At 69.0% G+C, this 57,671-nt stretch carries 43 protein-coding genes and 2 pseudogenes; 15 read left to right on the top strand and 30 right to left on the bottom strand.

Annotation, left to right across the window (positions count from 1 at the left end; genetic code table 11):
* The first annotated feature begins 15 nt into the window (after positions 1 to 15).
* Positions 16 to 5,652, top strand: a complete 5,637-nt coding sequence (gene uvrA / locus ABDW59_RS17730; protein ID WP_343631461.1) for an excinuclease ABC subunit UvrA — start codon at positions 16 to 18, stop codon at positions 5,650 to 5,652.
* 104 nt (positions 5,653 to 5,756) lie between these two features.
* Here the strand turns inward: uvrA and ABDW59_RS17725 are convergent, their stop codons facing one another.
* Both ABDW59_RS17725 and ABDW59_RS17720 read right to left on the bottom strand, forming a co-directional pair.
* Positions 5,757 to 6,050: a hypothetical protein gene (locus ABDW59_RS17725; RefSeq protein ID WP_343631459.1), complete on the bottom strand. Its 294-nt coding sequence runs from the start codon at positions 6,048 to 6,050 to the stop codon at positions 5,757 to 5,759.
* Between the two features lie 76 nt (positions 6,051 to 6,126).
* Positions 6,127 to 6,678: a hypothetical protein gene (locus ABDW59_RS17720; protein WP_343631457.1), complete on the bottom strand. Its 552-nt coding sequence runs from the start codon at positions 6,676 to 6,678 to the stop codon at positions 6,127 to 6,129.
* Between the two features lie 229 nt (positions 6,679 to 6,907).
* Here ABDW59_RS17720 and ABDW59_RS17715 point away from each other — a divergent pair, with 229 nt between their 5' ends.
* Entirely contained in the window at positions 6,908 to 9,604 is a 2,697-nt protein-coding gene (locus ABDW59_RS17715) for a prolyl oligopeptidase family serine peptidase (protein WP_343631455.1), read from the top strand.
* 73 nt (positions 9,605 to 9,677) lie between these two features.
* On the opposite strand, the gene ABDW59_RS17710 is transcribed toward ABDW59_RS17715, so the two are convergent.
* The 5 genes from ABDW59_RS17710 to ABDW59_RS17690 form a co-directional block, all read right to left on the bottom strand.
* The gene (locus tag ABDW59_RS17710) at positions 9,678 to 10,067 is read right to left on the bottom strand and encodes a hypothetical protein (protein WP_343631453.1); all 390 of its coding nucleotides are present in this window, start codon (positions 10,065 to 10,067) and stop codon (positions 9,678 to 9,680) included.
* An 80-nt stretch (positions 10,068 to 10,147) separates the two neighbouring features.
* Complete coding sequence (locus tag ABDW59_RS17705) at positions 10,148 to 11,668, bottom strand: M48 family metalloprotease (protein WP_343631451.1); 1,521 nt, start codon at positions 11,666 to 11,668, stop codon at positions 10,148 to 10,150.
* Between the two features lie 82 nt (positions 11,669 to 11,750).
* On the bottom strand, positions 11,751 to 12,362 hold the full coding sequence (locus tag ABDW59_RS17700; protein ID WP_343631449.1) for a UPF0149 family protein: 612 nt from the start codon (positions 12,360 to 12,362) through the stop codon (positions 11,751 to 11,753).
* 91 nt (positions 12,363 to 12,453) lie between these two features.
* Positions 12,454 to 12,696 carry a hypothetical protein gene (locus tag ABDW59_RS17695; RefSeq protein ID WP_343631447.1) on the bottom strand — a complete coding sequence of 81 codons (243 nt, stop codon included), beginning with the start codon at positions 12,694 to 12,696 and terminating at the stop codon, positions 12,454 to 12,456.
* A 6-nt stretch (positions 12,697 to 12,702) separates the two neighbouring features.
* Complete coding sequence (locus ABDW59_RS17690; protein ID WP_343631445.1) at positions 12,703 to 13,632, bottom strand: DUF808 domain-containing protein; 930 nt, start codon at positions 13,630 to 13,632, stop codon at positions 12,703 to 12,705.
* 121 nt (positions 13,633 to 13,753) lie between these two features.
* On the opposite strand from ABDW59_RS17690, the gene ABDW59_RS17685 reads away from it, so the two are divergent.
* Together ABDW59_RS17685 and ABDW59_RS17680 are read left to right on the top strand one after the other, a co-directional pair.
* Complete coding sequence (locus tag ABDW59_RS17685) at positions 13,754 to 14,227, top strand: thioredoxin family protein (RefSeq protein WP_343631443.1); 474 nt, start codon at positions 13,754 to 13,756, stop codon at positions 14,225 to 14,227.
* Positions 14,228 to 14,442: 215 nt separating this feature from the next.
* Positions 14,443 to 15,276 (top strand): transposase, encoded by an 834-nt coding sequence (locus ABDW59_RS17680; protein WP_343631441.1) that lies wholly within the window; start codon positions 14,443 to 14,445, stop codon positions 15,274 to 15,276.
* Between the two features lie 100 nt (positions 15,277 to 15,376).
* Here the strand turns inward: ABDW59_RS17680 and ABDW59_RS17675 are convergent, their stop codons facing one another.
* The 6 genes and pseudogenes from ABDW59_RS17675 to ABDW59_RS17650 all read right to left on the bottom strand — a co-directional run.
* On the bottom strand, positions 15,377 to 15,853 hold the full coding sequence (locus ABDW59_RS17675; protein WP_343631439.1) for a hypothetical protein: 477 nt from the start codon (positions 15,851 to 15,853) through the stop codon (positions 15,377 to 15,379).
* A 189-nt stretch (positions 15,854 to 16,042) separates the two neighbouring features.
* A complete protein-coding gene (glmU, locus tag ABDW59_RS17670) occupies positions 16,043 to 17,416 on the bottom strand; it encodes a bifunctional UDP-N-acetylglucosamine diphosphorylase/glucosamine-1-phosphate N-acetyltransferase GlmU (protein ID WP_343631437.1) in 1,374 nt (457 codons plus the stop codon).
* 99 nt (positions 17,417 to 17,515) lie between these two features.
* Complete coding sequence (locus tag ABDW59_RS17665; protein ID WP_343631435.1) at positions 17,516 to 18,172, bottom strand: DUF4136 domain-containing protein; 657 nt, start codon at positions 18,170 to 18,172, stop codon at positions 17,516 to 17,518.
* A gap of 169 nt (positions 18,173 to 18,341) precedes the next feature.
* Complete coding sequence (gene ttcA / locus ABDW59_RS17660) at positions 18,342 to 19,406, bottom strand: tRNA 2-thiocytidine(32) synthetase TtcA (RefSeq protein WP_343631433.1); 1,065 nt, start codon at positions 19,404 to 19,406, stop codon at positions 18,342 to 18,344.
* Between the two features lie 4 nt (positions 19,407 to 19,410).
* Positions 19,411 to 19,779, bottom strand: coding sequence for a dihydroneopterin aldolase (locus tag ABDW59_RS17655; protein ID WP_343631479.1), 369 nt, complete (start codon positions 19,777 to 19,779; stop codon positions 19,411 to 19,413).
* An 87-nt stretch (positions 19,780 to 19,866) separates the two neighbouring features.
* Positions 19,867 to 20,829 (bottom strand): annotated as a pseudogene (locus ABDW59_RS17650) (FAD-dependent oxidoreductase); the annotation flags it as partial.
* 244 nt (positions 20,830 to 21,073) lie between these two features.
* On the opposite strand from ABDW59_RS17650, the gene ABDW59_RS17645 reads away from it, so the two are divergent.
* Together ABDW59_RS17645 and ABDW59_RS17640 are read left to right on the top strand one after the other, a co-directional pair.
* Complete coding sequence (locus ABDW59_RS17645; RefSeq protein ID WP_343631431.1) at positions 21,074 to 22,864, top strand: alpha/beta fold hydrolase; 1,791 nt, start codon at positions 21,074 to 21,076, stop codon at positions 22,862 to 22,864.
* A 160-nt stretch (positions 22,865 to 23,024) separates the two neighbouring features.
* The gene (locus ABDW59_RS17640; protein ID WP_343631429.1) at positions 23,025 to 25,145 is read left to right on the top strand and encodes an alpha/beta fold hydrolase; all 2,121 of its coding nucleotides are present in this window, start codon (positions 23,025 to 23,027) and stop codon (positions 25,143 to 25,145) included.
* Positions 25,146 to 25,271: 126 nt separating this feature from the next.
* Here ABDW59_RS17640 and ABDW59_RS17635 read toward each other — a convergent pair whose 3' ends face one another.
* Positions 25,272 to 26,183, bottom strand: coding sequence for an APH(3') family aminoglycoside O-phosphotransferase (locus tag ABDW59_RS17635; protein ID WP_343631427.1), 912 nt, complete (start codon positions 26,181 to 26,183; stop codon positions 25,272 to 25,274).
* Position 26,184: 1 nt separating this feature from the next.
* Complete coding sequence (locus ABDW59_RS17630) at positions 26,185 to 26,706, bottom strand: GNAT family N-acetyltransferase (protein ID WP_343631425.1); 522 nt, start codon at positions 26,704 to 26,706, stop codon at positions 26,185 to 26,187.
* A 66-nt stretch (positions 26,707 to 26,772) separates the two neighbouring features.
* Between ABDW59_RS17630 and ABDW59_RS17625 the strand changes: the two genes are divergently transcribed.
* Positions 26,773 to 27,243, top strand: a complete 471-nt coding sequence (locus ABDW59_RS17625; protein WP_343631423.1) for an NUDIX domain-containing protein — start codon at positions 26,773 to 26,775, stop codon at positions 27,241 to 27,243.
* On the opposite strand, the gene ABDW59_RS17620 is transcribed toward ABDW59_RS17625, so the two are convergent.
* The 5 genes from ABDW59_RS17620 to ABDW59_RS17600 form a co-directional block, all read right to left on the bottom strand.
* Positions 27,240 to 27,845, bottom strand: a complete 606-nt coding sequence (locus ABDW59_RS17620; protein WP_343631421.1) for a protein-methionine-sulfoxide reductase heme-binding subunit MsrQ — start codon at positions 27,843 to 27,845, stop codon at positions 27,240 to 27,242. The genes ABDW59_RS17625 and ABDW59_RS17620 overlap by 4 nt on opposite strands.
* Positions 27,845 to 28,837 (bottom strand): protein-methionine-sulfoxide reductase catalytic subunit MsrP, encoded by a 993-nt coding sequence (msrP, locus tag ABDW59_RS17615; RefSeq protein ID WP_343631419.1) that lies wholly within the window; start codon positions 28,835 to 28,837, stop codon positions 27,845 to 27,847. The genes ABDW59_RS17620 and msrP overlap by 1 nt, the downstream gene beginning before the upstream one ends.
* A 104-nt stretch (positions 28,838 to 28,941) precedes the next feature.
* Positions 28,942 to 30,357 (bottom strand): c-type cytochrome biogenesis protein CcsB, encoded by a 1,416-nt coding sequence (gene ccsB, locus ABDW59_RS17610; RefSeq protein WP_343631417.1) that lies wholly within the window; start codon positions 30,355 to 30,357, stop codon positions 28,942 to 28,944.
* A 1-nt stretch (position 30,358) separates the two neighbouring features.
* Positions 30,359 to 32,467, bottom strand: a complete 2,109-nt coding sequence (locus tag ABDW59_RS17605) for a cytochrome c biogenesis protein ResB (RefSeq protein WP_343631415.1) — start codon at positions 32,465 to 32,467, stop codon at positions 30,359 to 30,361.
* 136 nt (positions 32,468 to 32,603) lie between these two features.
* Positions 32,604 to 33,227: a c-type cytochrome gene (locus tag ABDW59_RS17600; protein ID WP_343631413.1), complete on the bottom strand. Its 624-nt coding sequence runs from the start codon at positions 33,225 to 33,227 to the stop codon at positions 32,604 to 32,606.
* 472 nt (positions 33,228 to 33,699) lie between these two features.
* Here ABDW59_RS17600 and yihA point away from each other — a divergent pair, with 472 nt between their 5' ends.
* Complete coding sequence (gene yihA, locus ABDW59_RS17595; RefSeq protein ID WP_343631477.1) at positions 33,700 to 34,419, top strand: ribosome biogenesis GTP-binding protein YihA/YsxC; 720 nt, start codon at positions 33,700 to 33,702, stop codon at positions 34,417 to 34,419.
* Positions 34,420 to 34,469: 50 nt separating this feature from the next.
* On the opposite strand, the gene ABDW59_RS17590 is transcribed toward yihA, so the two are convergent.
* The 6 genes from ABDW59_RS17590 to ABDW59_RS17565 all read right to left on the bottom strand — a co-directional run bounded on the left by ABDW59_RS17590 (position 34,470) and on the right by ABDW59_RS17565 (position 42,801).
* Entirely contained in the window at positions 34,470 to 36,803 is a 2,334-nt protein-coding gene (locus tag ABDW59_RS17590; RefSeq protein WP_343631411.1) for a patatin-like phospholipase family protein, read from the bottom strand.
* 86 nt (positions 36,804 to 36,889) lie between these two features.
* Complete coding sequence (locus tag ABDW59_RS17585; RefSeq protein ID WP_343631409.1) at positions 36,890 to 38,947, bottom strand: DUF1631 family protein; 2,058 nt, start codon at positions 38,945 to 38,947, stop codon at positions 36,890 to 36,892.
* Positions 38,948 to 39,209: 262 nt separating this feature from the next.
* Positions 39,210 to 40,847 carry a chaperonin GroEL gene (gene groL, locus ABDW59_RS17580; RefSeq protein ID WP_343631407.1) on the bottom strand — a complete coding sequence of 546 codons (1,638 nt, stop codon included), beginning with the start codon at positions 40,845 to 40,847 and terminating at the stop codon, positions 39,210 to 39,212.
* A gap of 179 nt (positions 40,848 to 41,026) precedes the next feature.
* Positions 41,027 to 41,317, bottom strand: a complete 291-nt coding sequence (gene groES, locus ABDW59_RS17575) for a co-chaperone GroES (protein WP_343631405.1) — start codon at positions 41,315 to 41,317, stop codon at positions 41,027 to 41,029.
* Between the two features lie 263 nt (positions 41,318 to 41,580).
* The gene (locus tag ABDW59_RS17570) at positions 41,581 to 42,111 is read right to left on the bottom strand and encodes a spore coat U domain-containing protein (RefSeq protein ID WP_343631403.1); all 531 of its coding nucleotides are present in this window, start codon (positions 42,109 to 42,111) and stop codon (positions 41,581 to 41,583) included.
* A 213-nt stretch (positions 42,112 to 42,324) separates the two neighbouring features.
* On the bottom strand, positions 42,325 to 42,801 hold the full coding sequence (locus ABDW59_RS17565; protein ID WP_343631401.1) for an Lrp/AsnC family transcriptional regulator: 477 nt from the start codon (positions 42,799 to 42,801) through the stop codon (positions 42,325 to 42,327).
* A 177-nt stretch (positions 42,802 to 42,978) separates the two neighbouring features.
* Here ABDW59_RS17565 and ABDW59_RS17560 point away from each other — a divergent pair, with 177 nt between their 5' ends.
* The 5 genes from ABDW59_RS17560 to ABDW59_RS17540 all read left to right on the top strand — a co-directional run bounded on the left by ABDW59_RS17560 (position 42,979) and on the right by ABDW59_RS17540 (position 52,132).
* Complete coding sequence (locus ABDW59_RS17560) at positions 42,979 to 45,954, top strand: insulinase family protein (RefSeq protein ID WP_343631399.1); 2,976 nt, start codon at positions 42,979 to 42,981, stop codon at positions 45,952 to 45,954.
* Positions 45,955 to 46,134: 180 nt separating this feature from the next.
* Positions 46,135 to 48,426, top strand: coding sequence for an aminotransferase class V-fold PLP-dependent enzyme (locus ABDW59_RS17555; RefSeq protein WP_343631397.1), 2,292 nt, complete (start codon positions 46,135 to 46,137; stop codon positions 48,424 to 48,426).
* Positions 48,427 to 48,506: 80 nt separating this feature from the next.
* Entirely contained in the window at positions 48,507 to 49,910 is a 1,404-nt protein-coding gene (locus ABDW59_RS17550; RefSeq protein ID WP_343631395.1) for a glycoside hydrolase family 30 protein, read from the top strand.
* A 16-nt stretch (positions 49,911 to 49,926) separates the two neighbouring features.
* Positions 49,927 to 51,210, top strand: coding sequence for an extracellular solute-binding protein (locus ABDW59_RS17545; protein WP_343631393.1), 1,284 nt, complete (start codon positions 49,927 to 49,929; stop codon positions 51,208 to 51,210).
* Positions 51,211 to 51,232: 22 nt separating this feature from the next.
* On the top strand, positions 51,233 to 52,132 hold the full coding sequence (locus tag ABDW59_RS17540) for a glycoside hydrolase family 16 protein (protein ID WP_343631391.1): 900 nt from the start codon (positions 51,233 to 51,235) through the stop codon (positions 52,130 to 52,132).
* 30 nt (positions 52,133 to 52,162) lie between these two features.
* Here the strand turns inward: ABDW59_RS17540 and ABDW59_RS17535 are convergent, their stop codons facing one another.
* The 3 genes from ABDW59_RS17535 to ABDW59_RS17525 are packed head-to-tail and all read right to left on the bottom strand — an operon-like array spanning position 52,163 to position 55,300.
* Positions 52,163 to 54,400: a TonB-dependent receptor gene (locus ABDW59_RS17535; protein ID WP_343631390.1), complete on the bottom strand. Its 2,238-nt coding sequence runs from the start codon at positions 54,398 to 54,400 to the stop codon at positions 52,163 to 52,165.
* 34 nt (positions 54,401 to 54,434) lie between these two features.
* A complete protein-coding gene (locus tag ABDW59_RS17530; RefSeq protein WP_343631389.1) occupies positions 54,435 to 54,770 on the bottom strand; it encodes a hypothetical protein in 336 nt (111 codons plus the stop codon).
* Positions 54,771 to 54,814: 44 nt separating this feature from the next.
* Positions 54,815 to 55,300, bottom strand: a complete 486-nt coding sequence (locus ABDW59_RS17525) for a VOC family protein (protein ID WP_343631388.1) — start codon at positions 55,298 to 55,300, stop codon at positions 54,815 to 54,817.
* A gap of 231 nt (positions 55,301 to 55,531) precedes the next feature.
* Here ABDW59_RS17525 and ABDW59_RS17520 point away from each other — a divergent pair, with 231 nt between their 5' ends.
* The gene (locus tag ABDW59_RS17520) at positions 55,532 to 55,930 is read left to right on the top strand and encodes a hypothetical protein (protein WP_343631386.1); all 399 of its coding nucleotides are present in this window, start codon (positions 55,532 to 55,534) and stop codon (positions 55,928 to 55,930) included.
* Positions 55,931 to 56,096: 166 nt separating this feature from the next.
* Here the strand turns inward: ABDW59_RS17520 and ABDW59_RS17515 are convergent, their stop codons facing one another.
* Positions 56,097 to 57,518, bottom strand: a complete 1,422-nt coding sequence (locus ABDW59_RS17515) for an alpha/beta fold hydrolase (protein WP_343631384.1) — start codon at positions 57,516 to 57,518, stop codon at positions 56,097 to 56,099.
* 47 nt (positions 57,519 to 57,565) lie between these two features.
* On the opposite strand from ABDW59_RS17515, the pseudogene ABDW59_RS17510 reads away from it, so the two are divergent.
* Positions 57,566 to 57,671 (top strand): annotated as a pseudogene (locus tag ABDW59_RS17510) (MarR family transcriptional regulator); the annotation flags it as partial.

Here is a 57,671-nt window from a genome sequence, read left to right as displayed (position 1 = left end):
GAGCCTGACACCCACATGTCCGACGCCGATATCCGCATCCGGGGCGCCCGCCAGCACAACCTCAAGAACCTCGACCTGGACTTGCGCACCGGCGAGCTGACGGTGGTGACCGGGCCCAGCGGCTCGGGCAAGTCCAGCCTGGTCTTCGACACGCTCTATGCCGAGGGCCAGCGCCGCTACGTGGAGACCTTCTCCGCCTACGCGCGCCAGTTCCTGGACCGCATGGACCGGCCGGCGGTCGACAAGGTCGAGGGCGTGCCGCCCGCGATCGCCATCGACCAGACCAACCCGGTCCGCACCAGCCGCTCCACCGTCGGCACGATGACGGAGCTCAACGACCACCTGAAGCTGCTCTTCGCGCGCGGCGCGGCACTGTTCGATCGCGACACCGCGCTCTCCGTCCGGCACGACACGCCGCAGACCATCCATGCCGAGCTATTGGAGCGGACCCAGGACGGCGACCCGCGCCTGGTGCTGACCTTCCCGGTCGAGATGCCCGAATCGGTGAGCGCCGGCGAGGTCGAGCAATGGCTGTCCGCCTCCGGCTTCACTCGCGTGCAGTCGGAGCGCGTCGTCGGCGGCCGCAAGGTGCTGGACGTGGTCGCCGACCGCTTCCGCATGCAAGGCGTCGAGCAGGCCCGTGCGATGGAGGCGATCGAGCTGGCGCTCAAGCGCGGCAGCGGCCGCATGACGGTCTACGTCCTCAGCGCGGAGGAGGGCGTCGAGCCGGCGCTCTGGCGCTACTCCACCGGTCTGCATTGCCCGGAGAGCGACATCCGCTACGCCGATCCGCAACCGGCGCTGTTCTCGTTCAACTCGGCCATGGGGGCCTGCGAGACCTGTCGCGGCTTCGGCCGCGTGATCGGCGTGGACCTGGGTCTGGTGATCCCCGACGAGCGCAAGACCCTGCGCACCGGCGCCATCAAGCCCATGCAGACGCCGGCCTGGAAGGAGTGTCAGGACGACCTGCTGAAGTACGCCGGCGACGCGGGCATTCCGCGCGACACCGCCTGGAATCAGATGACGCAGGCGCAGCGCGACTGGGTCATCGAGGGCAGCCCCAACTGGAACGGCAACTGGAACAAGCAGTGGTACGGGGTGCGGCGCTTCTTCGATTACCTGGAGAGCAAGGCCTACAAGATGCACATCCGGGTGCTGCTGTCCAAGTACCGCAGCTACACCGAGTGCCCGTCCTGCCGTGGCGCGCGGCTCAAGACCGAGGCGCTGCTGTGGCGCATCGGCTCCAAGCCGCTGGCCGACGCCGCGCTGCCCGCAGCGCAGCGCTTCCTGCCTGAAGGCGTGAAGTGGAGCCGCGCGCAGCTCGAGGCGCTGCCCGGCCTGTCCGTGCACGACCTGATGCAGCTGCCCATCCATCGGCTGCGCCGCTTCATGGATGAACTGCAGCTGCCGGGCTCCATGCTGGACGAGGCGCTGAAGCTGCTGCTGGACGAGATCCGCAACCGGCTGAAGTACCTCTGCGACGTGGGCATCGGCTACCTGACGCTGGACCGCCAGAGCCGCACGCTCTCCGGCGGCGAGGTGCAGCGCATCAACCTGACGACGGCGCTGGGGACCTCGCTGGTCAACACGCTGTTCGTGCTGGACGAGCCCAGCATCGGCCTGCATCCGCGCGACATGAATCGCATCGTCCAGGCCATGCAGCGCCTGCGCGACGCGGGCAACACGCTGGTGGTCGTCGAGCACGACCCCGCCGTGATGCTGGCCGCGGACCGCCTCATCGACATGGGCCCCGGCCCGGGCCAGCAGGGCGGCCAGATCGTCTTCGACGGCACGCCCGAGCAGATCCGCGCGGCGGACACGTTGACCGGTGCGTACCTGGGCGCGCGCAAGCATGTGGGCATGGGCCTGAAGCGCGTCGTCGAGGAGAGCACGCCGCGCCTGATCCTGGAGGGCGCGCGCGAGCACAACCTCAAGAACGTCAGCGTCGAGTTCCCGCTGCAGCGCATGGTCGCGGTGACCGGGGTGTCGGGCTCGGGCAAGAGCACGCTGATGCAAGACGTGCTCTATCCGGCGCTGGCGCGCTGGTTCGGCCAGGCCACCGAGGCGCCCGGCGCGCATGACCGGCTGCTGGGGGCGGACTGGCTGGCCGACGCGGTCTTCGTCGACCAGTCGCCGATCGGCAAGACGGCGCGTTCCAACCCGGCCAGCTACGTCGGCGTCTTCGACGAGATCCGCAAGCGCTTCGCCGAGGCGCCGCTGGCCAAGGAGCGCAGCTACGGCGCCGGCATGTTCAGCTTCAACGCGGGCGACGGCCGCTGCCCGACCTGCGGCGGCTCGGGCTTCGAGCACGTCGAGATGCAGTTCCTGTCCGACGTCTACCTGCGCTGCCCGGATTGCGACGGCAAGCGCTTCCGGGCCGAGATCCTCGAGGTCAAGCTCGAGCGCGCCGGCCGTCAGCTGAGCGTCTCCGACGTGCTGGAGCTGACGGTGGCCGAGGCCATCGGCGTTTTCGGCGCCGATCGCGAGGTCCTCAACAAGCTGCAGCCGCTGTCCGATGTCGGCCTGGACTACCTGACCCTGGGCCAGCCGGTGCCGACGCTGTCGGGCGGCGAGGCGCAACGGCTCAAACTGGCCGGCTATCTGGCCGAGGCGGCCTCCAAGCCGCGCCAGGCGACGGCGACCAAAGGCACGCTGTTCCTCTTCGACGAGCCGACGACGGGCCTGCACTTCGACGACATCGCCAAGCTGATGCGCGCGATGCGCAAGCTGCTGTCGGCGGGCCATTCGCTGATCCTGATCGAGCACAACCTGGACGTGATCCGCGCGGCCGACTGGGTCATCGACCTGGGCCCCGAGGGCGGCGAGGACGGCGGTCTGGTCGTGGCGACCGGCACGCCGGAGCAGCTCAAGGAGCATCCGACCTCGCACACCGCGCAGGCGCTGCGCGACTACGCCGACGAGATGGACCGCGCACCGGTCAAGGTCGCCGAGGGCAAGCCGCTGCAATCGCTGCTGCGTCGTCCGCGCGCCACCGATGAGGCCATCCGCATCGTCAACGCGCGCGAGCACAACCTCAAGTCGGTCGACGTCAGCATCCCGCGCGGCAAGTTCAACGTGGTGACCGGGGTGTCGGGCTCGGGCAAGAGCACGCTGGCCTTCGACATCCTGTTCAACGAAGGACAGCGCCGCTATCTGGAATCGCTGAACGCCTATGCGCGTTCGATCGTCCAGCCGGCGGGCCGGCCCGAGGTCGACGCGGTGTGGGGCATCCCGCCCACGGTGGCCATCGAGCAGCGCCTGTCGCGCGGCGGCCGCAAGAGCACGGTCGCGACGACCACCGAGGTCTGGCACTTCCTGCGCCTGCTCTACGTCAAGCTGGGCGTGCAGCACTGCGCCCATGACGGCACGCCGGTAAAGCCGCAGAGCATCGAGGCCATCGCCGCGCAGCTGCTGCGCGACTACAAGGGCCGGCACATCGGGCTGCTGGCGCCGCTGGTGGTCAACCGCAAGGGCGTCTACACCGATCTGGCGAAGTGGGCCAAGCAGCGCGGCCACACGCATCTGCGCGTGGACGGCGAGTTCCTGCCCACCAGCCCCTGGCCGCGCCTGGACCGCTTCAAGGAGCACAGCATCGAGCTGCCGGTGGGCGACATGGTCGTCATGCCGGAGGCCGAGGCCGAGCTGCGCGAGCTGCTGGCCAAGGCGCTGGATCACGGCAAGGGCGTGGTGCATGTGCTGGCGCCGCTGGAAGGGCTGCACGAGGCGCTGCGTCACGGCCAGCCCACGCGCGGCATCGGCTCGCTGCGGGTGTTCTCGACCAAGCGCGCCTGCCCGCAGTGCGGGACCAGCTATCCCGAACTCGATCCGCGGCTGTTCAGCTACAACTCCAAGCACGGCTGGTGCGGCACCTGCGTGGGCACCGGCCTGGCGCTGACGCGCGAGCAGCGCAAGGCGCTGGACGACAGCCAGCAGGACAAGGACAACCGAGGCCGTGAGCAGAGCTTCCCCGCCGAGGAAGCCGAGATCGAAGACCTGAGCGACGCGCCCTGCCCGGATTGCCATGGCTCGCGCCTGAATCCGGTGGCGCGCGCGGTGACCTTCGAGCAGGAGACCATCGCCGCTGTCGCGTCGTGGAGCGTGACCGAGGCCCGCGAGTGGATCGCCGGTCTGGCGCTGACCGGCCGTGACGCCGAGATCGCGCGCGACGTGGTCAGCGAGATCCGCGGCCGGCTGGAGTTCCTCGAGGAAGTGGGGCTGGGCTATCTGACGCTGGACCGCGCGGCGCCGACGCTCTCGGGCGGCGAGGCGCAGCGCATCCGTCTGGCGGCGCAGTTGGGCAGCAATCTGCAGGGCGTCTGCTACGTGCTGGACGAACCCACCATCGGCCTGCATCCGCGCGACAACCAGATCCTGCTCAAGGCGCTCTCGACGCTGGGCGACAAGGGCAACACCCTGGTCGTCGTCGAGCACGACGAGGACACGATCCGCCGCGCCGATCACATCATCGACATCGGCCCGAGCGCGGGCAAGCGCGGCGGCCGCGTGATCGCGGAAGGCACGGCCAAGGAGATCGCGAAGCATCCGGACTCGCTGACGGGGCGCTTCCTCTCCCGGCCGCTGGTGCATCCGCTGCAGCCGCGCCGAGAGATGCTGGCCGACGCGCCCAAGCTGACGGTGCGCGACGCGACGTTGCACAACCTGCGCGGCGTCACGGTAGACGTGCCCTTGCATCGTCTCGTGGCGATCACGGGGGTGTCGGGCTCGGGCAAGTCGACGCTGGCGCGCGACGTGCTGCTGGCCAACATGGCCGCCGCGGTGCCGCTGCGCCGCGCGCCCTCGAAATGGCTCGGCTGCGACGCCATCGAGGGCCATCAGCAGGTGGACCGGGTGCTGGAGGTCGACCAGACGCCGATCGGCAAGACGCCGCGCAGCTGCCCGGCGACCTACATCGGTTTCTGGGACGCGATCCGCAAGCTCTTCGCCGAGACGCTGGAAGCCAAGGCGCGCGGTTACGCGCCGGGCCGCTTCAGTTTCAACACCGGCGAAGGCCGCTGCCCCGGCTGCGAGGGTCAGGGCATGCGCACCATCGCCATGAGCTTCCTGCCCGATGTGAAAGTGCTCTGCGACCAGTGCCACGGGCAGCGCTTCAATCCGGAGACGCTGGCGGTGAGCTGGCGCGGCAAGAGCATCGGCGAGGTGCTGCAGATGGAGGTCGACGAGGCGGTGGAGTTCTTCGCCGCAATGACCTCGATCGCCCATCCGCTCAAGCTGCTGCAGGACGTGGGTCTGGGCTATCTGACGCTGGGGCAGCCGAGTCCGACGCTGTCCGGCGGCGAGGCGCAACGGATCAAGCTGGTGTCGGAGCTGGTCAAGGTGCGCGACGACGTTACGCGCCGCGGCCAGAAGCCGCCGCACACGCTGTACGTGCTGGACGAGCCGACCGTGGGCCTGCACATGGCCGATGTCGAGAAGCTGATCCGCGTGCTGCACCGGCTGGTCGACGGCGGCCACAGCGTGGTCGTCATCGAACACGACCTCGATGTCATCGCCGAGGCGGACTGGGTGCTGGATCTGGGACCGGAAGGCGGCTCGGCTGGTGGGCGCGTGGTCGCGCAAGGACGGCCGGAATCGCTGGTGGAGCTGGGCACGCACACCGGGCGGGCGCTGGCGCCGGTGCTGGCGCGGCGCTGAGTTCGAGACGTCGCGCCTGACGCGCGGCGTCCTCGGAGCCTCGAAAGCTCAAAAGCAATCGGCCTCGAAAGAGGCCGATTTCATTGGGGCTTGCGGCGCCGCGCTCAATGCGGCTTGCGCCGCTGCCGCCGCTCGAATTCCTCGCCGTGATAGACGTTGCCGTCCCAGGTGCCGGAGCGGTTCTTGGCGCGCGCGATCGCGTCGAGCGCCGCATCGTGGGCGGCGCGGCGTCGGTCGCGGGAGTTGAAGCGGCCGCGCAGGCCGAATGAAAAGCCGCTGCCGCGTCGACGCTGCACCCAGGCGCGCCAGGCCGCCTGATGGCGGTAGGGCAGGGCCATGTCGATGGCCAGCAGGATGCAGACCAGCAGACCCAGGGCGGCGATGGCTTTGACGAACATACGTCGGCGTCGTGAATCACGCCTAGCTGGCGTGCAAGCCGCCGACTATACGCGAGCCCGCACAGCGCCGCCGGGCTCAGTCGCGATGATGGTGATGGCCACGATCACCCCGGTCGCCACCCCGGTGGTCGCCACGGTCGCCCCGGCGGTCATCCCAGTCGCGGCGATGGTTGTCCCAGCCGCGGCGGTCGTCGCGGTGGTCATGCCAGTCCCGACGGCCTTCCCAATAGTCGCGGCGCGGTTCCCAGCGCGGCGGCGGGGGCGGCGCGTAGACCGGGTGCACCGACGGGCGGCCGTAGTAGACCGGCGCGTAGGTGCGGGCGTACCAGTCCTCGCGGACGAAATAGACCTGCCGGCCGCAGGCGCCGTAATAGCCGCAGTGGCGCGCCCAGTTGCGGTAATGGCCGGGCGGCACGCGCAGGTACATGGGCGGCGCCGGCGCATAGACCCGCTCGATCATCATCGGCTCGGCATAGATGACGGGCGGCCGGACGTTGCCCACGTCGATGCGTCCGTAAAAGCCCGGCTGGCCGACGCTGATGGACACGCCCACGTCGCCGGCGAAGGCGGACGGCGCCGCCAGCGCGGCCAGACTCAGCGCCGCGGCGCCCAGGAGTCGTTGGATCATTTGCTTCATACGGAGCCCTTCGTCGTTGGGTGCCGGGAGTCATGGCCCCGCGCCGTCCTCCGTGCCGGAGGTCATGGCGGCGGGTCGGTTCCCGGCCCGGCCTAGGGAAAGTATGGAGGTTTAACGCGCGCTTGACGGATCCGGTGGACGTGTCAGCCGTAAGCGTTTGTTGGGCGGATCTCTAAAATCCCGCGTCCCCGCCGCACCCCGCGGGGCGTGGAGCAACGATTTGAAGCAATGGATCCTGACTTCCCTGGCGCTGGCGACCCTGGCGACCGGGCTTGGCACGAGCGAAGGCTCGCTCGCGCAGACCGCGGCCGCGCCGGCCAAGAGCGTGCCGGTCGCCGTCGCGAACCGTCCGCTGACGCTGGAACAGCTGTTCCGCGCCGAGCCCTATCGGGGCGAGTCCGCCAAGGACATCAAGTTCAGCGCCAATGGCCGCTACCTGGCCTACCTGTGGAATCCCTTCGGCGAGCCCGGCAGCGACCTGTACGTGCATGACACGCAGACCGGCCGCACCGTCCGTCTGAGCTCCCCGACGCTGATGGCCATCGTCGAGACGCCGGAGAACCTGGACCGCTACGCCAAGAAGCTGCAGCAAAAGCGCAGCGAGCAGGCCGAGCGCCAGGCCAAGGAGGAGGCTCAGGCCGCCTACCTGCGCGGCGAGACCGTGGATCTGGAGCAGTGGGAACGCAAGGCGCTGGCCGAGCTCAAGGTCGAGCTGGCCGAGCGCAAGGCCCGCGAGGATGCCCGCAAGGCCGCCGAGAAGGCCGCCTGGGGCGCGGACGCCGCGTCCGCCGCCGCACCGGCCGCGCCCGCCTCCGGGGCCTCCGCGCCCGAAGCGAAGAAGCCGGCCAAGGATCCCAAGGACATGGCGCTGTGGGAGCTGCGCGACGAACTGAAGAAGAAGCTCGCCAAGGACAAGCTCAAGCCGCAGGACCTGTACCCGGGCGTGTCGCAGTTCGTGTGGGCCTCCAAGGGCGACGAGCTGGTGTTCAGCTACCGCGGCCAGCTGCTGCGCTGGAAGGCCGGCGCCGAGCGCGCCGAGCCGCTGCTGGCCACGGGCCGCACGCTCAAGCCGGTCGGCTACACGCCGGACGACCAGTCGCTGATCGTCCAGGACGAGACCCGCGTCCTGCGCGTGCGCCTGGCCACGGCCGGCATCGAGGTCATCAACCGCGAGCTCTTCAATCCGGACGACGAGGACCGCAAGTTCAGCATCGCCCAGACCACGCTGAGCGAGGACGGCCGCTGGATGGCGCTGGCCGCCAACGCGCCGCTGGTGGGCGCCGACGGCAAGCCGCTGCCCAAGCCGGGCCGGCAGGTCGAGATCATGAATTACAGCGAGCGCTTCGCCACCGCGAAGAAGGTCCCGCGCGAGGTCTCCGACGACAAGCGCGGCCAGGAGTCGCTGGCGATCTACATCCGCAAGGTGCCCGCGCCCGGCACGGCGCCCGAGCGCCAGCCCGCGCCGGTGTTCACGCATCCGGGCGGCGACGCCTGGTTCGAGATCTCGCCGGTCGTGTGGGCCCGTGACGGCAGCTACTACGCCTTCACCACCTTCGAGCGCGAGAAGGACCTGTACCGCGCCTACCTGGGCAAGCCGGGCGACGCCAAGCCGGACATGGTGCTGGAGCGCCGCGCGCCCATCCACCACGAGCTGGTCAACGTGATGACGCCCAGCTTCACGCCCGACGGCAAGCAGCTGGTGCTGATCCTGGCGGACAACGGCTGGCGCCAGCCTTATGCGATGAGCCTGACGGCCGGCGCGGACCGCTCGGTCACGCCGCTGGTCAAGGGTGACTTCGAGGCCTTCCAGGTGCTGGGCTTCACGCAGGACGCCAAGTCGATGTTCGTGGTCTCCAACAAGGACGACCTGGCCGCGATGAACGTCTGGCGTGTCGAACTCAAGGACGGCGCAATGACGGCGCTGGGCCGCTCGCCGGATTACCACCGCGCCGCGGCGGTGTCGCGCAACGGCCAGTGGGCCGCGGCGGTCGCCGGCAACTGGGGCGAGCGTCCGGAGCTCAAGCTGCTCAAGGGCCAACCGGCCAAGGCCGGCGCCGAAGCGGGCAAGACGCTGACGCAGAGCAACGACCCCGCCTGGGCGATGGTCGACGTGTTGCGTCCGGAGCGCTTCAGCTTCAAGAACCGCCATGGCGACATGATCCCGGCCTACGTGTTCAAGCCGCTGGGCTGGGCCCCGTCGGATCAGCGCGCGGCCATCGTCTACACCTACGGCGGTCCGCTGAACGATCGCCATTCGGTGGAGACGGACAGCTTCCAGCCCACCGGCTATCTGTTCGGCATGTACATGGCCGCCAAGCACGGCTACGTCACGGTGACGGTGGACCCGCGCGGCCACTCGAACTACGGTGAGAAGTTCGCTGATGCCAACTGGGAGAAGCCGGGCGCGCCGCAGACCGAGGACCTGGAAGACCTGGTGGTCTACATGAAGGCCAACCTGGGCGTGGACGCCTCGCGCATCGGCCTGAACGGCTGGAGCTTCGGCGGCTTCCAGACGCAGTACACGATGTACACGAAGCCGGACCTGTTCGCGGCCGGCATCGCGGGCGCGGGTCCGACGGAATGGGAGAACTACAACAGCTGGTACTCGGGCCGCACGATCGGCAAGGTCGACCGGAGCAAGCCGGTGCTGCGCAAGTACTCGCTGCTGCCGCTGGCCAAGAACCTGAAGAAGCCGCTGCTGCTGGTGCACGGCATGCAGGATCCCAACGTGCTGTACCAGGACACGGTCAACGTGTATCGGGCGCTGCTGGAGTCGGGCAAGGAAGGGCTGGTCGAGCTCTTCCTGGATCCGGACGGCGAGCACGGCCTGGGCGGCGCGGTGAAGGCCGTCGGCTGGCATCGCAAGTACGAGGCCTTCTGGCTGGCCCATCTGGGTCCGGCGCAGCGCAAGCCCTGACCCCGGCGTCCTCGGACCCCACATCAACAGCCCGCGTGCGTTCAGCCGCGGGCTGTTGTCATTGGGTTCGAGCTCAGCGCGGGAGCGGGTGTTCCTCAAGCAGGCGCAGCAGCATCGGCCGGGTGTACTTCTCGACGGGGTCGACGTCCGGCGCGTCCTCGGGGCGGCGGTACTCGCCGCTGTCGAAGGCCAGGTAGACCTCGTAGGTGAGGTCGGGCATGTCCAGGTAATTGCTGGGGAAGTCGGACGCGCACAAGGTACTGAATACGCTGTTCATGATGAAGTCGCCGCGCTCGAAGGGCAGGGCGCCGTCGATGAAGGCGCGGGCGACGTGCAGCGACAGTTGGTCCAGCAACTCCGAGGTACCGCAGGAGGCCTGCTCGGCAAGGGCGAGCAGGTCCGGAACCGGGACTTCCTGCTGAAGGGCGATATCGATGAGGCGTTGCAACGGGGCGGCATTCATGGGCGCGTGAGTGAGCGAACACCCGGCGCAATCCGCCGCTACTGCCTTGCCTTGCCGCTCGCCGCGGCCGGCCGCCCGTATCAGGGCGCCTGAACCACCGTCTTCACCAACCGGCCCACCGTCGGAGCGGGACGCGGCGTGCCGTCGGCATGCGCGCCGCCGGTACCGTACTGGCCGTTGAGCAGCTTGAGCTGTGCCTCATTCAGCACCGAGCCCTTGGCCAGTTCCGCGAATCCGCCGGCCGGGAAGGGCTTGAGCGCGAGCTTCCACGGACGCGCGAGCTGCCGGTCCTCGGCCGTCAACGCACGAAAGCTCTCCTCGACCTGCGCCAGCGACGGTCGCCGCGCTTGCAGCGCCTGCCCGTCCTTGGCCGCATAGACCAGCGCGTAGACCGAACCCTTTGAACTGGTCACCAGCGTGAGCTCGGCATTGCCGCGCTGCCCCTGCGCATTGCGGCGCACGCCGCTGAAGTGCGTGGCCTTCAGCCCGTTGAGGGTCTTGGCATCGGTGCGGCCCTGCTCGGCGCCCCAGCGCCGCAGGATCTCGTCGTGGGACGTGCCTGCGTTGGGCGGCACCTGCTGCAGGATCAGCGCCGCGTCGCGCTGCGGCGCGAGCACCGTCAGCGCCTCGCTGCCGTTCTGCAGCGACCAGCCTGCCGGCGCGGTCAGCGCGATGTCCAGCATCGGATGCAGAAAGCGCTGCCCGCGCACCAGCCCTTGAGACGGACTGTCGCCGAAGCCCATGCCCTCGATCGCCTTGAGGAAGGCGGCGCGGTTCTCGTCGACCGGCTTGTCGCCGGTCAGCATCGCGGCCTCGTCGCGGATGCGCTGCAGCCGCTGCTCGTTGCTCGGGTGCGAGGCCAGCCAGTTGTTGCCGCCGCCCACCGGACGCCCCTGCGCGCGCGCCTGGTCGTTCGCGTACTGCTCCTGGTCCTTCAGCACCTGGATGACGTCGACCATGTGGCGCGGGTCGTAATGGTTGCGGGACAGGTATTCGGCCCCGAGCTGGTCGGCCTGCAGTTCCTGATCGCGGCTGTAGGAGGCGATGTAGCCCGCCGCCGCGTTCTGCGAGATCTGCCCCGCCAGATCGGTCGCGCCGCCCACGCCGCGCGACTCCAGCACCGCGCCCAACACCGTCGCCGCCAGCACGCCGAAGCCGGCGTTCTGCTGACGCGTCGCGCGCTGCGCGCCATGGCGCGCGGTCACATGGCCGATCTCATGGCCCATCACGCCGGCCAGGTCCGCCTCGTTCTCCATGTAGGCCAGGATGCCGCGGGTGACGTAGACGTAGCCGCCCGGCAGCGCGAAGGCGTTGACCTCCGGGCTGTCCAGCACGGTGAAATGCCACTCCAGTTCCGCCCGATGCGACTGCGCCGCCAGCTTGTTGCCCAGCGCGCTGACGTAGGCCTGCAGGCGCGGATCGTCGACCGGCGTGTACTCCTTGAGCACGTCCTGATGCGCCTTGCGACCGATGTCGACCTCCTGCTGCAGGCTCATCGCGCTGCGCTCGGTTCGGCCGGTCACCGGATTGACGACGTTGGTGCCGCAGCCGGCCACCAGCAGGGACGCCGCGAGCGCGGCCAGCATGAACTTGCGCGTCATCGCGGCGGAACTCCGTTTGGTCGGTAGGCGGATCGGATGGCTGAGTCGGACACCCGTGTGGCGCGGGGTCCGGCGATCGGGCTCAGTCGGCCTTCGAGCGCAAGGTCCAGAGCGTGAGCACGCCCTCGGGGACCTCGCGGCTGAGCGCGTCGCGCCAGTGCAGGTCGGTGAGCTTTTCCTGGTCCTCGGCGCTGAGCTGCGACTCGTCGCCGCCCAGCAGCGCGATCGGGGCCAGCGCGGCCGCGCTCTTGACGTGCTCGAACAGCGGGCACCACGCGTCCGCGTCCTGATCGACGCCGATCATGAAGCCGGTGCACCAGTCCTCGGCGTCGACCAGCTGCTGCTCGCCGTCCTCGGCGACGCTGAAGATCGGCTCCCACTCGTCCTGCTTGGAGGTCCACTGCACCGACAGGCTGTGCACATGGCGCAGCAGCAACAGCGCGACCTTCTTGCGCTGCTTGCCGCTGGGAAAGGGGTCGCCGCCGCCCCAGACCGGGCTCATCCATTCCTCGCCGGACTTGTCGGCCAGCGAGAGCGGGCTCAACAGCTGCGCGCTGAGATAGCCGTCCAGCACCTCGATGTTCATCGCGGCGTCGCTGTCCAGCTCGGACAGCAGGTCGTCCAGGTCCGACAGCTCGTCGTCGGTGAGCGGGTGGTAGAGGGCCTTGTCGGGCTGGTACTGCGGGAGGTCCATGTCGTTTCCTGGAAATGCGTCGAGCGGGGCGTCGGGCGATGTGTCAGGCCGTCGGCGGTCGATCGGGTGTTCTGCGAAATGCGGGCCGGGCTCAGCCGTGGCGGCCGTGACGGCTCTTGGGCTTGCGGCCGTCCATGTCGGTCAGCTGAGCCTTGAGCAGCGCCATCAGCACGCGGGCGTTGGCCTCGGTCATGACGAGCAGCGTGCTGGGCTCGATGCCTTCGACCGGCTCGCGCTCCCTGACCAGGGCGTCCAGCTTGAAAGTCATCAGGCCGCTGGTGCTCGAATTCGAGGCGGCCTTGATCTTCTGGACTTCGATGTGATGCGTCTTCATGGGGCGTCATTCTCGGCGATGACGCAGGCGCTGGATACCGGTCACGACAGCCACGACGACCGCCCCCGCCAGGATGCCCACGACCGCGTCGGCCAGCACCTGCACCAGCGTCTGCATCCAGCCGCTCACGCCCAGGGCCTGGACCAGGCCCTCGATCGCGTGATGCAGGAAGGCCGCCCCGTGCGTCAGGATGCCGCCGCCGACCAGGAACATCGCCGCCGTGCCCGCCACCGACAGCGCCTTCATCAGCCACGGGGCCAGCCACAGCAGGCCGCGGCCGAAGGCCTGCTGCCACTGGGCTGCGCGGCGGCTCAGCCAGAGGCCCGCGTCGTCGATCTTCACGATGCCGGCGACCAGGCCGTACACGCCGATGGTCATCAGGATCGCGATGCCGGCCAGCACCATCAGCCGCGTGGTGAAGGGAGCGTCGGCCACGGTGCCCAGGGTGATGGCGATGATCTCGGCCGACAAGATGAAGTCCGTCCGGATGGCGCCCTTGATCTTGTCGCGCTCCAGCGCCGCCAGGTCCACCGTCGGATCCTGCATCGCGCGATGCAGGGCCTGCTCATGGGCGTCCGCGGCGGCGCCATCGGCGTCTCCGGCGTGCAGCCATTTGTGGGCGAGCTTCTCCACGCCCTCGAAGCAGAGATACGCGCCGCCCACCATCAGCAGCGGCGTCACCAGCCAGGGCGCCCAGGCGCTGATCGCCAGCGCGGCCGGGACCAGGATGGCCTTGTTCAGCATCGAGCCCTTGAACACCCCCCACACGACCGGCAGTTCGCGCTCGGCGCGGACGCCGGTGACCTGCTGCGCGTTGAGCGCCAGGTCGTCACCGAGCACCCCCGTGGTCTTCTTGGCGGCCATCTTGGAGAGCAAGGCCACGTCGTCCAGGACGGTGGTGATGTCGTCGAGCAATGCGAGCAGGCTGGAGGCCATGGCGTGAGGATCCCGTTCCCTGAATGTGGGTGTTGTGCGAAACCCGTCTTTGTACCTGAAGGCGCGCGCATCCCGCCCTGATCTGCGGCAGGGGATTGGCGGCGATGGCACACTCCGGCGCATGAAACGCCGCACCGCCTCCTTCCTGATCGCCGCCGCGCTGTCCGCGGTGTCCCTGCAACCCGCGTTCGCCGCAGGCGAGGCCGGCCCGTACGACGAGCAGGCCGACGCCCGTGCCGACATCAACAACGCCGTCGCCCGCGCCTCGCGCGAGGGCAAGCAGGTGCTGGTGGTGTACGGCGCCAACTGGTGCAAGGACTGTCTGGCGTTGAGCAAGGGCTTCGGCCAGGGCCATCTGGCCACGGAAGTCGATCGCCGCTTCGTGACGGTCAAGGTCAACGTGGGCCGCTTCGACAAGAACGTCGACGTCGCCAACCAGATGGGCGTGACGCTGAAGAAGGGCATCCCGACGGTGGCGGTGCTGGGCGGCGACGGCCAAGTGCTGGGCACGACCAAGGGCGGCGAACTGGCCGACGCGCGCAACATGGGCGAGGACGCGGTCCTGCACGTGTTGGGCACGATGGGCAAGAGCTGATCGGCCTTACCGCGTTCTCTCCCTCAGGGCCTTCGGGCCCTTTTCTTTTGCCCAGGCAGAGGTCCGGTCGGTGGGTCCAGGCCTTGCTGTTGACACCTGACCCTCGATAGCGTGGAGGCTATCGCCCCACATTCAGGGGTCAAGTCTTGCGTGGGGCCCTCACGCGAGGGTTCCGGCGGCTTGTCTTTTGTGCGGTCTTCGCCTAATTTGCAGACATGGCCAGGCCGCTACGCATTGAGTTTCCCGGCGCCGTCTATCACGTGACGACCCGCGGGGACGCCCCCATCTTCGCCGACGACGAAGACCGTCACGTCATGCTCGACCTCCTCGAGCAAGCCGCCCAGCGCTTCGACGCGCAGGTGCTGGCCTACGGCTTGGGACGAGATCACTACGAGCTGCTGCTGTTCACGCGGCAAGCGAATCTTTCGCGCCTGATGCGGCACCTCAATGGCGTCTACACCCAGGCGCACAACCGGCGCCACGGGCAGACGGGCCACGTGTTCCAGGGCCGCTTCAAGGCCGTGCTCGTGGACCGGGACCACCTGCTGCTCGACGCCTGCCGCTACGTCGAACTGATCGGACGTCGTTCGGGATTGGCCTCGTCGCCGTCGGCCTGGAAATGGAGCAGCCTTCAGGCGCACGCCGGCCAGGTACCCGCGCCCGATTGGCTGGAGGTCGAAGGCCTGTGGACCAACGTGCTGGGCCGGGCGCCGCAGAACGCCGCGGATCGCCGCAAGGCGGCGCAGCGCTATCAGGCCATCGTCGAGTCGGAGCCCGATCTCGATATCTGGGGTCAGCTGCGGCAGCAGATCTTCCTGGGCGATGCGTCCTTTGTTCAGCGCACCGTGCGGCTGAGCGAGCATCCCCCGCGCTCGCCGCGGATGCGCCGCTGGGGCGAGTGGCTCAAGAGCAGTGCCAGCCGCGAGGAGGCGCTCTATCGTGCCCACACCGAGGGCGGGCAGTCGATGACGGCGCTGGCGCAGGAACTGGGGCTGTCGGTCTCGCGCGTGAGCCGGCTGATCGCCGGGCACGAACGCCACCGATCCTGACGGGGCTCGTCATCGGCGCCGTGTTGCGCTCCCAAATGCAAAAGCGGCCCTGAGTGAACTGCACCCCAAAGGTTGGACGGCAATCGAGCCGTCGTCCGAATCAATGCAGCGCGCGGGCCGGCGCGGCGGGGCAGGGGGCGACGCCCTCGTCCAACTCGGCGGCTTCGTTCCAGGCGGCGGTGGTCAGCTCGCGGGCCGCACCCAGCTGGTGGCACAGTTCCGCGACGCCCAGCCCATCGGCCTGGCCTTCCGGCAGCGGCATCGCGTTGATCTCGGCCGGCAGGTCGGACAACGCGCCCAGCAGCTGGAACAGCAGTTCCAGATCAGGCGCGCCATCGGCGGTCTGTTGCTGGCGCGCCAGACCCAGGCTGCGGCAGAGATAGAAGCAGGCCTCGGCGGCCTGATCGCTCATCGCGTGGGACAGCGCCAGTTGCTCCAGCGCTTCGCTGCGGGCGGCCTGGGCGGCCGGGTCCGTCGACGAATCCCGCAACGCGTCCAGCGTGGCGGACTGCGGCGGCGCGAGCGTCGCGTCGTCGTCCATCAGCGGCAATGAAGATGCGGGTTTCTGGATCGCCATGGTTCAGCGGGCTTTCAACAACAGGCCGGATGCTAGTGACCCCCGGGCAAACGCGCCTCCCATGCTTCGGGGGGAGTGCTCGTCCCCGTGGGCATGAGCCTTCCGGACGGCGTGAACTTGTCACGAGGCGTGACACGATGGCCGCAGCTTACGGGCTTTCCCGCTGACCGTGCCAGCTTTGTTGCCGGATTACTTCTTTTTCTGGGGACGCGACCAGCCGGAAATCACGGTTTGTCGGCCCCGCGCCACGGCCAGGCTACCTGCAGCGACGTCCTTGGTGATGGTCGAGCCCCCGCCGATGGTGGCGCCGTCGCCCAGCGTGACCGGGGCCACCAGCACGCAGTTGGAGCCCACGTGCACGTCCGCGCCGATGGTCGTGCGGTGCTTGTTGGCGCCGTCGTAGTTGGCGGTGATGCTGCCCGCGCCGTAGTTGACCCGCTCGCCCACGATGGCGTCGCCCAGGTAGGCCAGGTGGTTGGCCTTGGCGCCCTTGGCCAGGGTCGAGTTCTTCACCTCGACGAAGTTGCCGATGTGGACTTCCGCGCCCAGCTGCGCGCCCGGACGCAGCCGCGCGAACGGGCCGATCAGCGCGCCCTCGCCGACGCTGGCGCCGGCGGCCTCGCCGTCGATGTGGGTGAACTCGTGGATGCGCGCGTTGGCGCCGATGGTGGCGTTGCGGATGACGCAGTTGGCGCCGATTCGAACGCCGTCGCCCAGCCTGACTTCGCCCTCGAAGACGCAGTTCACGTCGATCTCGACGTCCTGGCCGCAATGCAGCGTGCCGCGCAGGTCGAAGCGCGCCGGGTCGGCCAGCCGCACGCCGGCGGTCATGAGGGCTTCGGCCTGAGCCTGCTGATGGCGGCGCTCCAGATGCGCCAGTTGCGACGGGCTATTGACGCCCAGGACCTCGGTCTCGTCCGCGGTCTTCACGCCGACCACGGGCACGCCCTCGGCGACGGCCATCGCGACGATGTCGGTCAGGTAGTACTCGCGCTGGGCGTTGTCATTGTTCAACTGGCCGACCCAGCGCTTGAGCGCCTCGGTGGGGGCGGCCATGATGCCGGTGTAGCACTCGCGGATGCGGCGCTGCTCGTCGCTGGCGTCCTTGTGCTCGACGATGGCCTTGACCGCCTCGCCCTCACGCACGATGCGGCCGTAGCCGGTCGGGTCGGCGTACTCGATGGTGAGCAGGACCAGCTTGTCGCCGCCGCAGGCCTCGACCAGCGCGCGCGTCGTGGCGGTGCTGATCAGCGGGGTGTCGCCGCTCAGGATGAGCGTGGTGCCGCCGGCGGTCAGCGCGGGAACGGTCTGCTGGATCGCATGGCCGGTGCCGAGCTGCGGCTCCTGGCGGACGAAGCGGATGCCATCGCCGGCGATGGCGGCTTCGACCTGATCGGCGCCATGGCCGGTGATGACGATGCGGGCGTCGGCGGCCAGCGCGGCGGTGTTGTCCAGCACGTGGCGCAGCAGCGCGCGGCCCGCCAGTTTGTGCAGCACCTTGGGCAGGCGAGACTTCATGCGGGTGCCCTTGCCCGCGGCCATGACGACGATATTGAGCGACATAAGAAAAATCGCGGTTCCCTGTTGGAGAGACCGCGATTATCAGCCGTCGTCGTCACGGTCGGCGGACCAGGTCCGCAGTCCCGCCGATCGCCCAGCGCCTCACTTCGATGCCGTCGGGCCCGATCCCGGCAGTTGCACGCTGACGCGATGCGGCTCGGGGCGGGTCTGCGGGAAGTCGGTCATCGAGGCTTCGAACAGCGCGCCGATCAGCTCCTGGCCGCCCTCGGTGAAGCCGTCGTTGCTGGCGCGGGCCTCATACAGCGGCTCGTTGGTCTTGCGGTCGCGGATCAGCAGCGCGACCTCGCGGTCATAGCGGCGCTCCATCATCGGGTCGTTCGGGTAGGCGTAGCCCCAGCGGCTGTAATAGGGGCGCCAGGCCGGGCCGTAGCGCCACGAGAAGTAGCTGCCGTTCCATCGCCACCACATCGGGTCGTCCCAGGCGGCGTAGCCGGTGCGGGTCACGCGCGCGCCCAGCGACACGACCACGTCGGACGACTTGGGATCCGAGGCTTCGGTGAAGCCGGCCTTGAGCAGGGCGCCGCGGGCGGCGTCTTCCAGCGCCGTCTGGCCGGCCTCGTCGCGCTGCTGCGACGGGAGCCGCTCGAACGCGAAGCTGCCGGGCTGCCGGCTCGCGGGCCAGCTGCCGAAGGTCTGCGCGTCGGCGGAGACGGTATTCAAGGCGGCGCAGGCGGTGAGCGAGAGCAGGGCCGCCGCGCCCAGGCTGACGAGGGCCAGTCGACGATTCAAGGTGAACATACAGACCTCCGAAGTGATCGGGCCCTCACGCGGCTGCGCACGGGCTCGGTGGGACGATTGTGACCCTGTCGGTGGAGGCTTGTCTGTGAGCGCGGCGTAAGCCGCGCGTTTCAGTTCGATGAGGGCGCGATGCAGCAGCGATCGCGGGGCGATTCGCGGTCCCGGGCGATCACCGCTCGGCGGAATCCGCCGCCGAATAGGCCTCGCCCGCGTCGTCGACCGGCGCGGGGATGGCCGGGGCGGTGGCGGCCGGGCCGGGACGCACCAGCTGGATCGTGGCGGCGGGTGCGGGCGTGCCGCACTGCTCGTCCTCGTCGAAGGCGATGTCGCCGTCGGCGACCGGGGCGCCGGTGGCCTTGATGGTCTGGAAGGGGAAGAGCTCGCGATCCATCATGTGCGAGGTCACGATGTTGCCCATCGCGGTGAACATGTTGTCCACGCGGCCCGGGAAGCGCTTGTCCCAGTCCTGCAGCATGGCCTTGACGGTGGCGCGCTGCAGGTTGGGCTGGCTGCCGCAGAGGTTGCAGGGAATGATGGGGAACTCACGGTGCTCGGCCCATTGCTCGAGGTCGGATTCCTTGACGTAGGCCAGCGGGCGGATCACCACGTTCTTGCCGTCGTCGCTGACCAGCTTGGCGGGCATGCCCTTCATGCGGCTGCCGAAGAACATGTTCAGCATCAGCGTGGTGACGATGTCGTCGCGGTGGTGGCCCAACGCGATCTTGGTCGCGCCCAGCTCGCCCGCCACGCGGTACAGGATGCCGCGGCGCAGGCGCGAGCACAGCGAGCAGGTCGTTTTGCCCTCCGGCACCAGGCGCTTGACGATGGAGTAGGTGTCCTGCTCCTCGATGTGGAAGTCCACGCCGCGCGACTTCAGGTAGGCGGGGAGGATGTCCTCGGGGAAGCCGGGCTGCTTCTGGTCGAGGTTGACCGCGACGATGTCGAACTTGATCGGGGCGCGGTCGCGCAGGTTGATCAGGATGTCCAGCAGCGAGTAGCTGTCCTTGCCGCCGGACACGCAGACCATGACCTTGTCGCCGTCCTCGATCATGTTGAAGTCGCCGATGGCCTGGCCGACCTGACGGTGCAGGCGCTTGGACAGCTTGTTCATCTCGTGCGCGTGCTTCTTGGCGGCCGCATCGGCGGCCTGGGCGGCGGCCTGTTCGGGCGCGAGGGGCGCGGCAACGGCGGCGGCGATGGTGGCGGAGTCTTGGAGCGTGGTTTCGGTCGTCATGGGGTCACCATTGGCCGCATTCGGCGGAGATCGCGACTTGGCAGTCGGGGAAGATTTCGAGCTTGGTCACCTTGATGCGCACGCCCACCACGCCGGCCAGCTTCATGAGCCGGACGCAGAGCTTGCCCAGCAGGGCCTCAAGCAGATCGGTGTGTTCGGCGGTGCACTCGTCGATGATGATGGTGCGCACGCGGCGGTAGTCCAGCACGTGCCCGATGTCGGCATCGCGCGAGACGATGGTCTGGGCGCCGAGATTGACTTCGGCGTCGACCTGGATGGGTTGCGGTCCTTCGCGCTCGAAGTCGAGCACGCCGAGATTCGCGCCGAAGCGCAGCCCGGTGACGTGGATGACCTGGCGGTTGTTGCGGCGCAGCGCGGGCGGCGGCTGCGACTCGCGCAGCGGGCGCAGGAAGGCCTCGATCTGCTTGGCCGCGACCACGCCGTCGCCCAGCGCGGTCTGCACGCAGGGGTGTTGACGGCCGCTGGCGTCGCCGGCGACGAACAGGCCCAGCACGCCGAAGCGCGGTTCGTCGCGGAAGGGCTGCGAGGGGGCGGTGACGCCGGCCCGCTGCAGCGCGTCGGCGACCTTCAGCCAGGCCGAGGGCTCGGGCTCGTAGCCCAGCAGCACGGCGACGTGGTCGAAGCGCTCCGCGCCATAGGCCTTGGAGGTGACGCCGACCCCGCCCGCATCGGCGGCGACGACGGTCGGCAGGGTCTGCGCGGGACGGCGGCGCAGCGCGGGCGCGCCATCCAGCTGCTGGATCAGATGGCTCTGCGCGCGCCAGTCGGAGCGCGACCAGAGCGTGACCTGATGGCCGCGTTCGGACAGATAGAGCGCGTTCTCGATCGCGTTGTCGCCGCCGCCCAGCAGCAGCACCTTGCCGGGCGCGAGCTGCTCGCGGCGGGCGGTCAGCTCCAGCGCGTCCATCACGCGTTCGTGGCGCTGCTCGGGATAAAGCGGCGCGGGGTGGCGCGGCGTCAGGCCGGTGGCCAGCAGCAGCGAGCGGGCGCGCAGCGGCTGACGGCCGGCGGGATCAGAGGGGAGGTCGCCGTCGTGCCCGGTCGGTCCGTCGAGATAAAGCGTCCAGCCCTGGTCCGCTTGCCAGTCGAGGTGATGCAGGCTCTGGCCGAGCCGCGTGTGCACGCCGGGCAGGGCCTGGATGTGCGCGGCGTAGCGGTCGCCCAGGGCGGCCAGGGTCTCGCCCGGGGCGCCGAGCAGCCAGTCCTGGCGGTAGGTCAGCGATTGCAGACTGCCGCACAGGCGCGGGCCGTGCTCGATCAGGGCGACGCTCAGTCCCAGCTGCGCGAGCCAGCTGGCGGCGCTGCAGCCGGCGGGACCGCCGCCGATGATGACGGCGTCCACCACGGGCGGCAGGGCCTGCGGCGGGGTCGGCAAAGCGGCGATGACCTGGGCGTCGGACATGGGCGAGCAGGCGCGGGCGGCGCCGGGGCGGGATTCGGGGGAAACCCGCGATTATCCCGGATCGACCGTGGAAAGGGGGCGCGGCGGGCAGGAAAACCCCGAGGTGATTCCCCCCGCGAGGGGGCTGCGCCGTGATTTCCTGCTCCCCATAATCGACCGCACGAGAAGGCGCCCACGAGCGCCGCAGGATTCCAACGGGAGGGATTCATGCGGATGAAAACGATGAGCCGCGTCGGAGTGGCTGGTGTTTTCACACGGTCACCTGGACACGCCGACCGGTCCGGATTCGGGCGACGCGGGCGGCCAGTTCCTGACCAAGGCGGATGGCTCCAAGGTCATCACGCTGGCGGCGAACGCCCGCGACCAGGTGCGGGACGGACAGTTCCGCTGGCGCGGCATGAGGTATGCAGGCCGCAGCAAGGATGCGAACAAGATTGTTGTCTACAGCAATCAGCGCGGCGGCCGGAGTTGGGACGTGATGAGCCTGAATCTGGACACCAACGAGCGGGAGCTGCTCACCCCCAAGCATCCGGGCGAGGTGGAGCAATGGCTGGTGGACCAGGAGGGCATCCCCCGGGTTGCGGTCGTCACCACCGAGAAGGATGAGGAACTTCCTCCCGAGGAACGACTGATGCGGGTGATGATCCGCGACTCGCTGGAGGCGCCGTGGCGCGAGCTGGCGAAGTTCACGCGAGGTTCGGGCGAGCGCTGGCAGCCGGTGGACTTCGCGGAGAACAACCGCGATCTGATCGTGTCCTTCAATGGCAAGCGTGATACCTCCGCGCTTTACCGCTTCGACACGACCAAAGGCGAGATGGGCGAGCTGATCGCCGCGCATCCCCGCTACGACCTGGGCGAGACCGCCGAGGGCATGCAGGCGACGCTGCTCAAGGTGCGCAACAAGGTGGTGGGTCTGAGCTTCGATGACGAGACCGTCCAGACGGTCTACTTCGACGACCGGCTGGCGCGCCGTCAGCACATGCTGGAGAAGGCGTTCCCCGGCAAAGAGGTGTGGGCGCAGGACACCGACACCGACCTCGTGCTGGTGAGCGTGCAGAGCGACCGTTCGCCGCCGGTGTTCTATCTCTACGACGAGGCGCGCAAGACCATGCGCGAGTTCCTGCGTGCCAGCGAGACGCTGGACGAGCGACACCTCGTGGCGATGCGGCCCTTCCTGCTGAAGACCCGCGACGGGCTGGAGATCCCCAGCTACTACTTCCTGCCCGCGAGCTACAAGCCCGGTCAGAAGCTGCCGGTGGTCGTGCACATCCACGGCGGTCCGTTCGCGCGGGCCGACACCTGGGGAACCTCGGGCTTCGGCGTGCGCGAAGCGCAACTGCTGGCTTCTCGCGGCTACGCGGTGGTGCTGCCCAATTTCCGCATCACGCCGGGATTCGGAAAGAAGATCTATCGGGCCGGCTTCGGCGAGTACGGCCGCAAGATGTCCGAGGATCACGAGGATGCGGCGACCTGGGCGGTGCGGCAGGGCTTCGGCGATCCCAAGCGCATCTGCATCAGCGGGGCCAGCTATGGAGGCGCCGCAGCGCTGTGGGCGACGATCAAATCGGCGGACGTCTTTGCCTGCGCCGTCGCTGGGCTGGCGCCCAGCGATCCGCGCGTCCAGAACACCTCGGTCCAGACCGACTACGTCTACAGCAAGGGCGCGGTCGCGCACTGGAAGCGGGTGCTGGGCGTGAAGGGCGACGATTGGAGTGTGGCGGATGAGGTCGCTCCGGCACGCCACGCGGATCGCTCGCGGATCCCGATCTTCATGTATTCGGGCATGGACGATTACCGCGTGCCCATCGAGCAGACACGATTGATGGCCGACGCGCTGAAGAAGGCCGGCAAGCCGCCCGAGGTCGTCATGATCAAGATGGGCGAGGCGCACGGCTTCGGCAAGCTGGACAACCGGGTGGAGCTCTACACCGAGATGCTCAAGTTCCTGGCCCGCCACATCGGCGTGGGGCCGACGCCGGGCACGGGCGAGGGCGTCGCGGCGGCGGAGCCCGTTGCGAATCCATCGGCCAAGTGAACATGGTTCAGGCGCGGTAAAGCCCGCCGCGCCGGCCCTGTCACCCGAGGAAAACCCCGAGGCGATTCCACGTCAGCACGAACGGGAGCTTGACGCCCGCTCCCCATAATCCTGCGCTTGCCAGGGGCGAAACATGCCCCGGAGTCAGACGGAGGAATGCATGACGATGAAGACGATGGGCCGCGCCGGCTTGCGCGGTCTGGTGGCATTGACGCTGGCGATGACCGTCGCCGGCCTGGTGCAGGCACAAGGCGCGGCCGCCGCGTCCGACAAGGCCGCCGCCGCGAAGCAACCCCTGGCGCTGGCCGATTACCTGCGCCCCGCGCAGTACGCCCGGCCGCAGCTGTCGCCGGACGGGACCAAGCTGGCGGTGCTGGCACCCGTCGGCGACAAGCGCAACTTGGTGGTGATGGACGTCGCCACGATGAAGGTGCTGCAGCACTCGAGCTTCAGCACGTTCGACGTGATCAACTTCACCTGGATCGGATCGGACTGGATCTGGTTCACGCAGGGCCGGATCGACACGCCCACCGGGCCGGACTCGGCCGACGGCGGCGGCGAGTTCGTCACCAAGGCCGACGGCAGCAAGGTCATCACGCTGATGGCCAACGCGCGCGATCAGGCGCGCGACGGCCAGCGCCGCCTGCGCGGCATGTCCCTGGCCGCGCGCGGCAAGGGCAAGAGCGAGATCGTCGTCTTCAGCAATCAGCGCAGCGCCGAGAGCCAGGACGTGATCAGCATCAACCTGGACACCAACGAGCGGGTGATGCTGACGCCGCAGCATCCGGGCGAAGTGCAGGACTGGGTGCTGGATCAGGACGGCATCCCGCGGGTCGCCGTGCTCGGCACCAAGAAGGACGAGGCGCTGCCGCCCGAACAGCGCTTCACGCGCATCGTGATTCGCGACAAGGTCGACGGCGAGTGGCGCGAGATCGCCAAGTTCTCGCAGACCTCGGGCGCGCGCTGGATGCCGATGGCCTTCGCGCCCAACAACCGCGACCTGATCGTGTCCTATCGCGGCGATCGCGACACCACGGCGCTGTACCGCTTCGACACGACCAAGGGCGAGCTGGCCGAGCAGATCGCCGGCAACCCGCGCTACGACCTGGGCGTGACCGAGAACGTCGGCGGCGCCACGCTGCTGCGCCGCGATCGCAAGGTGGTGGGCTTCCGCTTCGACGACGAGACCCAGCAGACCGCCTACTTCGACGAGGGCATGGCGCGCCGTCAGGCGATGCTGGAGAAGTCCTTCCCCGGCATGGCCGTGTCGGTGCAGGACACCGATTCGAACCTGGCGCTGGTGGCGGTGCAGAGCGACCGCTCGGCGCCGGTGTATTACCTGTTCGACCAGGAGCGCAAGTCCATGCGCGAGCTGCTGCGCGCCAGCGAGAAGCTCGATGAACGCAACCTCGTCGCGATGCGCCCCTTCCTGCTGAAGACGCGCGACGGGCTGGAGATCCCCAGCTACTACTTCCTGCCCGCGAGCTACAAGCCCGGCCAGAAGCTGCCGGTGGTGGTGCACATCCACGGCGGTCCGTTCGCGCGGGCCGACGTGTGGGGGACGCAGACCTTCGGCGCGCGCGAGGCGCAGCTGCTGGCGTCGCGCGGCTACGCGGTGGTGTTGCCCAACTTCCGCATCACGCCGGGATTCGGCCAGAAGATCTATCGCGCCGGCTTCGGCGAGTACGGTCGCAAGATGTCCGAGGACCATGAGGACGCGGCGAAGTGGGCGGTGGCCGAAGGCTTCGCCGATCCCAAGCGCATCTGCATCGGCGGCGCCAGTTACGGCGGCGCGGCGGCCCTGTGGGCGACGATCAAGTCGGCCGACGTGTTCGCCTGCGCCATCGCTGGCGCGGCGCCAAGCGATCCGCGCATCCAGAACACCTCGACGCAGACGGACTACGCCGGCAGCGAAGGCGGTGTCGCGCACTGGAAGCGCGTGCTGGGCGTGAAGGGCGACGACTGGAGCCCCGCGGACGAGGTGGCGCCGGCGCGCCATGCGGACCGCTCGCGGATTCCGCTGTTCATCTACTCGGGTCAGGACGACCAGCGCGTGCCGATCGAGCAGACCCGTCTGATGGTCGACGCGCTGAAGAAGGCCGGCAAGCCGCCCGAGATGGTCATGATCAAGGAGGGCGAGGGCCACGGCTATGGCAAGCTTGAGAACAACATCGATCTCTACACCGAGATGCTGAAGTTCCTCGAGCGCCACATCGGCGTCGGCCCGACGCCGGGCACGGGCGTGGCGGCGGAGACGCCGGCCGCGGCGGCGGCGAAGTAAGCCGCCAGCCTGAACCGGAGCGCCGCTGACCGGCGCGCCGGATGCCCGAGGCGATCCGGCCTCGGGACTCATTCAAGCAACGACGCCTCGAATGCCGCGCGCTTCGAGGCGTCGTCGTTCGGGGCTTCAGAAGCACTCGTCCAATAGCAGGTGGAAGGCGAGCTTGCGCTCATCCAGCGTCTTCAGGCCGACGGGCGCATCGGGCTCGCCGATGCCGTAGGCGCTGAAAAAGGTCTGACGCAAGGCCGGGTCGAACTCGTCCAGGCAGTTGGAGAGGATCGCGAGATCGCGGTAGCGGTCGGCGATGCCGACGCGCCCCAGGTCGATGACGCCGACGACGTCGCCTTCGGCGCTCATGAGGAGGTTGTCGAGCGAGAAATCGCCGTGGCTGACGACGGGATCCTCGGCCAGCGGCAGCGACGCCTGCAGCGCTTCCCACACCTGCTGCGGCGTCCAGCCAGCGCGCTCGTCGTCGAAGTCGTCGGCATCGATCAGGCCGGCGTCGAGCCGTTGACGCGCAAGATCGAGTTGCAGTTCATGGCGCGCGTTAAACGGGCACGTGAACGCCGGGAGCTCATGCAATCGACGCAAGAAGCGGCCGATCGCCGCGACGATCTCCGGCGCGTGCTCGGGCTGATCGGACAGCCATTCGTAGGCGGTGCGGCCGGGCAGCGCTCGCGTGAGGAGCCAGGTCTTGCCCGAGCCGTCCGACCCGTCCGATGCTTCCCGCGCGCTTGGATCGCGGGGCGTGGCTTCGAAGTGCTCAATCGCCGGAACGGGCCAGCGGCCGCTGAGCCATTGCAGGCGTGCGAACTCCTCGGTGATCGCGAGGGCCGCGTCGCCGTCTGCGTCGGCATGCTTGAGATACAGATCCGGTGCGCCCTGGCGATGCAGGCGATGCACCGTCGCGCCGGCTTCACCCACCAGATTGCGGTGCCATTCGGCGCCGCCGAGTCGCATCGCCAGCGACGGCGGAAGGACAGGCGCCGTGGACGGCACTTCCCGCGCGCCGTCCTCAGGGTCGTCGTGATCGCTCATCTCAACGCCCCGGCGCATGGCACTCGAAGTGCAGCATGTCCAGCCATTGGCCGTTCAGCTCGAAGCTGCGCGTCGAGCGGCCGAACTGGCTGAAGCCGTTGCGCTCCAGCACCTTGATCGAGCCCGCGTTCCCCGCATGCGCCTTGGCTTCCAGTCGCAGCAGCCGCAGCTCGCCGAAGGCCTTGTCGAGGACCTGCTTCACCGCCTCTTTGGCGTAGCCCTTGCCGTTCTCGTCGGCAGCGATGCGATAGCCCAGTTCGCACGAGTGGTAGTGTTTGCGCTTGACCTGGATCAGGTTGATCCGCCCGACCAGCGCGCCCGCCTCGTCGCGCATCAGGAACTGGTAGCCGGTGTCGGCGGCGGCCTCGCGCTGCGCGGCGGCGATGGCGGCCTCGATGCCGCCGTCCGCGTAGAAGGCCGCAGGACGCGCGTTGATGCGGGATTCGAAGAAGGCGCGGTTGTCGAGCTCGAAGCGGCGCAGGTCCGCGAGGTCGCGATCGGAGACGAGATGCAGGCTCAGCATGGTCGGCGAGCATAGCGGGCCGGCATGTCCCGCGCCCATGTCGGAGGACACGCACAATCGCCGCCCATGAACTCAGCATCGCCCGATCTGTCCTCCCTGCGCCCGCGGCCCTCCGCGCGATTGCTCGTGCTGGATCCTGAGGGGCGACTGCTGCTGTTCCGCTTTGTCCACAGGACGGGACCGATGGCGGGACAGGACTTCTGGGCGACGCCCGGTGGCGGTGTGGAACCCGGCGAGTCCTTCGAGCAGGCCGCGATCCGCGAGCTGCGCGAGGAGACCGGCATCGTTGTCACGGATGTCGGCCGCTCGGTCCTGCGGCGCGACTTCGAGCTTGGGTTGCCGGACGGCGAGCGGGTGTGGGCTCAGGAAGAGTTCTTCGTCGTGCGCGTCGACAGCCAGACGCTGTCGCGCGACGAGTGGACGGCGCTGGAGCGGGAGGTGATGGCCGATCACCGCTGGTGGTCCATGGCGGAACTGAGCGCCACGACGGCGACCGTGTGGCCGCAGGACCTACCCAGCGTGCTGCGAGGGGCTTAACCCCGCACCCGCTTCCACAACCGCCATCCCAGCAGCACCGCCAGGATGCTGCCGTACACGATGGGCTCGGCGAAGTTGTTCTTGCCAGCGCGCATCCAGATGAAGTGCATCAGGCCGACCACCGCGATCACGTAGACCAGCTTGTGCAGCAGCTGCCAGCGCTTGGCGCCCAGCGCCTTGATCGCCCGATTGAACGAGGTCACCGCCAGCGGCACCAGCATCAGCCACGCGGCGAAGCCCATCAGGATGAAGGGCCGCTTGCCGATGTCGCGCAGGATCTCGGGCAGGTCCAGACTCTTGTCCAGCCAGCCGTAGGCCAGCAGATGCAAGCTGGCATAGGCGAACGCGAACAGCCCCAGCATGCGGCGGAAGCGCGCCAGCGCCGGCTGATTCGTCCAGTGGCGCAGCGGCGTCACTGCCAGCGTGATCCACAGGAAGCGCAGCGCCCAGTCGCCCAGGCCGCGGATCAGCGTCTCCGCCGGATTCGCGCCCAGCAGGTCCGCGAAGGCGCCGTAGACATACCAGCCCAGCGGCACCAGGCAGAGCAGGAACAGCACGACCTTGGCTGCCGGATGCAGCAGCGGATGACGCTTCGTCGACATCAGAAGTTTTTCTTCAGGTCCATGCCGGCATAGAGCTGCCCGACCTGGGCTTCGTAGCCGTTGAACATCAGCGTCGCGCGACGCTTGGCGAAAAGCCCGTCCTCGCCGATGCGGCGTTCGGTGGCCTGGCTCCAGCGCGGATGGTCGACCTGCGGATTGACGTTGGAGAAGAAGCCGTACTCCTGCTGTGCCGCCTTGGTCCAGCTGCTCACCGGCTGCTTCTCGACGAAGCGGATCTTCACGATGGACTTGGCCGACTTGAAGCCGTACTTCCAGGGCACCACCAGCCGCAGCGGCGCGCCGTTCTGATTCGGGAGCACCTCGCCGTACAGGCCGAAGGCCATCAGCGTCAGCGGATGCATGGCCTCGTCGATGCGCAGCCCCTCGACATAGGGCCAGTCCAGCACGTTCGAGCGCACGCCCGGCATCTGCGCCTTGTCGGCCAGCGTCGTGAACTCGACGTACTTGGCCTTGCCGGTGGGCTCCGCCTTCTTGAGCAGCTCCGACAGGGAGTAGCCCACCCAGGGGATCACCATGGACCAGCCCTCGACGCAGCGCAGCCGGTACACGCGCTCTTCCATCGCGGCGACCTTGAGCAGATCGTCCAGACCGTAACGGCCCGGCTTGGCGCATTCGCCCTCGATCACCACCGACCAGGGCCGCGGTTTGAGCGTGTGCGCGTTCTCCGCCGGGTCGCTCTTGTCGGTGCCGAACTCGTAGAAGTTGTTGTAGCTGGTGACGTCCTTGTAGGCCGTCAGCTTCTCCATCACCGTGGCGCCCGCGACGCTGCTGCGCGCGCCCGGCAGCTTGGGCAGCTTGCCGGGACCGGCGGTCTGGGCTTGCGCCTCGCCGCTCAGGCCACTCACGCCCAGGCCGACCAGCCCCAGCGCGCCCGCGCCCTTGAGCCAGTCGCGGCGGCTGTCGTAGACCTCGCGTGAGGTGATCTCGGAAGAGAGGATGCGCTGACCGTGGCGCGAGCGATGGAAGTGCATGGCGGACCTTCGGGGGAGGGAAGGGTTCGCACCTTACGCCTGCGGCCGCGCGTTTTGTTGAGCGTCCGCTTAAGTCCCCCGCCACCTACCCCGATCGAGGGGGCTCAGAGTGTCCCGTACGAGTGCAGGCCCGACAGGAACATGTTGACGCCCAGGAAGGCGAAGGTCGTGACCAGCAGCCCGATCAGCGCCCACCACGCGCCGACCACGCCGCGCAGGCCCTTGATCAGGCGCATGTGCAACCAGGCCGCGTAGTTCAGCCAGACGATCAGCGCCCAGGTCTCCTTCGGGTCCCAGCTCCAGTAGCCGCCCCAGGCCTCGGCCGCCCAGAACGCGCCCAGGATGGTCGCGATCGTGAAAAAGGCGAAGCCCAGCGCGATGGACTTGTACATCAGGTCGTCCAGCACCGTCAGCGCCGGCAACCGCGCCGTCAGCGGACCGCGCAGCGCCACGCTGAAGGCCAGGAATACCGCCAGCCCGGCCATCTTGCCGGCCCAGCCGTCCAGGCCGGCGAGCGTCTCCGGCGTCAGCGTCGCGCCGACGCGGAAGGCCAGCAGCACCGCCACCAGCCCCACCGGCACGCCGATCAGACCGATCACCAGCGCGCGCGGCGTGGCCGTCTTCAGCAGCGTCGCCAGCGCCACCATCGCGGCCATCGCGAAGCTGCCGTAGCCGATGAAGTTGGCCGGGACGTGGATCTTCATCCACCAGCTCTGCAGCGCGGGCACCAGCGGCTGGATCTCGTGCGCGTCGCGCGCCAGCGCGTACCAGGACAGGAAACCCACCGCGGCGCTGACCACCAGCATCACGTAGGCGCCCAGCGCACGCGTCTTGAAGCGCTGCTCGTAGTAGAGATACATCAGCGTCGTCAACCACGTGAACAGCACGAAGACCTCATAGAGGTTGCTCACGGGGATGTGGCCGATGTCGGGCGCGATCTGATGGCTCTCGAACCAGCGCACCATGGTGCCGATCAGCGCCATGCCCACCGCGCCCCAGGCCAAGCGCGAGCCGATCGCCTCGGCCGCGCTGTGACCGGCTTCCTTCTGGAAGAAGCCCATCCAGTAGAACAACGTGCTCATCCACACCAGCACGCTCATCCACAGGATCGCGCTCTGGCTGGACAGCATGTACTTGAGTAGGAAGACCTTGTCGCCCGCCGCCAGGTCGGCGCCGAAGTCGTCGGTCTGACGCAGATAGAGCTGGATCGCCAACAGCGAGGTCGCGCCCACGATCAGCGTCAGCGGACGCAACGGCCGCCAGAACCAGCCCAGCGCGATCAGCGCCGGCGCCGCGCAGGCCAGGATGCCCTTCTCGTAGACGTCCATGGACGCGTGGTAACGGCTGAAGGCGAAGCCCGCGCCCAGCAGCACCAGCGCCGCGAAGATCCAGTCGAAACGGTCGCGGACCTGGAAGTAGCCGCGCTTGCCGATGTCCAGCGTGCGCTGCACCGTGGCTTCACCACCCGCCGCGGGCAGCGCGCCCGGGGTCAGCGTGGAATCGGGAGAGAGGGTGGTCATGTCAGGCTTCCTCGTGCAGCAGGCGCTGCTTGAGCGCATCGAACTCGGCAGGCAGGTCGGGGGTCTCGCGATTGCTGGACAGGGCCATGCGCACGCGCGTCTGTTCGGTCCGGCCCGGTGCCGCCTCCAGCCACAGCCAGAGCCGGCGATCCTTGATGTAGAGCATCGCAAACACGCCGACGATCAGCAACACCGCGCCCAGATAGACCAGCATCCGGCCGGGGGCGCGAGTCACCTGGAAGACACTGGCCTGCACCTGCTGGAAATCGTCCAGCTGCAGCAGCGCCGGCGCCGGATAGAACATCGAGTCCGACAGCGACAGCACCGCCTGCGTCATGAAGGCCTGCGTCTGCTCGCTGGGGGCGGGCGCGGGCCGGCCCAGCTGCTCCTGCGCCAGCTTGTGCAGTTCGAACAGCGAGCCGTTGAGGATGCGCAACAGCACCTCCGAAACGCGCGCCCGCTCGGCCTCGGGCACCTCGCGCTCGATGAACTGCGACAGCGCCGGCAGGCCGCCGACGGCGGCGTCCTTGGCGGGCGCGTCGGCCTTCAGGCCCTCGGCGCCGGCGAACAGCGTCAGCGTGCGCAGCGCCGTCGCCTCCAGCTGCGCCTGCATCTGCGGACGGTCGCTGGGCGTCGCGCCCTGCGCGTAATGCTTGGCCGCGCGCAGCCGCTGCGCCGGATCCGCCAGCGCGCGGCGCATCGCCAGCCAGCCGTCGATCGAGTCCTTGTCGTCCACCGGCACGCGCAGGTAGCGGAAGCTGTCCGCCGGCGTGTCGCGCACGCCCAGCAGGATCACGCGGCGGCCGTCCAGCTCCACCGGGAGCATGTAGTTGTTGTACTCGCGCGCCTGACCGCTGGCGTCGCGCAGCTTGTAGCTGAACGAGGGGCCGACGTTGCGCAGCGACTTGTCGCCCGGGCCCTTGGCGCCCGAGCCCAGGTGCTGCTCCAGCCGGCCCACCAGATCGACCTTGCGCACGTCGGTCGCGCCCTCGGGCTTGCCGAAGTTCTCGACGTTGATCACGCGCAGGCCGCTGAACTCCAGGCCGTAGATCTCGCCGCCGTCGCCCTTGAGCGAGGTCGTGGCGCCGACGCGTCCGTCCAGGTCGCTGTCCTGCGCGCCCTGCAGCGGCCGCAGCTTGAGCTTGAGCTTGGAGCCGCCGTCCTCGAAGCTGCTCTGGTACAGCGTCAGGCCCTGGTAGGTGAAGGGCTCGTTGACCTTGACGGTCGCGGTGGTGCTCGTGCCGTCGCGGTCGTGGATGACGATGTCGCTGGCGAAGAGCTTGGGCATGCCGGTCGAGTAGTACTCGACGTTGAACTTCTTCAGCTCGACCTCGAAGGGGAGTTGCTGCACCACCACGCCGGTGGGCATGGTCAGCAGCGCCGAGGCCGAGCGGCTGCCCTCGGGCACGAAGAGATTGGCGCGGAAGCTGGGATTGGAGGGACCGATGCGATTGACGTCGGTCATCTCGTTGAGATCCGCGCCCTGATAGATCTGCTTGCCCTGGGCCCACATCACGAGCCGGCTGACCAGATCGCCGTCGAACAGCCCGCCCAGGCAGATCAGCACGATGGCCGAGTGCGCCGCCAGATAGCCGATCTTGTGGCCCGCGCCCTTGCGCGCGCCGATCATGACGCCGCCGTTGCGCACCTGCGCGCGCGCCTTCCAGCCTTCGGCCGACAGCCAGGCGCTGACCTGGCCCAGCGCCGCTTCCGGATTCATGTGCAGATAGCCCAGCGACTTGTGGCGGAAGGACTGGATGGCCTGCTCCCGCATCGACTCCTTGAAGCTCTTGAGGTCGCGCAGGATCTTGGGCGTGTGGCGCGCGATGCACAGGCTGGTCGACACGACCAGGAAGCCCAGCATCAGCAGGAACCACCAGGCGCCGTAGACCGTGTACAGGCCGACCTTGCCGAACAGCTCCGCCCAGAAGGGCCCGAACTGGTTGACGTAGTTGGTCATCGGCTGCGCCTGCTGCACCACGGTGCCGATCACCGACGCGATGCAGATCACCGTCAGCAGCGCGATGGCGAATCGCATCGAGGCCAGCAGCTCCATCGCGTCGTCCAGAGCGGCGCGGGCGGAGTTCAGGGCGGGGGACTTCTCGGACATGGCGGGGATTCTCTGTCGCGCGCGTGACGCTTCGGGCGAAGCGCGGCACCGGACGACGTAACCATCAATGACAAAGGCCGGTGAATGATCACCGGCCTCACAGGGGCTTGACGTGGAGGCGCGCCGCCGGGCGGATTCAGCGCAGGCCGGCGATGTAGTCGGAGACGGCCTTGATCTCCTTGTCGCTCAGCTTGGCGGCGATGGCCGCCATCTGCGGGCTGTTGGCCCGGTTGCCGGCGCGGAAGAGATTGAGCTGCTTCTCGGTGTAGGCGGCGTGCTGGCCGCCCAGCCGCGGGTACTGTGCCGGGATGCCGGAGCCGTTGGGGCTGTGACAGCCGGCGCAGGCGGGGACCATCTTGTCCGCGATGCCGCCGCGGTAGATCTTCTCGCCCAGCGTGATCGTGTCCTTGTTGGTCGCGAAACCGGGCTTGACCTGCTTGGTCGCGTAGAACGCGGCCACGTCGCGGATCTCGGCATCGGTCAGCAGCTTGGCTTGCGGACCCATCACGTCGTCCTTGCGCTTGCCTTCCTTGAACTCGTGGAGTTGCTTGACCAGGTAGTCCATGTGCTGGCCCTGGATGATGGGATAGACGGGTTGGCCGCGCGATCCGTCGGTGGCGTGGCAGGTGAAGCAGATCTGGGCGGCCTTCGCCTGTCCCTTGGCCAGATCGGGTTTGGTCTGAGCCGTTTGCGACTCGGCGGCCCAACTGGGGCCGGCGACAAGAACCAGGCTCGACAACAAGAAAGCGGCAGTCTTCATGAATGTTGAGGGGTTGGGTGAGCGCAGCCGGGGGATCTTACAATGCACCTCTTTGACGCCCCGCAGCGCGATGACCGATTCCAACAAGAAACCCGCCTCGGCGGCCTCAGGGAAACCCGCAGGCCGTGGCGCGGGGCGCGCCGCTTCGAAACCGCGCAAGCAAGGCCCCGGCAAAACCGGGATGCGCGCGGCCGCCAAGGCCCGCGACAAGGCGCGCGAGAAGGCCAAGGCGCAAGGCTTGACCCTCCCCGAGAAAGCCCCCGCCGCCGCGCAGACCCCGGCCCAGCAGGCCCTGGCCTGGGCGCACTCGGCGCGCTTCCTGACCACCGCCAGCCAGCTCAAGCACCTGCCGATCAACGGCATGCTGCCCGCCGAAGCGCGCGCCGCGATGGAAGCCCAGGCGCTGCGGGAGCTCGAGGCGCAGGACGGCGAGGGCTTCGACGACCGCCCCGACGGCGCTGATGCGGAGGGGATCGACAGCGGCCTCGGGCAAGACCTGCCCCCGCGCCAGCTGCCCGAGATCGCCTTCGTCGGCCGCTCCAACGCCGGCAAGTCCACCGCGATCAACACGATCGCGCAGCAGAAGCGCCTGGCCTTCGCATCCAAGACGCCGGGCCGCACGCAGCACATCAACCTGTTCGCGGTCGGCCCGAAGGACGCGCCGGATGCGCTCTTCGCCGACTTGCCCGGCTACGGCTACGCGGCCGTGGCCCGCGATGCCAAGCTGCGCTGGCAGCGCGTCATGGCCGACTACCTGAGCGAGCGTGAATCGCTCTCCGGCGTGGTGCTGATGGTGGACTCGCGACTGGGTCTGACGGATCTGGACAAGCAGCTGCTGGAGTTCGTTTCCGACCGCGTCACCGCCGGCGAGATCAGCCTGCTGCTGGTGCTGACCAAGGCCGACAAGCTCAACCGCAAGGAAGGCGCGGCCGTGCTGGCGCAGGTGCAGAAGGACATCGCGGTCCTGGCCACCGAAGACTCGGACATCGGCATCACGCTGTTCTCCGCGCTGAACAAGCAGGGCGTGGGCGACGTGGCCGAGCTGCTCTACGAATGGGCCCACCGCGAGCCGGTGCAATACGTCGAGGATGACGAGGCCGATGAGGGAGAACAGAGTGAAGAGGGCGATCAGGCCGATGACGCCCCGGACGCTGCCGCCGCCGCGCCAGTCGATCCGGACGATCAGCGCTGAGGCTTGGTCGCTGAGGATTCAGGAGGCCGCCGCAAGGCGGCCTTCGCCATTCACGGGCGTCCGATGAAGACGTAGAACGCGGTGCCGCCGCGTGGCGCGTAGCCGATGCCCACGTACAGCGGGCCCAATCCCGTGTCCGATCCCAAGAACACGCTGCTCGCGTAGCGCAGGTCCTTGAGGCTGATGTCGCGCCGCGAGGCCCAGGCGTTGCCCGCCTCCAGCGTGCCGCCGACGAAGAAGCCGCGCGACAGGAACGGCGTGTCGTTGAGTCGCCGGTAATACGTGGCCCGCGTGAAGAGCAGCGCGTTGCCGCTGAGCTGATTCGGCTGGTAGCCCGACAGCTGGTGGAAGCCGCCCAGCGTGTCCCCGCCCAGGCCCGAGTCGTCGGGCTGTTGCGCCGCCACGCCGCGCGCGTAGAAGCTCAGCGTATGGCCGCCGAAGCTGCGTACCGCCGTCCCGTCCAGGTTCAGCCGCAGGAAGCGGCCGCTGCTGAGGTTGCGGTTGTCCTGCCGGCCGCCCGAGGCGTCCACCGTGAAGCGGTAGCCGTGCTGCGGGAAGTTGGCGAAGTCCAGCTGGTCCACCACGGTGCGCAGGCGGATGCCGCGCTCATAGCTGGTCCAGCGCAGCTTGCCGAGTTCCGGCGTCGAGATCGCCGTGGTGATCAGGTCCGGCTTGGCGTAGCGGATGCGCGAGATCACGCCCAGCCGCACCTCGCCCCAGCGGCCCCAGGGCTGGCCCAGGTCGAAGCCGATGGTGCCGTCGCGCCGCACCAGGCGCGCCTGGCCCAGGCTGTCCAGGTCGCGGTTGCTGTCGTCGTAGATGATCTGCTTGCGCTGGTTGGCCTCGGCCCAGGCGCTGACGAACCAGTCGTCGGCGATGCCCAGCTTGATGCCCAGCGGGTGATAGAGCTCGGTGTACAGCCGCGGCGTCTGGCCGATGGTCAGCTGGTTGCGCCATTCGGTGCCGGTGTCGGTCAGCCAGTGGCGGTTGTGGCTCAGCCGCAGGTTGAAGAAGCTGTCCCCGCCCGAGTCCGTCGACAGATCCATGCCGATGCGGAAGTAGTTCGGCCCCCAGGGCTTGTCGTCCATGTTGAAGACCAGGGTCTCGCCCTCGGCACGCTGCTCGACGTGATAGTCGACGCGGTCGTAATCGCCGCTGGAGGACAGGAAGCGCATGTCGCGCTCGGCCTTCTCGTTGTTGAAGGGCTCTCCGGGCTTGGACTCGAGCTGGCTGCGCAGCCGCTCGGGGTTGGTCAGGTCGCTGCCCTCGAGCTTGACCGCCGCCAGCATCACCGACGGCGTCTTCAGCCCCAGCCGGCCCAGGCGCCAGTCGGCGTAGGTCTTGTCGTCGACGGCATAGGCGCGCAGCTGCGGGAGCAGCGCCTCGGCCGCGGCCTCGCCGGCCTTGATGAAGTCGCGCACCTTGTCGAAGTCGCCCGAGGTCAGCTTGCCCAGCTGCGGCGTGACCAGCAGGTCCTCGCCCGCGGTCATGCCGGCGATGGAGCGCTGCACGTTCTGCTCGGTGAGGATGTTGATCATCTGCGCCGTCAACCCGATCAGCGAGTTCAGCGAATCCCGCCCGCCCACCGGCGTGCCGACGTTGACCGCGATCAGCCGGTCGGCGCCCATCTCGCGCGCGACGTCGATGGGCAGGTTGTTGACCAGGCCGCCGTCGCCCAGGATGCGGTCCTCCCATTCGACCGGCGCGAAGATGCCGGGCACGCTCATGCTGGAGCGCAGCGCCAGCGCCAGGTCGCCCTCGGCGAGCACGCGCTCGTGGCCATTCTCCATGTCGGTGGCGACGGCGCGGAAAGGCGTGGGCAAGCGGTCGAACTGGCGCACGTTGCGCACCGGCAGCGTCAGGCGCCGCAACAGCGCCTCCAGGCCGCGGCTGGACAGCGTGCCGGTGGGCACGCGGACCTCGCCGTCACGCAGACCGAACTCGATGGTGGCGGAGAACTCGAAGTCCTCCTCCTTGCGGCGCTGGGACAGATCCTGGCGGTCGACGCGGCTCGCGAACAGCCGGTCCCAAGCGATCTTGGAGAGCTCCCGATCCAGGTCCTCGGCCGACATGCCGCTGGCGTAGAGGCCGCCGATGATGGCCCCCATGGACGTGCCGGTGATCACGTCCACGGGAATGTGCTCGCGCTCCAGCACCTTGAGCACGCCCACATGGGCCAGGCCGCGCGCGCCGCCGCCAGACAGCACCAGACCCAGGCGCGGGCGCTTGGCCTGATCGGCCGCGGGCGCCGGCACGGGGCCGGGCGGGGGATTGGGTGGGACGGTCTGGGCCTGCGCCGCGGGCAGCGTCAGCGCCGCGACCAGAAGCAGGCCGGTGAGGCGAAGGCCGCGAACGCGGCGGTCGGCGCGAGGAACAGCAGGCATGGGACGCGGGGCGGAACAGCGGTCGGGCGGTCAATGCGGAGCGCGCCGGCACGAGGCCGGGCGGGCGCATTGTGACCGAGCCGCGCTCAGCCCGCGCGGTCCAGATCCTGCATCAGCGTGCCGATGGCGCGCTGCAACAACGCCTCTTCCTCGAGGCGCGTGATCAGGCCGTTGGCCACCAGCTGTTCGAGCGCGCCGCGGGTCATCGAGTGGCGCTCGTCGGGCATCTGGCCGACGAACAGGAAGAGCTGACGGCTGTCGCTGATCCAGGCCACCTGGGCGGTGATCCATTCGCTCTGCAGGAACAGGTGGTACCAGCCGCCGATCTGCACGCTGGCGATCCAGTCCTGCAAGGCGGCGCGAGCATGCGGCGAGTGCTCCTCGCTGTACAGCGCGACCGGCACCGTCGGCAGCTGACCGCGGTCCACGCGCTCATGCGCCCAGCGGGAGGGCAGTTGCGATTCGCGCTCGTCGAGCAGCTGCTGCAGCACCTCCTCGGGCGTGAGGGCGGGGCCCTTGGGCGCCGGCGCAGGCGGTGCCTCGGCCTCCTCCACGGCGGGCAGGCCGCGCAGCACGCGACCATGCTGGCGCATCAGCTCGTCCATGAAGGCCTGGCGCTGGATCTGCGGAAGCGCGATGGAATCCATGCCCTGGTCCAACGCGCGGATCAGCGCCGGCAGCTGCGCGCGCAGGCGTTGGCGGCTGGCCTCGTCCTCATGCGGCTGCACGCTGTGCAGCAGCGCGTCGACCAGCTCGATGGTGGACTGCGCGTGCACCGCGTCGCGGCCGTGCTGGACCATGGCCTGGGCGATCACCTCCACCCAGGGGCCCAGCAGAAAGCGCCGCATCAGCTTGCCGGCATGCGCGTCGTCGAGCTGGTGCTGGAGCTGGTCGCGCAGCATGCGCTTCCACTCCTGGCGGCGCTGCTCGCGGTCGAGGCGCTCCAGCGCCACGGCGCTGCGCTGGCCGCGGGCTTCGGCCTCGGCGCGGATGTGGGCGTCGACCTGCACCAGCGCCTGCTGGAACTGCAACGCCGACGGATGGGCCGAGTCCAGCAGCGGCTGGATGGTTTTCTCGAGGAAGCTCAGGAAGGCGCGCAGGTCGGCGTCGTCCGGGCGTTGGAAGCCCGCGCCGTGCGCGGCGATGCGGTTCAGCAGCAACCAGGTCGGATGCTCTTGACGGCGCAGCAGGCTGGCGTCCTCGCGGGACAGTCGCACGATGGCGACCTGCAGCCGGCCCATCAATACCTTGAGCGGCGGCTGCAGGCGGTCGTCGGCCAGGATCTGGTCGTAGAGCCGCGACAGCAGGTCCGAGCCCGGCGCGCCGGTCCCCGGGCCCAGGTGCATCGCCACCGGCGGCGTCGCCGCAGGCGCGACCGCCGGGGGCAGCGACGCCGCGCGGGTGTTCATCAGGTCCAGCTTGAGGGCGACCTGGTCCAGCGTCGCGGCGGGCGTCGGCGCGGGGGTGGCGCTCTCGGTCAGCGTCTTGAACTGGCGCTGGCGCAGGTCGGATTCCTTGAGTGCGCTGCCATGGCTGGTCAGCAAGCCGCCCAGCTGGGCTTGGCGCAACTCGGCGCAGAGCTGTGCATAGATCGGCTGCAGCTTGATCGCCAGCGGGTGCGCGGCGATGCGCATCAGCGCGGCGCGGCCTTCGGGATCCAGGTCCACGCCCTCGATCGCGCGCGACAGCGCTTGCGCGAAGACGGCGGCGCGTAGCGGGTTGTCGTTCTTCAGCGGGCGGGCGATGCCGCGCAGTGCGGCGAAGAAGTTGCCCAGCTGATGCAGCTCGGCACGGGAATGGTCCTCGATGGCGGTGATGACGTGTGCGATCGCGACGTCCTTCAGCGCCTGGCTCTCGTCCACCAAGCTGAGCTTGAGGTCGCTGAAGTCAGCCGCGGCGGGGCGGTCGCGGTGCAGCGGATCCCGGCCCGTGCGGGCGACGGCGAGCAATTGGTTCAGCGACGCCTCCAGGTCGGGGGCGAACTGCGCCCGGCGCTTGGACCAGCCGGCCAGCAGCTGATGGTGCTCCAGGCGGCTCTTGAGCTCATCCTGAATGCCGTTGTAGAGCGCATGCGACAGCGCCGGGACATGGGCCAGGGCGGCGTCGACGATGGAAGCGAGGGAGGGATGGGGCGATGGAACCATCTTGGTGTTCAATTTTCGGCCGCATTATGAGCGCCCCTTGTTTCGGTGACAGCCCCCGGGGCGGTGGGGGCCTGAACCCGGGGGGCGATCTTCACGCGGCCTGAACGCGAGCACGGCCTGCGCTCGGGCAATCGCCTCGCCCGAGTCGGCCCGAACGACGGAACCCGCCAATGAGAAAGGGGTCGCCGAAGCGACCCCTTGTCGTGCGATCGAACGGGCGGCGGAAGCGAGCCCCCAGCCGTCCGTGTCGGTCGCGCGGGACTTACATGTCCATGCCCATGCCGCCCATGCCGCCCGGCATCGCGGGGCCGGCCGACTCGTCCTTCGGCGATTCGGCGACCATGCATTCGGTCGTCAGCATCAGCGAAGCGACCGAAGCGGCGTTCTGCAGCGCGGTGCGGGTCACCTTGGTCGGATCCAGGATGCCCATTTCGATCATGTCGCCATAGGTACCGTTGGCGGCGTTGTAGCCTTCGTTGCCCTTGCCGGCCAGCACGGCGTTCACGACGACCGACGATTCCTCGCCGGCGTTGTAGACGATCTCGCGCAGCGGGGCTTCGATGGCCTTCAGGATCAGCTTGATGCCGGCGTCCTGGTCGGCGTTGTCGCCCTTGATCTCGCCAGCGGCTTGACGGGCGCGCAGCAGCGCGACGCCGCCGCCGGCCACGATGCCTTCTTCAACGGCGGCACGGGTGGCGTGCAGCGCGTCTTCGACACGGGCCTTCTTTTCCTTCATCTCGACTTCGGTGGCGGCACCGACCTTGATGACGGCCACGCCGCCGGCCAGCTTGGCCACACGCTCTTGCAGCTTCTCGCGGTCGTAGTCGCTGGTGGCTTCCTCGATCTGGACGCGGATCTGCTTGACGCGCGCCTGGATGTCGTCGTTGGAGCCGTTGCCGTCGATGACGGTGGTGTTTTCCTTGCCCACTTCGACGCGCTTGGCCTGACCCAGGTCGGCCAGCGTGACCTTCTCCAGCGACATGCCGACTTCCTCGGCGATCACCTTGCCGCCGGTCAGGATGGCCAGGTCTTCCAACATGGCCTTGCGGCGGTCGCCGAAGCCCGGGGCCTTGACGGCGACGACCTTCAGGATGCCGCGGATCGTGTTGACCACCAGGGTAGCCAGCGCTTCGCCGTCAACTTCCTCGGCGATGATCAGCAGCGGACGGCCCGACTTGGCGACGGCTTCCAGCGTCGGCAGCAGGTCGCGGATGTTGGAGATCTTCTTGTCGTAGAGCAGGACGAAGGGGTTCTCCAGGATCGCCGACTGCTTTTCCGGGTTGTTGATGAAGTAGGGCGACAGGTAGCCGCGGTCGAACTGCATGCCTTCGACGATGTCGAGTTCGTTGTCCAGGCTCTTGCCGTCTTCGACGGTGATGACGCCTTCCTTGCCGACCTTGTCCATCGCCTTGGCGATGATCTCGCCGACGTCCGCGTCGGAGTTGGCCGAGATCGTGCCGACCTGGGCGATCTCCTTGGACGTGGTGGTGGCCTTGGAGGCCTTCTTCAGCTGCTCGACCAGGGCGGCGACGGCCTTGTCGATGCCGCGCTTCAGGTCCATCGGGTTCATGCCCGCGGCCACGTACTTCATGCCTTCACGGACGATGGCCTGGGCCAGCACGGTGGCGGTGGTGGTGCCGTCACCGGCGTTGTCGGAAGTCTTGGAAGCGACTTCCTTGACCATCTGGGCGCCCATGTTCTGGAGCTTGTCCTTGAGCTCGATCTCCTTGGCGACCGAGACACCGTCCTTCGTGACGGTGGGAGCGCCGAAGGAGCGCTCCAGCACCACGTTACGGCCCTTGGGGCCCAGCGTGACCTTGACCGCGTTGGCCAGGATGTTCACGCCTTCGACCATGCGGGCACGGGCCTCGCCGCCGAAGACAACGTCTTTTGCTGCCATGAGAATTCTCCGAAATCTGATCTATGAATTGACTGCCACGCCGACGCTCGGGTCATTGCCGAGGAAAGCGTGGCGAGCGGTGGGCGCGTCAGGAGGTCGGAGCGGAGGGACTGGAACGTACTTGAGTACGTGAGGATCCCCAGCACCGCCCGACGACGCCAGCGCGCCGCGCAGTAGCTTTACTTGGCGATGACGGCGAAGAGGTCTTCCTCGCGCATGACCAGCAGTTCGTCGCCATCGACCTTGACGGTCTGGCCCGAGTACTTGCCGAACAGGACGCGGTCGCCGACGGCGACGTTCAGGGCGACGAACTCACCCTTGTCGTTGCGCTTGCCCGGGCCGACAGCCAGCACTTCGCCCTGATCGGGCTTCTCGGCGGCGTTGTCGGGGATGACGATGCCGGAGGCCGTCTTCGTTTCGTTTTCCAGGCGCTTAACGATCACGCGATCGTGCAGAGGACGCAGATTCATCCAGATCTCCTTGACTGTGTCGGACTTGATTCCTGGACCCGTCGTGCGCTCATCGCCCGACCAGCCCATCACAAGAAGTAAGCCCCGCGACTGCGGCCCGGGGCTTGTTAGCACTCGACCATCGCGAGTGCTAGCAGCAGATTATATGGACGCGGTTTGACGTTTCAAGGGCCAGGGAAAGTCTGCCCCGTCAGCCCAGGAAAAAGGGCGGGCCGCCCGATGAGGACGGCCCGCCCGAGGACGCGGTCCGAAGGTGACGGCGATCAATACGTGATCGTCACGGTCACCGTGTCCGTGTACGTGCCGGGGACCACGCCGCTCAGCGACGGGATGCGGCCGTAGACGGTCAGCGACTGGGCACTGCCGGAGCCCGTGCCGGACTTGGTGCTGGAGCTGGCGGTGCCGTCGCCCCAGACCGTTGTGCGGCCCGAGTCCAGGTACAGCTGATAGCCCAGGGTGTTGGAGCCGCTCTTGAGCGTGCGGGCGGTGAAGTTGGACGCGCCGCCCGCGTTCGTGCCGGCGTTGAGCGACACGGCGTAGGGGGTCGTGTTGGAGCAGGTGACCGTCAGCGTCGAGCTCCCATCCAGCGGCACCGCGGTGGCCAGCGGGTCGATGGTGCTGCCGAAGTTCAGCGTGCTGCCCGAGACGGTGCAGGAGCTGGTGATGGTGGCCGTGACCTGGAAGGTGTTCGTCGCCGTCAGCGCGTTGGCCGACATCTGCGCGGCGACCGAGGCGACCACCATGCCCAGACCGACGACCAGACGCTTGACTTGCTTGCTCGAGAACTTGTTCATGTGACCCCCTGTTTGCGATGGACAAATCGTCGGCGTTACGCCTTGTGACTTGCAGAAGCGGATCGCGGGAGGTCGGGTCGGGGGAATCCGAAAGGCCGCTGTAGGCAATGCGCCGACAGCCGTCAGGCCCGGAAGGAGCGGGTAACCCCGAGGTCGCGAGGGACCGCCGGGGCGGGGAGGGCGGCGTTCAGAGGGAGCGCCGCGGGCGCGGGCTCAATCGATGTAGGACAACGGCAGCGCCGTGGTGAACTTCAGCTCCTCCATGGCGAAGCTGGAGCTGACGTCGAAGAGCTGGGTGCCGGCGATCAGACGCTTGTAGACCTGGTCGTAGGCGGCGATGTCGGGGACGACCACGCGCAGCAGGTAATCGACGTCGCCGCTCATCCGGTAGAACTCGACCACCTCGGGAATCGACTCGATGGCGGCCCGGAACTGGTCGAACCAGCCCTGGCCGTGGACGTTGGTCTTGATCGAGACGAACACCGTCACCCCCACATTGACCGCGTGCCGGTCGACCAGCACGACCTCGCGGGTGATGACGCCGGCTTCCTTGAGTCGCTGCACCCGGCGCCAGCACGGCGTCTGCGACAGGCCGACCCGGGCGGCCAAGTCGGCGATCTGGACCGTCGCGTCGTCTTGCAGCACCGCGAGGATCTTGCGGTCGATGGCATCCAGTTTCGCTTTGCTCATGAGGATGGGAATGGGTTGGCGCCGGTGGAGAGTCGGGCGTGATTCTGCATGCCGGGCGTGGTCGACCGTACTGTCGGTGTCGGCAGGACAGTTCTGCGATGCTTGGCGCCAACCGTCCTGCTTGCCGCGCCCGGCGTTCCCTATCCTCGCGGCATCAAGAAAAGAGGAATTCTCAAGATGTTCACCCTTGTCAGCCGACACCCGCTTCCCGTCCTCCAGGCCACGCTGGAGCAATACGTGGCCGAGGCCTCCGGCACCCGCCACGTGCACCTGCGCACCGAGTCCGACGAACTGGCCTTCCTGGTCGGCTTCCCCACCGTGCCCGAGCACAGCGACGGCCGCGCCCACATCCTGGAGCACCTGGCGCTGTGCGGCTCGGAGCGCTTCCCGGTGGCGGATCCCTTCTTCGCGATGATGAGGCGCTCGACGGCGACCTTCATGAACGCGATGACCTACGCCGATCGCACCGTCTACCCCTTCGCCACGACCGACCGCGCGGACTTCTTCAACCTGATGGACGTCTACCTGGACGCCACCTTCTTCCCCAAGCTCGACTACCTGAGCTTCCGGCAGGAGGGCTGGCGCCATGTGGTCAAGCCGGTGAACGGCGCCTCGTCGGGCGCCTCCATCGGCTACCAGGGCGTGGTGCTCAACGAGATGAAAGGCGCTTACGGCAATCCGATGCGGATCATGGACCGGGGCCTGGACGCGCTTCTCTTCGAGGGCACGACCTATGCGGTGGACTCGGGCGGCGATCCGCTGGTGATCCCCGAGCTCACCCATGAGGCGCTGCTGGCGTTCCACGCCTCGCATTACCACCCCTCGCAGGCCTTCTTTCTGACGGCCGGGCGCATCGAGGCCGCCGAGATCCAGGCGCGCATTGCCGAGCAGGTGCTGCAGCGCAAGCCCGGCCGCCAGCCGCTGCGCATGCCGGGTCTGGCGCCGGCCTGGACCCAGCCCCGCCTGACCGACATTCGCATCCCGTCCGCTGAGGCCCGCGCCGACGAGTTCGGCGTGCAACTGGCCTGGCGCATGAGCGAGAGCCGCGACGCGCTGTCCACCGCGCGCTTCCAGCTGCTGGCGCGCGGCCTGCTGGGCGATGCGTCGGCGCCGGTGCTCAAGGCGATGGAGAGCGCGGGCTTCGGCCGCCCCTCGCGGATGAACGGCGTCAACCCAGGCGCGCGTCAGCTGAGCTTCCACCTCGGCATGGAAGGCCTGACCGAGGACCAGATCGAGCCCGCGCGCACCTGCATGCTGCGGGCGCTGGAGGCGGCGGCGCGCGACGGCGTCCCCGCGAGCGTCTTCGAGGCCGCGATCCGCGACATGCGGGTCAGCCAGCGCGAGATCCGCGGCGGCGGCATGCCCGACGCGCTGAGCCGGCTGCTGGGCGCCGTGCCCGCGCTGATGTACGGCATCGACGTGCTGCCCGCCTTCGACAACGAGGCGGTGTTGGCCGTGCTGGAGCGCGAGTTCGCCGATCCCGAGACCTTCAAGCGCCTGGTGCGCGAGCTGCTGGCGCATGAGACCTTCCTGGTCGCGCGCATCCTGCCCGATGCCACTTTCGCCAGCGAACGCGGCCGCATCGAGGCGGAGCGTCTTGTCGCGCAGTCCGCGCTGTTGAGCGACGCAGACCTGAAGCGCATCGCCGACGAGGACGCGGCGCTGGTCGCGCATCGCAGCCAGGGCAGCCGGACCGACATGCTGCCGCGCATCCGGCCGCAGGACCTGAGCCGCGAGCCGCGTCGCGTGCCCGCGATCAGCGAGCCGCGTCCGGGCGTCGCCGCGGTCGAGGTGGCGTCCAACGGCGTGAGCTACGCGACCCTGGCGGTGGACCTGGGCGGATTCGAGCGCGCCGATTGGCCGTGGCTTGCGCTGTATGTCGACATGGTCGGCGAACTCGGCGCCGGCGACATGGGCTATGAGCAGGCCGCCGCGTGGCGGCAGCGCAAGGTGCCGGGCTTCAGCATCTATCTGGATGCGCTGGTCGGCGCGGGCAAGGACACGGCGGACGACGCGGCCCAGGAGACGGTCAACGGCGAGTCGAAGGGGAAGTTGATCACCAGCCTGTGCATCCATGCGAGCGGTCTGCAGGAGCAACACGCCGATCTGGTCGAGGTCATCCGCACCTGGGCCGACGCGCCGCGCTTCGACGAGATCGAGCGCATCGCCTTCCTGGCGCGCAGTCTGGTCGAGGACCGCCTCACCGGGCTGCCCAACCAGAGCGACCGTCTTGCCTCGCTGACCGCGACGGCGCCGTTGTCGGCGCGGCAGGCCTTCGATGACGCGACGCGCGGCGTGGCCTCGCTGCCCTTCCTGCACGCGCTCAAGGCGCAGCTGCAGGAAGCCGACGGCCCCGCGCGCGTCGCCGCGACGCTGGCCGGATTGCAGGCGCGACTGCTCGCCGCGCCGCGCCGGATCACCTGGGTCGCGTCGCAGCCGCTGACCGAGGACCTGCTCGAACTGGTGCCGCCGCAGGCCGGTGCTGCCGCTTCGACGCCCGCTGCGGGCGCGAGCCCGACGGCCGAGCCCGCCAACGCGGCGCTGCTGCTGTCCGGTCAGGTCAACCACTGCTTCATCGCCTGGCCCGCGCCCGGCATGACGCACGCCGACGCGGCCCCGCTGGCGCTCGCGGCCGAGCTGCTCACCCACCGCGTGCTGCATCGCCGGCTGCGCGAGGAGGGCGGCGCCTACGGCGGCTCGGCGGGCTACTCCAGCGAGGACGGCCTGTTCACGATGAGCTCCTACCGCGATCCGCGTCTGGCCGCGACCTACGCCGACTTCCATGCGGCGCTGGATGAGCTGCTCGCCGCCGAGTACTCGCAGGAGGCCTTGGAGGAAGCGATCCTGGGCGTCGTCAAGCGCCTGGACAAGCCGCTGTCCCCGCAGGGCCAGGGCATGGAGGCGGTGCGGCTCGCGCGGCGCGGCGTGACGCTCGCTCAGCGCGCGGCCTATCGCGATGCCGTCCTGGACTGCACGCTGGAGCAAGTGCATCGCGCCGCCGATCTGTGGCTCAAGCGCGGACGGCCCAGCCGCGCCGCTGCGGCGACCACGGCCGATCAGGACCTCGCGGGCCTGCAGCCCGTCGAGGTGCTGCGCGCGCCGGCCGCATCGGTCGCTCCGGGCGCCGCGGCGCTTGAGCCGGCCCGCGTCTGAGCAGACCGAAATCTGGTTCGCCTTGAATGCGTTTGCGGCGAACCGGACCTGACGCTTTCGGGATGCGAGAAATCCAATTTCGATTTGCTCATAAGTATTGGAATCAATTGTCGTAAGCGGACGGTGTCGAGGTGGATTTAGCACGTAGATTCCTCAGGCGCATTCCGACAATTCCTCCCCATGGAAATCTATCTCGACGCCAACGCCACCACCCCTGTCCTGCCGCAGGCGCGCGCCGCCGCGCTGTCCGCGATGGCGGAGGCCTTCGGCAACCCCAGCAGCATCCACGGCAGCGGCTTGCGGGCCCGCGCGGTACTCGACGAGGCCCGCGCCACCGCGCGCCGGGTGCTGGGCGCCTCGACCGGACGGCTGCTGTTCACCAGCGGCGCGACCGAGGGCATCCAGACGGCGGTGCTGTCCGCGCTGACCGCGCTGCGCCGCCGCCGCGACACCGGCGAGTCGCTGCCGCCGCAGCTGCTCTACGGCGCGACCGAGCACAAGGCCGTGCCCGAGGCGCTCAAGCACTGGAACGCGCTGCTGGGCCTGCATCTGAAGGTCGTGGCGATTCCGGTCGGACTCGACGGCCGCCATGACCTGGACTGGCTGCGCGAGCAGGCGCCGCAAGCGGGTCTCGTCTGCACGATGGCCGCCAACAACGAGACCGGCGTCATCAGCGATCTGGACGGCATCGCCGAGGCGCTGCGCGGCAGCCCGGCGCTGTGGCTGGTCGACGGCGTGCAGGCGCTGGGCAAGCTGGCGCTGGATCTGGACCGCCGCCCCATCGACTACGCGCCCTTCTCGGGACACAAGCTCTACGCGCCCAAGGGCATCGGCATGCTCTACGTGCGCGACGGCGCGCCCTTCACGCCGCTGATCGCCGGCGGCGGGCAGGAAGGGGCGCTGCGCTCGGGCACCGAGAACATGGCCGGCATCGCCGCGCTGGGCGCGGTGCTGAAGGCGCTGGAGTCGGGCGAGGTTTTTGCGTCGACGCAGGCGCTGGCCGAGCGCCGCGATCGGCTCGCCGACGCGCTGCGCGACGCCTTCCCGGGCGTGGTGTTCAACGCGCCTTTCGAACTCAGCCTGCCGACGACGCTCAACGTGTCGGTTCCTGGACTCAGCGCCAAGCTGCTGCTGGATCTGTTCGACGCCGCCGGCTTGCGGGTGAGCGGCGGATCGGCCTGCGGCGCGTCGCGCGCGCAGCCCAGCTATGTGCTGGAGGCCATGGGCCTGCCGGCCTGGCGCACGGCCGCGGCGGTGCGTCTGTCCTTCGGCGCCGCCGATGCCGAGGCGACGATCGCCGAAGCCTGCCGCCGCCTGCGCGCGTGCGGGGAATCGCTGCGCGCGAGCTGCCAGATTCCGTCGGCGGACGAGGCGCCGCGTCATGCGGACCGGTTCACGCGATTTGTCGTGGACGGCGCGTGCTGCTACGTCGTGGCGGATGAGGCCAGCCGCCGCGCTGTGGTCGTCGATCCGCTGCCGGAGCTCACCGAGCGCCTGACGCAATGGATGCGATGTCGAGGGATCGCGCTGGTGGCGGTGCTGGACACGCACAGCCATGGCGACCACGCCTCGTCCGCGCCGGTGCTGCGCGCGGCGGCGCGGGATCTGCTCGCGGCGGAGGCGCAGGATGAGCGCGTCGACGGGCTGGGCTGGCCGGTGGATCGGGAGTTCATTGCGCTGGGCACGCTGCGTCTGACGCGGCTGGCGACGCCGGGGCATACGGAAGACTCGACCGCGTATCTGCTGCACGAGGTGCTGCGCGAGGCGTATGGCGCGGATGCGCTGCTGGCCGCTTTCGTCGGCGATACGGTGATGCCGGGCGCGCTGGGGCGCAGCGACTTCGCGCAGAGCGCGCCGCTGGCTTACGGGCCGTCGTTGAAGACGTTGGCGCGGCAGGTGGGGGTGGGCGCGACCTTGCTGCCCGGGCATGACTATGACGACCGCTATGCGACGACGTTGGCGATCGAATCGCGCGCGCAGCCGCTGCTGGACGGCGTGCTGCAGGGCCGGCTGAGCGCCGAGGCTTTTGCGGCCGAGAAGGCGGAGCTGGAGCGGGATCTGCCGCCGACGGAGTACCAGACCATGGCGTGCGGCGCGCGGGTGGAATGCTCGCGCGCGGTGGAGCGGGTGGAGATGAGCGCGTCGGAGTTGCGGGGGGTGCTGCGCGGTGCGGTGGCGCCGGTGCTGGTGGATGTGCGCGAGGACTATGAGGTCCGGCTCAGCCCGACGGGGGAGTTGGCGCCCGAGTCGGTGCCGCTGTCGACGCTGTTGAATGCGATGCCGCGATGGGCGGCGTTGGCGGCGGAGGTGCCGGTGATCTTCTTCTGCCGCAGCGGGAATCGGAGTGCGCAGGCGGCCAAGGCGCTCAGGCGCTTTGGGCATGCGCAGGCGTGGAGCCTGGAAGGGGGGCTGGCGCTGTGGGACGCGGAGAAGATCGCGGTGCCGGCGGAGGGGTTGGCGTTCGCGATTTGACCGTCCCGCCCACAGCCTTTATGCTCGCGTCATGAAAGCGCTTTCATAAGCGCGCATTTCGACCCGACAAGAGGCATCCCATGACGGAGACAAACACGGCGGGGGCGCGCGCGTCCCTGCGCTGGACCCTGTCCGCAAAAGGCGCGGACCTCGCAACCTCCACGCGCCTGGCCCCGCAACCCGACCTCGCGCTGCACCAAGCGGCCGACCTGACCCGCGACCCCGCCATCGCCGGCATGCCCAAGCTGGTCGTCAATTCCTCCAAGCGTTTCCAACGCATCGAAGGCTTCGGCGGCGCCTTCACCGAGGCCGCCGCGACCACCTGGCAACGCCTGCCCCCCGCCGAAGCCGACGCGCTCCTTCGCGCCTACTTCGACGCCAACGCCGGACACGGCTACACCTTCAACCGCGTCCACATGAACAGCTGCGACTTCTCGCTGGGCAACTACGCCCACGCGGAGGTCCCCGGCGACGAGGCGCTCGCCCACTTCGCGATCGACCGCGACCGCCGCGCGCTGCTCCCCATGATCAAGGCGGCCCAAGCCATCGCGCCGACGCCGATGAAGCTGCTGGTCTCCCCGTGGAGCCCGCCGGCCTGGATGAAGTCCAACGGCGAGATGAACAACGGCGGCAAACTGCTGCCGCGATACGCCGCCGCCTGGGCCCAGTGCTACGTGCGATTCATCCAGGTCTACGAGGCCGAAGGCGTGCCCATCTGGGGCGTGTCCGTGCAGAACGAACCCGACGCCAAGCAGCGCTGGGACTCCTGCCTCTACAGCGCGGAAGAGGAACGCGACTTCGTCCGCGACCACCTCGGCCCCGCGCTGCACGCCGCCGGTCTTGAACGCATCCGCATCGTCGTCTGGGACCACAACCGCGACCAGATGGTGCAGCGCGCCGACGTTGTCTACTCCGACCCCGAGGCCGCCAAGTACGTCTGGGGCTGCGGCTTCCACTGGTACGTCGAGGACCACTTCGATCACGTTCAGCTGCTGCACGACGCCTATCCCGACAAGCAGCTGCTGTTCACCGAAGGCTGCCAAGAGGGCGGGCCGCACATCGGCTCCTGGGCCACCGGCGAGCGCTACGCCCGCAGCGTCATCAACGACCTCAACCGCTGGACCGTCGGTTGGATCGACTGGAACCTGCTGCTGGACGAGACCGGCGGCCCCAACCACGTCGGCAACCTGTGCAGCGCGCCCATGCTCGCGGACCGCGAGAGCAACCGGCTGATGCCGCAGAGCTCCTACGACTACCTCGGCCACTTCAGCCGCTTCATCCGCCCGGGCGCGCATCGCGTGCTCTGCTCGGCGAGCAGTCAGGACCTGGAGTGCACCGCTGCCATCAACGAGGACGGCACGATCGCCGTCGTCGTGATGAATCGCAGCGAGCGGGCGCATCGATTCCTGCTCAACGTCGACGGGCAGGCGGCCGTCGCCGATCTCCCGCCCCGCGCGATCGCGAGCTACGCGCTGCCGCGCTGACGACGAGGCCACGCGCTTGAAACATCCCAAGCTGATCCGGCGCCGCACCTGGCTGGCGGGCATGGCGCTGCCGGCCTTGCCCAGCCTCATCGTGGTTCCCGCCCGCGCGCAGCCCGCCGAGGTGCTGACCGTCGCCGCCTTCCCCCTGGTCGACGAGATCGCCCGCACCGCGATCCCGGCCTGGCGCGCGATGCATCCCGACGTGGAGCTGCGCATCCTGATGCGCCAATACGTCGACCATCACACCGCGATGACGACCTCGCTGTCGACCGCCGTCGGGCTGCCGGACGTGATGGCGCTGGAGTCCAGCTATGTCGGCCGCTTCGCGCAGGGCGGCGGACTGGAGGACCTGCGCCAGCCGCCCTACGGCGTCGAGGCGCATCGCGCGCGGGTTGTGCCCTATGCCTACGACCAGGCGATCGCGCGCAACGGCGCGGTGGTCGCGATGCCCACGGACATCGGTCCCGGCACCATGCTCTACCGCCAGGACATCGTCGACCGCGCCGGCGTCGGGCCGGAGGACCTCACCCGCAGCTGGGACAGCTATGTCGCCGCGGGCGAGCGCATCAAGGCGCGCACTGGCGCCTACCTGATCGCCAACGCACAAGAGATCAAGGACATCCTGATCGCCGACGGCCTGAGACCGGGCGAGGGGCTGTACTTCGACGTGGACTCGCGGGTGCTGGTGAACTCGCCGCGCTTCGAGCGCGCCTTCGAGGTCGCGCTGCGCGCGCGGCAGCTGGGGCTGGACGCCAAGGTGCAGGCCTGGTCCAACGACTGGGGCGCGGGTTTCAAGCAGGGCCGGCTGGCGACGGAGCTCTCGGGCGCCTGGCTAGTGGGGCAGCTCAACAGCTTCGTCGCGCCGGAGACCAAGGGCCTGTGGCGCGCGGCCTCGCTGCCGGGCGGGGCGCATTCGGCCTACGGCGGCACCTTCTATGCGATCCCGCGCAAGTCGGCGCCGCAGCGCAAGCGGCTGGCGTGGGACTTCATCCAGCTGATGACGCTCGATCCCCAGCAGCAGCTGCAGGCCTTCAAGCGCTACGACGCCTTCCCTGCACTGCGCGACGTGCATGCCGATCCCTTCTTCAGCGAGCCGGTGGAGTTCCTCGCGGGTCAGCGCGCGCGGCTGCTGTGGCGCGACGACGCGCTGCGCATCACCGCGATGCCGGTGCACAAGCAAAACAAGTTTGCCGAGGAGGTCGTGCAGACCGAGCTCGACAAGGTGCTGCGCGGGCAAAAGACCATCAAGACCGCGTTGGCCGACGCCGAGCAGCTGCTCGCGCTGCGCGCCAAGCGTTGAACCATCGCCTGGGAGATTCCGTTTGAGCTCGAAGCAGGAACGACTGTCGCGGCGTCATGCCGCCGTGCCGCTGATCGCGGCGATCGCCATCGGCACGACTGCGGGCTGCGCCTCGGTGCAGAGCCCGCCCGCGCCGCAGACCGCGACCGGCAAGGGCGGCGCGGCGTCCGGCGCGATCGGCTTGCCGGCGGGCTACCGGCTCGTCTGGTCCGATGAATTCGACGGCCGAGGCCCCTTGCCCGACGCGTCGAAGTGGGACTACGACACCGGCATGAACAAGCAGGGCTGGCACAACCACGAGAAGCAGTACTACTCGGGCCCGCGCGCGGAGAACGCCGCGCTCATCGACGGGAAACTGGTGATCACCGCGCGCAAGGAGGCCTTGTCCTCGCGTCCCGACTGGGGCGGCCAGCAGTACACCTCGACGCGCCTGATCACCAAGGGCAACGCCGAGTGGACCTACGGCTACTTCGAGATCCGCGCCAAGCTGCCCTGCGGGCAAGGGACCTGGCCGGCGGTGTGGATGCTGGGCAGCCAGGGCGAGTGGCCGGCGAGCGGGGAACTCGACATCCTCGAGCACATGGGTCAGAAGCCCGACTGGGTCTTCAGCACGGTGCACACGAGCTCGGGCCACGGCGGTCACGGCGTCGGCGACGGCCGCGTGCTGAAGACGGCCTGCGGCCGGTTCCACGATTACCAGATGCTGTGGACGCCGCAGGAGATCCGCTTCGGCGTCGACGGTCAGGTGCATGCGGCCTATCCGAATCTGGGCCAGGGCCCGTCGCAATGGCCCTTCGACAAGCCGCAGTTCCTGATCCTGAACCTGGCGATCGGCGGCGACCTGGGCGGAGCGATCGACGATGGCATCTTCCCGATCCGCTACGAGATCGAGCACGTCCGCGTCTATCAGGCGCCGAAGTGATCGAGCGCAGCGCGACGCGCCGCCTTGGCCTCAGAGCTTCATTTCCAGCGTCACACCGAAGCGCCGGTCGCCGCGCGTCACGACCGAGCGGTTGAGCGACTCGGCGTTCACCGCATTGACCAGCTTGAACCAGTCCTCGCTGCGGCGATCGCGGCCGAGCAGGTTGTTGATGGTGCCGCGCAGCTTGGTCTTGGGCGACAGCGTCCAGGCCATCTGCAGGTCCGCGTCGACGCGGCGATCGGTCCGCGTGAGGCGCGTCTCGTCGGCGCGGCGCCAGACGGGCGGCAGCCAGTTGATGTCGATGCTGAGCTCCGCCGGCCAGGCTGCCGGCTCCCAGCGCACGCCGACCTTGCCCGACCACGGCGACTGCTCGTCGAGGCGGTTGTCCGGACCGGCCACCGTGGACACGCGCGAGCGCGCCCAGGTCAGGCCGGTGCGCAGCTCCAGCTTGGGCGCGCCGGCTATGAACTCGGGCGCCTTCATGCGGGCATCCAGGCTCACGCCGGTGGTCCACGCCTTGCCGAAGTTGACCGGCCGGCTGATGTAGCGCTGCTGCACGGCCCAGGGCACGGTGGCGAGCAGCAGCTCGCTGCCGATCAGGTCCTCGATGCGGCGGGCGAAGACGTCCAGCCCCAGCGTGGAGTCCTTGCCGATGTACTGCTCGACCGAGGCGGTCAGGCCCCAGGCCTTCTCGGGTCGCAGCTCGGGATTGCCGGCGGTGTCGGCCTGATCAGGCCCGTTGGCCCAGCAGACGCCCAGCGGCGAGCAGGGCGCGAGCGGGTTGATCGTCGGCCGGACGCTGAGCTGATCGGCGTCCGGCAGCTTGGCGGTGCGCGCCAGGCTGAGCCGCATGCGCTGCCGGCCGCCGTCGGCGGGCTTCCACGCCAGGTTCAGCGAGGGCGCCAGCACGGTGAATCGGCTGGCGCTGTGCAGCGGACCGTCGGCCTGATCGACGTCGCGCCAGTCGGCGCTGAGGCCGGCGTTCAACGCCCACTGCGCATTCAGGCGCCAGTCGTCCTGGATGAAGGCATTGGCGCGCAGCGTGCGCGCGCTGCCGACATGGCCGAAGAAGGGTGTGAGCGTGTCATCCACGCCGCCGTTGAGCCAGGCGTCGACACGTTGGCCGCCGTCATTGCGGCCCAGCCCCAGGCCGAGCTTGATGTCGTGGTCCTTGGGCGAGGCGGCCGAGTAGTCCAGCTTCAGGTGGTCGTTGCGCGCGTGCTGCTGGCGCAGGTTCTCGCGCAGCAGGTCGTCGCTGCCGCTGCTGCCTAGACCGTCCTCGCGCAGGTTGCGGCGGCGGACCTGCATCCAGCCCGGCGACACGCGCAGCTGCAGGCGGCTGCCGTCGGCGAAGCGCTCCTTCCAACTGAGGTCCAGGCCGACGCTGACCAGCACGCTGCGCGCGGCGGTGCGGGCGTCCTCTTGGCCGTCACCCGACCCGTCGGTGTACTGCTCGTCGCCGTGGTTGCGTAGCGCGAGGATCAGCAGGCTCGGATCGACGGAGAACTCGCGCGTTGGCGTGTCGCGCCAGCCGACGTTCCCGGACACCAGGGCTTGCGTGCGACGCTGATGCTGGCGCTCATCGCGCCGATCGGGTCGGCCGTTGCCCCAGCCGCCGAAGGAGTAGTAACTCTGCGTGCGGGTGCGCACGATGCTCTCGCCGTCGCGCGCGGAGATGCGCAGGCTTTGCGTCGTGCCGGTCTGCTTGTCGACCGAGCTCAGCGACCAGGCGCCATCGGCATTGACGTGATTCGCGCCGCCTTGCGCGCCCAGGCGCAGGGTCTCGCTGGCGACGCGCTCGGTGCGGCGGGTGACGATGTTGATCGTGCCGGCAATGCCGAAGGGACCGTACTCGGCGACCGAGCCCTTGACGATCTCGATGCGCTCGATGTGGACCAGGTCCGATTCCATCGGGTCTCGGCCGGGTTGCGGCGCGACGCCGTCGACCAGGATCTGCGTGTAGCCCGGCAGGCCCAGCAGCCCGATGCGGCCGCTGGCCGACACGGTGACCGAGGGCTCGCGCCGCAGCAGCTCCTTGACGGTGGTGACGCCGCTCTTGTCGATGGCCTGGCGGCCGATCACGATGCGCCCGGCGACGAAGGCCTCGCGCTGCGCGGTGTCGGAGGCGGCGCCGGTGACTTCGACTTTCTCCAACGAGCGGGATTGAGTTGGGGACGGTGCGGCGGTCGGCGCGGTCTGGGCGAGCGCGTCGGCGGCGCATAGCGCCGCCGCGGCGATCAGAGCGCCGGTGGCGATGTGGTCTTTCAAGATTGCTCCCTCGGGAGCCGCGTTCTGAGGCGGCTTACTTCTGTTTCGGATCGCAGATGCGATCGCACTTCTGGCGGTCGTTGATCTCTTCCATGCAGCGGGCGTGGCAGGCCTTTGGATCGAAGTCGATGCTGAGATCGACAGGGACGAGGGATGCGCGATCCTGTTCGTAGGCGCGAGCGGCCACGTGGCCGGCGGCGGCGGCGACGAGGATGCCGGCGATCAGCGCTCCCACCCGCACCAGGGTCTTCTTCGGCTTCATGAGTTCGTTCTTCTCTTCGTCGCGCCATCGGGGACGCGAGCGGCTGAAGGATGACGTCGACGCCTCCCTGACGTCGACCGGCGAGGACTGTAAATCATCCGTGGACATCGTCAGCAAGACCTGGCCCCGGTCAAGGCGCGATGTCGCTCATGTCACCCCCTGCGCGCCGCCTCGATCTTCGCCACGTCGATCTTGCCCATGGTCATCATGGCGTCGAAGGCGCGCTTGGACGCGGCGCGGTCGGGGTCGGACAGCGCGTCCGTCAGCACGCGCGGCGTGATCTGCCAGCGGATGCCCCACTGGTCCGAGCACCAGCCGCAGACGTTCTCCTTGCCGCCGTTGCCGACGATCGCGTCCCACAGCCGGTCCGTCTCCGCCTGATCGTCGGTGGCGACCTGGAAGGAGAAGGCCTCGCTGTGCTGCACGCCCGGCCCGCCGTTCAGGCCGACGCAGGGAATGCCCATCACGGTGAACTTCACCACCAGCACCTGTCCCTGCTTGCCGGAGGGGAAATCGCCCGGCGCGGTGATGACCTCGTCGACGCGGCTGTCGGGGAAGGTCTTCGCGTAGAAGTTGGCGGCGGCTTCGGCGTCCTTGTCGTACCAGACGCAGACGGTGTTCTTGGCGGTGGCGGTCATGCTTGTCTCCGGCTCATGAGGGGAAACCGCGCGCATCGTGTGCGGCGGCCCGGTTCCGGCGGCGAGGCGCCGGTGACTGCGATCCTCGCAGCCGAGGGATTCGCGGCAACCGGCATTCCTCGATTGCTGACGCCTCTCCCATCTGGCAGGGAAGGGCGTGGCCAGGGAGAGAGGCGCCCGAGGCTCACGGGCGCTAAGCTGGCGACCGTTTCATCAGCCGGGCCTCACGCCATGTCCACCCAAGCTTGCCAACAACTTCGCAGCAGCCTGCTCGACCTGCATCGCGGTCTGGTCGACCTGGAGCGCAGCGACTACGAGAAGACCCACGGTCCGCAGAGCGCCGGAGAGTTTCTGCAAGTCATGGCCTTCGGCGACGAAATGCGCTGGCTGGAGCCGCTGAGCCGCCTGATCACCATGCTGGACGAGGCCATCGACGGCGCCTCCGATGCGGACCAAACGCCGCTGGCCGTCGCCCAGCGCGCCCGCGATCTGCTGAGCCTGGACCGCGACAGCGCCGATGACTTCAAGCAGCGCTATGGCCGCCGCTTCGACCAGTCGCCGGCGCTGGTGCAGGCGCACACGCGCGCCGTCGCGGCGCTGAAGGCCGTGGGGACCGCGGCGCCGCGCTGAGCGCGAGCACCGCCGTCCTTCAGCGTGAGCCGACCTGCGTGGCGGGCGCCGCCTCCGCGGCGCGCTCCGCGCCGGTGCCGAGGTGCTCGGCGAGGAATCGCTCCATGCGGCCGTAGAAGTCGACCTTGGTCGCGAGCTTGCCAGCCGTGGCCCTCGTCGTTGTAGGTCACGTACTGACCTGGCGATGGCCGGCGGCTTCCAGCGCCGAGCGCAGGTCCTGGCCGTGCTGCAGCGTGACGCGCCGGTCGGTGCCGCCGTAGGCCAGCAGCACGGGCTGGCGGATCTCCTTCGCGCGGCGCAGCGGCGAGGTCTGCCGGAGCTGCTCCGCATCCTTGACCGGATCGCCGACCATGGTCTTCATGCCGTAGGTCCGCCAGACATCGGAGAGGTCGCTCCACTCGTCCGAGGCCAGGTAGTTCAAGTCGGTCACGCCGACCCAGCTCACCGCGCATCGGTACTGGTCCGGGTCCCGGATCAGGCCCATCAGCGCCGCATAGCCGCCATAGCTGGCGCCCTCGATGCAGACCCGCTTCGCATCCACCCAGCCCTGCTTGACCGCCCATTGCAGCGCGTCGCTGACGTCGTCCTGCATCGCCAGGCCCCATTGCTTCCAGCCGTCCTTGAACAGCTTCTCGCCGTAGCCCGTGCTGCCGCGGAACTCCGGCTCGATGACCACGTAGCCGCGGCTGGCCAGGAATTGCGCCTCCTCATCCCAGGTCCAATGCGTGCCGCGCATGCTGGGGCCGCCGTGCACCAGCACCACCGCCGGCCGCGGACCGGCGGCCTTGCCGGCCGGCATCGTCACCATGACCGGCAGATCGAGCCCGTCGCGCGCGGGGATGCGGTGCAGGTCGCGCTGACCCATCTGCGCGCCCTGGATCCAGGGCCGCGACGAGCCCAGCATCGCCAGCGCGCCCTTGGCCGTGTCGAAGAGGAAGTACTGAGTGGGTTGCTGGTCCGAGGAGGAACTCACCAGCAGCCGCCCCGTGCGCAGGCAGCGGCGGCAGTCGATGTGGTTGGCGCGGCCGGGCAGGCGCTTGTCGATCTCCGCCTGCCACTGCTTGAGGCGGGGCTCGAACCAGTGGCTCGTCGGCGCGTCGTTCTCGAAGTGCAGACCCAGCAGCTGCCGGCTGGCCACCAGAGAGCTGGTCTGCCCGTCGGCCCCATACATCGCGTGGATCAGCTGTCGCTGCTCCGTGCCATCCCGTTTGACGGCCCACAGGCCGGCGCTGTGGATGTTGCGCCATCGATCACCCTGGCTCTGCCGGGAGGTGTAGACCAGCCGCTCGTTGCCGACCCGGGCGTAGCTGCCGACGTCGGCATCCTGGAAGCCGGCCACCGGCGTGGACTTCATGCCGTTGTCGATGTCGGCGACGACCGGCATGGCGCTGGCGCCCTTGTTGACGACGAAGGCCAGGAAGCGGCCATCGGGCGAGAGCCTCACCTGACGCATCTGCGGATCGCGGAAGAAGTCCTCGGCGGTCGGCTTGGCGAGCGGCGCCGGCGCCGTCTGCGCGATCGCGCCGGTCGCCAGCGTCGCCAGCGTCGCCGCGGCAATGCTCGATTCCCCCGGGAGGTGAAGCCCCAACGAGCGAGATACTTGCCAAAAGCAAGTAAATGGCCGAGCATCCGGCCATGCAAGACATCGACCGCATCGAAGCCGTCCGGCGCTTCAATCGCTTTTACACGCGCCGCATCGGCGTGCTGAACGAGGGCTTGCTGGATTCCGAGTTCAGCCTCA

Origin of the sequence: Roseateles sp. (assembly GCF_039595295.1) — a bacterium.
Lineage (GTDB): Bacteria > Pseudomonadota > Gammaproteobacteria > Burkholderiales > Burkholderiaceae_C > Roseateles.
Note: the sequence above shows the minus strand (reverse complement) of the source record. Positions and strands in the feature narration are given on the sequence as shown.

Coding starts and splice junctions, on each gene's coding strand:
- ttcA (WP_343631433.1), bottom strand. CDS start 19,406: ATGACGACCGAAACCACGCTCCAAGACTCCGCCACCATCGCCGCCGCC.
- ABDW59_RS17565 (WP_343631401.1), bottom strand. CDS start 42,801: ATGAGCAAAGCGAAACTGGATGCCATCGACCGCAAGATCCTCGCGGTG.
- ABDW59_RS17695 (WP_343631447.1), bottom strand. CDS start 12,696: ATGAAGACGCATCACATCGAAGTCCAGAAGATCAAGGCCGCCTCGAAT.
- ABDW59_RS17680 (WP_343631441.1), top strand. CDS start 14,443: ATGGCCAGGCCGCTACGCATTGAGTTTCCCGGCGCCGTCTATCACGTG.
- ABDW59_RS17530 (WP_343631389.1), bottom strand. CDS start 54,770: ATGTCCACGGATGATTTACAGTCCTCGCCGGTCGACGTCAGGGAGGCG.
- ccsB (WP_343631417.1), bottom strand. CDS start 30,357: ATGACCACCCTCTCTCCCGATTCCACGCTGACCCCGGGCGCGCTGCCC.
- ABDW59_RS17635 (WP_343631427.1), bottom strand. CDS start 26,183: ATGAGCGATCACGACGACCCTGAGGACGGCGCGCGGGAAGTGCCGTCC.
- ABDW59_RS17585 (WP_343631409.1), bottom strand. CDS start 38,947: ATGGTTCCATCGCCCCATCCCTCCCTCGCTTCCATCGTCGACGCCGCC.
- ABDW59_RS17570 (WP_343631403.1), bottom strand. CDS start 42,111: ATGAACAAGTTCTCGAGCAAGCAAGTCAAGCGTCTGGTCGTCGGTCTG.
- ABDW59_RS17625 (WP_343631423.1), top strand. CDS start 26,773: ATGAACTCAGCATCGCCCGATCTGTCCTCCCTGCGCCCGCGGCCCTCC.
- ABDW59_RS17520 (WP_343631386.1), top strand. CDS start 55,532: ATGTCCACCCAAGCTTGCCAACAACTTCGCAGCAGCCTGCTCGACCTG.
- ABDW59_RS17620 (WP_343631421.1), bottom strand. CDS start 27,845: ATGTCGACGAAGCGTCATCCGCTGCTGCATCCGGCAGCCAAGGTCGTG.
- ABDW59_RS17720 (WP_343631457.1), bottom strand. CDS start 6,678: ATGATCCAACGACTCCTGGGCGCCGCGGCGCTGAGTCTGGCCGCGCTG.
- ABDW59_RS17690 (WP_343631445.1), bottom strand. CDS start 13,632: ATGGCCTCCAGCCTGCTCGCATTGCTCGACGACATCACCACCGTCCTG.
- ABDW59_RS17700 (WP_343631449.1), bottom strand. CDS start 12,362: ATGGACCTCCCGCAGTACCAGCCCGACAAGGCCCTCTACCACCCGCTC.
- ABDW59_RS17675 (WP_343631439.1), bottom strand. CDS start 15,853: ATGGCGATCCAGAAACCCGCATCTTCATTGCCGCTGATGGACGACGAC.
- ABDW59_RS17630 (WP_343631425.1), bottom strand. CDS start 26,706: ATGCTGAGCCTGCATCTCGTCTCCGATCGCGACCTCGCGGACCTGCGC.
- ABDW59_RS17560 (WP_343631399.1), top strand. CDS start 42,979: ATGTTCACCCTTGTCAGCCGACACCCGCTTCCCGTCCTCCAGGCCACG.
- groES (WP_343631405.1), bottom strand. CDS start 41,317: ATGAATCTGCGTCCTCTGCACGATCGCGTGATCGTTAAGCGCCTGGAA.
- ABDW59_RS17725 (WP_343631459.1), bottom strand. CDS start 6,050: ATGTTCGTCAAAGCCATCGCCGCCCTGGGTCTGCTGGTCTGCATCCTG.
- ABDW59_RS17640 (WP_343631429.1), top strand. CDS start 23,025: ATGACGATGAAGACGATGGGCCGCGCCGGCTTGCGCGGTCTGGTGGCA.
- ABDW59_RS17525 (WP_343631388.1), bottom strand. CDS start 55,300: ATGACCGCCACCGCCAAGAACACCGTCTGCGTCTGGTACGACAAGGAC.
- ABDW59_RS17665 (WP_343631435.1), bottom strand. CDS start 18,172: ATGTTCACCTTGAATCGTCGACTGGCCCTCGTCAGCCTGGGCGCGGCG.
- ABDW59_RS17590 (WP_343631411.1), bottom strand. CDS start 36,803: ATGCCTGCTGTTCCTCGCGCCGACCGCCGCGTTCGCGGCCTTCGCCTC.
- groL (WP_343631407.1), bottom strand. CDS start 40,847: ATGGCAGCAAAAGACGTTGTCTTCGGCGGCGAGGCCCGTGCCCGCATG.
- ABDW59_RS17705 (WP_343631451.1), bottom strand. CDS start 11,668: ATGACGCGCAAGTTCATGCTGGCCGCGCTCGCGGCGTCCCTGCTGGTG.
- msrP (WP_343631419.1), bottom strand. CDS start 28,837: ATGCACTTCCATCGCTCGCGCCACGGTCAGCGCATCCTCTCTTCCGAG.
- ABDW59_RS17550 (WP_343631395.1), top strand. CDS start 48,507: ATGACGGAGACAAACACGGCGGGGGCGCGCGCGTCCCTGCGCTGGACC.
- ABDW59_RS17710 (WP_343631453.1), bottom strand. CDS start 10,067: ATGAATGCCGCCCCGTTGCAACGCCTCATCGATATCGCCCTTCAGCAG.
- glmU (WP_343631437.1), bottom strand. CDS start 17,416: ATGTCGCTCAATATCGTCGTCATGGCCGCGGGCAAGGGCACCCGCATG.
- ABDW59_RS17600 (WP_343631413.1), bottom strand. CDS start 33,227: ATGAAGACTGCCGCTTTCTTGTTGTCGAGCCTGGTTCTTGTCGCCGGC.
- ABDW59_RS17685 (WP_343631443.1), top strand. CDS start 13,754: ATGAAACGCCGCACCGCCTCCTTCCTGATCGCCGCCGCGCTGTCCGCG.
- uvrA (WP_343631461.1), top strand. CDS start 16: ATGTCCGACGCCGATATCCGCATCCGGGGCGCCCGCCAGCACAACCTC.
- ABDW59_RS17555 (WP_343631397.1), top strand. CDS start 46,135: ATGGAAATCTATCTCGACGCCAACGCCACCACCCCTGTCCTGCCGCAG.
- ABDW59_RS17605 (WP_343631415.1), bottom strand. CDS start 32,467: ATGTCCGAGAAGTCCCCCGCCCTGAACTCCGCCCGCGCCGCTCTGGAC.